The 57,671-nt window shown below is 48.1% G+C and carries 51 protein-coding genes, 2 tRNA genes, 1 other RNA gene and 1 pseudogene (1 of these 55 running past the window's edge); 12 read left to right on the forward strand and 43 right to left on the reverse strand.

Features of this window, described 5'->3' with window-relative positions:
• Nucleotides 1–1,063: 1,063 nt before the first annotated feature.
• The 8 genes from V8Q34_RS24970 to V8Q34_RS25005 form a co-directional block, all read right to left on the reverse strand.
• Nucleotides 1,064–2,731 carry a glycoside hydrolase family 13 protein gene (locus V8Q34_RS24970; protein ID WP_118743636.1) on the reverse strand — a complete coding sequence of 556 codons (1,668 nt, stop codon included), beginning with the start codon at nucleotides 2,729–2,731 and terminating at the stop codon, nucleotides 1,064–1,066.
• 20 nt (nucleotides 2,732–2,751) lie between these two features.
• On the reverse strand, nucleotides 2,752–3,582 hold the full coding sequence (locus V8Q34_RS24975; RefSeq protein WP_181014557.1) for a carbohydrate ABC transporter permease: 831 nt from the start codon (nucleotides 3,580–3,582) through the stop codon (nucleotides 2,752–2,754).
• A 3-nt stretch (nucleotides 3,583–3,585) separates the two neighbouring features.
• On the reverse strand, nucleotides 3,586–4,440 hold the full coding sequence (locus tag V8Q34_RS24980) for a carbohydrate ABC transporter permease (protein ID WP_118743637.1): 855 nt from the start codon (nucleotides 4,438–4,440) through the stop codon (nucleotides 3,586–3,588).
• A gap of 11 nt (nucleotides 4,441–4,451) precedes the next feature.
• Nucleotides 4,452–5,672 carry an ABC transporter substrate-binding protein gene (locus tag V8Q34_RS24985; RefSeq protein WP_033143829.1) on the reverse strand — a complete coding sequence of 407 codons (1,221 nt, stop codon included), beginning with the start codon at nucleotides 5,670–5,672 and terminating at the stop codon, nucleotides 4,452–4,454.
• Nucleotides 5,673–5,827: 155 nt separating this feature from the next.
• The gene (locus V8Q34_RS24990) at nucleotides 5,828–6,838 is read right to left on the reverse strand and encodes a LacI family DNA-binding transcriptional regulator (protein WP_033143830.1); all 1,011 of its coding nucleotides are present in this window, start codon (nucleotides 6,836–6,838) and stop codon (nucleotides 5,828–5,830) included.
• Nucleotides 6,839–6,851: 13 nt separating this feature from the next.
• A complete protein-coding gene (locus V8Q34_RS24995; RefSeq protein ID WP_054353077.1) occupies nucleotides 6,852–7,538 on the reverse strand; it encodes a CvpA family protein in 687 nt (228 codons plus the stop codon).
• Nucleotides 7,539–7,646: 108 nt separating this feature from the next.
• A complete protein-coding gene (locus tag V8Q34_RS25000; RefSeq protein WP_335836530.1) occupies nucleotides 7,647–8,810 on the reverse strand; it encodes a DUF5711 family protein in 1,164 nt (387 codons plus the stop codon).
• Nucleotides 8,811–8,863: 53 nt separating this feature from the next.
• On the reverse strand, nucleotides 8,864–10,192 hold the full coding sequence (locus V8Q34_RS25005; RefSeq protein WP_054353079.1) for a LysM peptidoglycan-binding domain-containing protein: 1,329 nt from the start codon (nucleotides 10,190–10,192) through the stop codon (nucleotides 8,864–8,866).
• 164 nt (nucleotides 10,193–10,356) lie between these two features.
• Here V8Q34_RS25005 and yyaC point away from each other — a divergent pair.
• Nucleotides 10,357–10,878, forward strand: a pseudogene (gene yyaC / locus V8Q34_RS25010) (spore protease YyaC); the annotation flags it as partial.
• A 26-nt stretch (nucleotides 10,879–10,904) separates the two neighbouring features.
• Here yyaC and V8Q34_RS25015 read toward each other — a convergent pair.
• From V8Q34_RS25015 to V8Q34_RS25060, 10 genes are all read right to left on the reverse strand, one after another.
• Entirely contained in the window at nucleotides 10,905–11,618 is a 714-nt protein-coding gene (locus V8Q34_RS25015) for an HD domain-containing protein (protein WP_243107823.1), read from the reverse strand.
• A 140-nt stretch (nucleotides 11,619–11,758) separates the two neighbouring features.
• Nucleotides 11,759–12,697: a transketolase family protein gene (locus tag V8Q34_RS25020; protein ID WP_033143836.1), complete on the reverse strand. Its 939-nt coding sequence runs from the start codon at nucleotides 12,695–12,697 to the stop codon at nucleotides 11,759–11,761.
• Nucleotides 12,685–13,524, reverse strand: a complete 840-nt coding sequence (locus V8Q34_RS25025; protein WP_033143837.1) for a transketolase — start codon at nucleotides 13,522–13,524, stop codon at nucleotides 12,685–12,687. Before V8Q34_RS25025 ends, V8Q34_RS25020 begins: the two co-directional genes overlap by 13 nt.
• A 71-nt stretch (nucleotides 13,525–13,595) precedes the next feature.
• A complete protein-coding gene (gene fsa / locus V8Q34_RS25030; protein WP_033143838.1) occupies nucleotides 13,596–14,249 on the reverse strand; it encodes a fructose-6-phosphate aldolase in 654 nt (217 codons plus the stop codon).
• Between the two features lie 231 nt (nucleotides 14,250–14,480).
• The gene (locus V8Q34_RS25035) at nucleotides 14,481–15,587 is read right to left on the reverse strand and encodes a LacI family DNA-binding transcriptional regulator (protein ID WP_033143839.1); all 1,107 of its coding nucleotides are present in this window, start codon (nucleotides 15,585–15,587) and stop codon (nucleotides 14,481–14,483) included.
• A 10-nt stretch (nucleotides 15,588–15,597) separates the two neighbouring features.
• Nucleotides 15,598–16,197, reverse strand: a complete 600-nt coding sequence (gene recR, locus V8Q34_RS25040) for a recombination mediator RecR (RefSeq protein WP_033143840.1) — start codon at nucleotides 16,195–16,197, stop codon at nucleotides 15,598–15,600.
• Nucleotides 16,198–16,226: 29 nt separating this feature from the next.
• A complete protein-coding gene (locus tag V8Q34_RS25045; protein ID WP_033143841.1) occupies nucleotides 16,227–16,583 on the reverse strand; it encodes a YbaB/EbfC family nucleoid-associated protein in 357 nt (118 codons plus the stop codon).
• Nucleotides 16,584–16,595: 12 nt separating this feature from the next.
• Nucleotides 16,596–18,230: a DNA polymerase III subunit gamma/tau gene (gene dnaX, locus V8Q34_RS25050; RefSeq protein WP_335836531.1), complete on the reverse strand. Its 1,635-nt coding sequence runs from the start codon at nucleotides 18,228–18,230 to the stop codon at nucleotides 16,596–16,598.
• 19 nt (nucleotides 18,231–18,249) lie between these two features.
• Entirely contained in the window at nucleotides 18,250–19,329 is a 1,080-nt protein-coding gene (locus V8Q34_RS25055) for a 6-phosphofructokinase (RefSeq protein ID WP_033143843.1), read from the reverse strand.
• Nucleotides 19,330–19,497: 168 nt separating this feature from the next.
• Nucleotides 19,498–19,965, reverse strand: coding sequence for a hypothetical protein (locus tag V8Q34_RS25060; protein WP_335836532.1), 468 nt, complete (start codon nucleotides 19,963–19,965; stop codon nucleotides 19,498–19,500).
• A 250-nt stretch (nucleotides 19,966–20,215) separates the two neighbouring features.
• On the opposite strand from V8Q34_RS25060, the gene ffs reads away from it, so the two are divergent.
• Together ffs and V8Q34_RS25070 are read left to right on the forward strand one after the other, a co-directional pair.
• Nucleotides 20,216–20,478, forward strand: an RNA gene (gene ffs / locus V8Q34_RS25065) — signal recognition particle sRNA large type.
• A 72-nt stretch (nucleotides 20,479–20,550) separates the two neighbouring features.
• Entirely contained in the window at nucleotides 20,551–21,165 is a 615-nt protein-coding gene (locus tag V8Q34_RS25070; protein ID WP_335836533.1) for a DedA family protein, read from the forward strand.
• Nucleotides 21,166–21,321: 156 nt separating this feature from the next.
• On the opposite strand, the gene V8Q34_RS25075 is transcribed toward V8Q34_RS25070, so the two are convergent.
• From V8Q34_RS25075 to V8Q34_RS25085, 3 genes are all read right to left on the reverse strand, one after another.
• On the reverse strand, nucleotides 21,322–22,179 hold the full coding sequence (locus V8Q34_RS25075; protein ID WP_033143846.1) for a homocysteine S-methyltransferase family protein: 858 nt from the start codon (nucleotides 22,177–22,179) through the stop codon (nucleotides 21,322–21,324).
• Nucleotides 22,160–22,657 carry a tRNA adenosine(34) deaminase TadA gene (tadA, locus tag V8Q34_RS25080; protein WP_033143847.1) on the reverse strand — a complete coding sequence of 166 codons (498 nt, stop codon included), beginning with the start codon at nucleotides 22,655–22,657 and terminating at the stop codon, nucleotides 22,160–22,162. The genes V8Q34_RS25075 and tadA overlap by 20 nt, the downstream gene beginning before the upstream one ends.
• A gap of 650 nt (nucleotides 22,658–23,307) precedes the next feature.
• Nucleotides 23,308–23,395: transfer RNA gene (locus V8Q34_RS25085), tRNA-Ser, on the reverse strand.
• A 147-nt stretch (nucleotides 23,396–23,542) separates the two neighbouring features.
• Here V8Q34_RS25085 and V8Q34_RS25090 point away from each other — a divergent pair.
• The gene (locus V8Q34_RS25090) at nucleotides 23,543–24,238 is read left to right on the forward strand and encodes an anaerobic ribonucleoside-triphosphate reductase activating protein (protein ID WP_054353085.1); all 696 of its coding nucleotides are present in this window, start codon (nucleotides 23,543–23,545) and stop codon (nucleotides 24,236–24,238) included.
• Here V8Q34_RS25090 and V8Q34_RS25095 read toward each other — a convergent pair.
• Complete coding sequence (locus tag V8Q34_RS25095; RefSeq protein WP_335836535.1) at nucleotides 24,197–26,770, reverse strand: hypothetical protein; 2,574 nt, start codon at nucleotides 26,768–26,770, stop codon at nucleotides 24,197–24,199. The two genes, V8Q34_RS25090 and V8Q34_RS25095, sit on opposite strands and share 42 nt — an antisense overlap.
• A gap of 175 nt (nucleotides 26,771–26,945) precedes the next feature.
• Here V8Q34_RS25095 and V8Q34_RS25100 point away from each other — a divergent pair.
• A tRNA-Pro gene (locus V8Q34_RS25100) sits at nucleotides 26,946–27,019 on the forward strand.
• Nucleotides 27,020–27,086: 67 nt separating this feature from the next.
• On the opposite strand, the gene V8Q34_RS25105 is transcribed toward V8Q34_RS25100, so the two are convergent.
• Nucleotides 27,087–28,034: an AEC family transporter gene (locus tag V8Q34_RS25105; protein WP_033143850.1), complete on the reverse strand. Its 948-nt coding sequence runs from the start codon at nucleotides 28,032–28,034 to the stop codon at nucleotides 27,087–27,089.
• Between the two features lie 235 nt (nucleotides 28,035–28,269).
• A complete protein-coding gene (locus V8Q34_RS25110) occupies nucleotides 28,270–29,292 on the reverse strand; it encodes a LacI family DNA-binding transcriptional regulator (protein ID WP_052099732.1) in 1,023 nt (340 codons plus the stop codon).
• A gap of 226 nt (nucleotides 29,293–29,518) precedes the next feature.
• Here V8Q34_RS25110 and V8Q34_RS25115 point away from each other — a divergent pair, with 226 nt between their 5' ends.
• On the forward strand, nucleotides 29,519–30,898 hold the full coding sequence (locus V8Q34_RS25115; RefSeq protein WP_335836536.1) for an RsmB/NOP family class I SAM-dependent RNA methyltransferase: 1,380 nt from the start codon (nucleotides 29,519–29,521) through the stop codon (nucleotides 30,896–30,898).
• Here V8Q34_RS25115 and V8Q34_RS25120 read toward each other — a convergent pair.
• From V8Q34_RS25120 to V8Q34_RS25155, 8 genes are all read right to left on the reverse strand, one after another.
• The gene (locus V8Q34_RS25120) at nucleotides 30,895–31,206 is read right to left on the reverse strand and encodes a hypothetical protein (protein ID WP_054353090.1); all 312 of its coding nucleotides are present in this window, start codon (nucleotides 31,204–31,206) and stop codon (nucleotides 30,895–30,897) included. The two genes, V8Q34_RS25115 and V8Q34_RS25120, sit on opposite strands and share 4 nt — an antisense overlap.
• A 32-nt stretch (nucleotides 31,207–31,238) precedes the next feature.
• Nucleotides 31,239–31,382 carry a hypothetical protein gene (locus V8Q34_RS25125; RefSeq protein WP_335836537.1) on the reverse strand — a complete coding sequence of 48 codons (144 nt, stop codon included), beginning with the start codon at nucleotides 31,380–31,382 and terminating at the stop codon, nucleotides 31,239–31,241.
• A 9-nt stretch (nucleotides 31,383–31,391) separates the two neighbouring features.
• Complete coding sequence (locus V8Q34_RS25130; protein WP_335836538.1) at nucleotides 31,392–31,553, reverse strand: hypothetical protein; 162 nt, start codon at nucleotides 31,551–31,553, stop codon at nucleotides 31,392–31,394.
• Nucleotides 31,550–32,161, reverse strand: a complete 612-nt coding sequence (locus tag V8Q34_RS25135) for a GTP-binding protein (RefSeq protein WP_033143853.1) — start codon at nucleotides 32,159–32,161, stop codon at nucleotides 31,550–31,552. The genes V8Q34_RS25130 and V8Q34_RS25135 overlap by 4 nt, the downstream gene beginning before the upstream one ends.
• 51 nt (nucleotides 32,162–32,212) lie before the next feature.
• Nucleotides 32,213–33,247 carry a veratrol--corrinoid protein metyltransferase gene (locus tag V8Q34_RS25140; protein WP_033143854.1) on the reverse strand — a complete coding sequence of 345 codons (1,035 nt, stop codon included), beginning with the start codon at nucleotides 33,245–33,247 and terminating at the stop codon, nucleotides 32,213–32,215.
• A 371-nt stretch (nucleotides 33,248–33,618) separates the two neighbouring features.
• Nucleotides 33,619–33,906: a septation regulator SpoVG gene (gene spoVG, locus V8Q34_RS25145; RefSeq protein WP_033142017.1), complete on the reverse strand. Its 288-nt coding sequence runs from the start codon at nucleotides 33,904–33,906 to the stop codon at nucleotides 33,619–33,621.
• A gap of 87 nt (nucleotides 33,907–33,993) precedes the next feature.
• Complete coding sequence (glgD, locus tag V8Q34_RS25150) at nucleotides 33,994–35,109, reverse strand: glucose-1-phosphate adenylyltransferase subunit GlgD (protein ID WP_033142016.1); 1,116 nt, start codon at nucleotides 35,107–35,109, stop codon at nucleotides 33,994–33,996.
• Nucleotides 35,106–36,380: a glucose-1-phosphate adenylyltransferase gene (locus tag V8Q34_RS25155; RefSeq protein WP_033142015.1), complete on the reverse strand. Its 1,275-nt coding sequence runs from the start codon at nucleotides 36,378–36,380 to the stop codon at nucleotides 35,106–35,108. Before V8Q34_RS25155 ends, glgD begins: the two co-directional genes overlap by 4 nt.
• Nucleotides 36,381–36,619: 239 nt before the next feature.
• On the opposite strand from V8Q34_RS25155, the gene murC reads away from it, so the two are divergent.
• The 4 genes from murC to V8Q34_RS25175 all read left to right on the forward strand — a co-directional run bounded on the left by murC (nucleotide 36,620) and on the right by V8Q34_RS25175 (nucleotide 41,778).
• Nucleotides 36,620–37,999, forward strand: coding sequence for a UDP-N-acetylmuramate--L-alanine ligase (gene murC / locus V8Q34_RS25160; RefSeq protein WP_335836539.1), 1,380 nt, complete (start codon nucleotides 36,620–36,622; stop codon nucleotides 37,997–37,999).
• 401 nt (nucleotides 38,000–38,400) lie between these two features.
• Nucleotides 38,401–39,495 (forward strand): DnaD domain protein, encoded by a 1,095-nt coding sequence (locus V8Q34_RS25165; RefSeq protein WP_335836540.1) that lies wholly within the window; start codon nucleotides 38,401–38,403, stop codon nucleotides 39,493–39,495.
• 96 nt (nucleotides 39,496–39,591) lie between these two features.
• Entirely contained in the window at nucleotides 39,592–40,581 is a 990-nt protein-coding gene (locus tag V8Q34_RS25170) for an ATP-binding protein (protein WP_054353095.1), read from the forward strand.
• A 3-nt stretch (nucleotides 40,582–40,584) separates the two neighbouring features.
• The gene (locus tag V8Q34_RS25175) at nucleotides 40,585–41,778 is read left to right on the forward strand and encodes a ribose-phosphate pyrophosphokinase (protein ID WP_033142011.1); all 1,194 of its coding nucleotides are present in this window, start codon (nucleotides 40,585–40,587) and stop codon (nucleotides 41,776–41,778) included.
• Nucleotides 41,779–41,827: 49 nt separating this feature from the next.
• On the opposite strand, the gene V8Q34_RS25180 is transcribed toward V8Q34_RS25175, so the two are convergent.
• From V8Q34_RS25180 to V8Q34_RS25230, 11 genes are all read right to left on the reverse strand, one after another.
• Entirely contained in the window at nucleotides 41,828–42,658 is an 831-nt protein-coding gene (locus V8Q34_RS25180) for a carbohydrate ABC transporter permease (protein WP_033142010.1), read from the reverse strand.
• A gap of 3 nt (nucleotides 42,659–42,661) precedes the next feature.
• Nucleotides 42,662–43,543 (reverse strand): carbohydrate ABC transporter permease, encoded by an 882-nt coding sequence (locus tag V8Q34_RS25185; protein ID WP_033142009.1) that lies wholly within the window; start codon nucleotides 43,541–43,543, stop codon nucleotides 42,662–42,664.
• A 17-nt stretch (nucleotides 43,544–43,560) separates the two neighbouring features.
• Entirely contained in the window at nucleotides 43,561–44,895 is a 1,335-nt protein-coding gene (locus V8Q34_RS25190) for an extracellular solute-binding protein (RefSeq protein ID WP_335836541.1), read from the reverse strand.
• Between the two features lie 113 nt (nucleotides 44,896–45,008).
• Nucleotides 45,009–46,085, reverse strand: coding sequence for a response regulator transcription factor (locus V8Q34_RS25195; RefSeq protein WP_033142008.1), 1,077 nt, complete (start codon nucleotides 46,083–46,085; stop codon nucleotides 45,009–45,011).
• On the reverse strand, nucleotides 46,082–47,848 hold the full coding sequence (locus tag V8Q34_RS25200) for a sensor histidine kinase (protein ID WP_335836542.1): 1,767 nt from the start codon (nucleotides 47,846–47,848) through the stop codon (nucleotides 46,082–46,084). Before V8Q34_RS25200 ends, V8Q34_RS25195 begins: the two co-directional genes overlap by 4 nt.
• A gap of 120 nt (nucleotides 47,849–47,968) precedes the next feature.
• Nucleotides 47,969–49,972 carry an alpha-amylase family protein gene (locus V8Q34_RS25205; protein WP_335836543.1) on the reverse strand — a complete coding sequence of 668 codons (2,004 nt, stop codon included), beginning with the start codon at nucleotides 49,970–49,972 and terminating at the stop codon, nucleotides 47,969–47,971.
• 134 nt (nucleotides 49,973–50,106) lie between these two features.
• Nucleotides 50,107–51,735: an ATP-binding protein gene (locus tag V8Q34_RS25210; protein ID WP_335836544.1), complete on the reverse strand. Its 1,629-nt coding sequence runs from the start codon at nucleotides 51,733–51,735 to the stop codon at nucleotides 50,107–50,109.
• 6 nt (nucleotides 51,736–51,741) lie between these two features.
• A complete protein-coding gene (locus V8Q34_RS25215) occupies nucleotides 51,742–52,797 on the reverse strand; it encodes a metallophosphoesterase family protein (RefSeq protein WP_335836545.1) in 1,056 nt (351 codons plus the stop codon).
• A gap of 12 nt (nucleotides 52,798–52,809) precedes the next feature.
• A complete protein-coding gene (gene asnS / locus V8Q34_RS25220; RefSeq protein WP_033142003.1) occupies nucleotides 52,810–54,201 on the reverse strand; it encodes an asparagine--tRNA ligase in 1,392 nt (463 codons plus the stop codon).
• A 129-nt stretch (nucleotides 54,202–54,330) separates the two neighbouring features.
• Nucleotides 54,331–56,571 (reverse strand): beta-propeller domain-containing protein, encoded by a 2,241-nt coding sequence (locus V8Q34_RS25225; protein WP_335836546.1) that lies wholly within the window; start codon nucleotides 56,569–56,571, stop codon nucleotides 54,331–54,333.
• A gap of 17 nt (nucleotides 56,572–56,588) precedes the next feature.
• Nucleotides 56,589–57,089, reverse strand: coding sequence for an RNA polymerase sigma factor (locus tag V8Q34_RS25230; RefSeq protein WP_335836547.1), 501 nt, complete (start codon nucleotides 57,087–57,089; stop codon nucleotides 56,589–56,591).
• A 307-nt stretch (nucleotides 57,090–57,396) separates the two neighbouring features.
• Here V8Q34_RS25230 and V8Q34_RS25235 point away from each other — a divergent pair, with 307 nt between their 5' ends.
• Nucleotides 57,397–57,609, forward strand: coding sequence for a helix-turn-helix transcriptional regulator (locus tag V8Q34_RS25235; RefSeq protein WP_033142001.1), 213 nt, complete (start codon nucleotides 57,397–57,399; stop codon nucleotides 57,607–57,609).
• A gap of 15 nt (nucleotides 57,610–57,624) precedes the next feature.
• Nucleotides 57,625–57,671, forward strand: the 5' end (the start) of a protein-coding gene (locus V8Q34_RS25240) for a hypothetical protein (protein WP_033142000.1). The gene runs 400 nt beyond the window's last position; the window shows 47 of its 447 coding nt (coding positions 1–47); its start codon is at nucleotides 57,625–57,627; its stop codon lies off the right edge, out of view.

The raw sequence follows: 57,671 nt of genomic DNA on the forward strand, positions 1-57,671 counted from the left end.
CGAGCTTGTCAAGAACTTTTTTAACTTTTTTCAAAACTTTTTAATTAAATGTTTTGAAATCAGTAGCTTTCTGAAAACTAATGTTTCCAGCAGTTGTTGTCACTTTTTTCTCGCGACAGCTATAATAGATTATCACATCTTTCGCTGTCTGTCAACAACTTTTTCAAATTTCTTTGAAGTTGTTAACCATCTGTCTCAGCGGCAACTTTGATAGAATATCATATCTTCTATCTCTTGTCAACATATTTTTACTTTTATTTCTAAAACCAGTAAAAATAGCCACCGGAGCTCACCGGTAGGCTTTTATAATAGCATTATCTGTCAAATATGTCAATAACTAAACAACAATTTTTTCAGGTAATTTCCATGTTTTTCCACTCCATTCCATAATACTTCCTATTTTTCCAAAAAAGGAGTCAATTTACCTGTGGCTTGGCAGATACTCCGCCTTAATATCTGCCGCCAGGAATACTTTCTGCAGCCCCATCACTGTTCTTGTGACTGGATTGACCCGAAAAGAATGCCGATAATTCCAATCCCTTTCTCATGTTCGCTTCTGCAGAAACATCCGAATCAGAACCCAAGCTGCTATTCGAAAATCGAAAACTCGCATTGGCATCCACATTCCTCTTCTTATCATTGCTGTGCCCCTGTTCTTCTCCGTCTTCAAAACCGCCCCCCCTGGATACATCTAAAATTCAGATGTGCCCCTATGCTGCCGCATAAAAAGATGGTCACATGCATTCCCATATCGTATATGACGCCGATTTGCTGCCTATAATGAAACAGAAAGGCTATGGAGGTGTTATAAAGTAGAAATAACGTTCTGCACATGAACCTGCAGCTTTAACGCGTGCAAAGAGATATTTCAGCGTATGTTTATCTCTGCCTGCCAACGATGTATATGAGAATTGCTTTCGGCATGCTGTGCGCCACACTTTGCCGAAAGCAATTTTCAAACACACTCTGGGCTGTCCGGTGATATATAAAGAGCGGAGGTTCCGGCTGCGTATATGCACCGAAATCTCCGCTGTTCTGTCTGTATGGATTACAGATCCATCCCTTATTTTTCAATCACCAAAGCTTCATAAGGTCTCAGCCTGATGCTGTGGGCAGCTTCCTGCCCCTCATAGTTGCCGATCAGCACCTTTTTGCCCGCAAATTCTTCCGGCACACAGTAAACGGCTTCCTCTTCTGAGAAATTGCAGATAACAAGAAGCTTCTCATTGTCCAGACTGCGCGTATACACAAAAAGCTTTTCATCTTCCGGCATCAGCAGTTCATAATGGCCGTAGACAATGATCTCCTTTTCCCTTCTCAGGCGGATCAGTTCCTTATAATAGGAGAATACAGAATCTGCGCGTTTCACCTGCTCCTCCGCATTGATATCCTCATAGTTCGGGTTCACCCTCATCCAGGGAGTACCTGTGGAAAATCCTGCATTCACATCTGCGTTCCACTGCATGGGTGTTCTTGAGTTATCCCTGCTCTTATAACGCAGATACCGCATCATGGTCTCCCCGTCTATTTTACCGCTGTCCACATATTCGTGATATGCATTGATACTCTCAATGTCGCAGAAATCCTCTACTGTATTAAACTCCATATTTGTCATACCCAGTTCTTCGCCCTGGTACACATATGGGGTTCCCTGCATCATGTGCAGACAGGTAGCCAGCATTTTAGCAGAGACCTCGCGGTAACGCACACTGTCATTTCCAAATCTGGAAACGATTCTGGGCTGGTCATGATTGGACCAAAACAGACTGTTCCAGGCTGATCCCTCCAGTTCATTCTGCCATTTCGTTAGGTTTTCTTTCAGTTCTGTGAGCTTTATCTTTCTATCGCTCCATTTGGAAAATTCTCCGCCGTCCAGTCCCATATGTTCAAACTGGAATACCATACTTAACTCTGTACCTTTTTCTGAGGCATATTTCTTTGCTTCCTCAACAGTAACGCCGGCACACTCCCCAACGGTGAGCAGATCATATTTTGACAGTACCTTCCGGTTCATCTCCTGCAGATATTCGTGGACATGAGGGCCATTCTGTACATATGGGGACGCGTCTCCGTGGAGGCCGTCACGTACCTCCCCGTCAGGAAGCCCCTCTGCCTTGGAGATCATGCTGATAACATCCATACGGAAACCGTCAATGCCCTTCTGGCACCACCAGTTCATCATGGAAAATACTTCATCGCGCACTTTGGGGTTCTCCCAGTTCAGGTCCGGCTGCTTTTTGGAGAACATATGTAAATAGTACATATCTGTGTTTCCGTCATATTCCCAGGCAGGGCCATTGAAAACAGACCCCCAGTTATTTGGTTCTTTTCCGTCTTTTCCTTCACGCCAGATATAATAATCACGGTACGGATTATCCTTAGACTTTCTGCTCTCCATAAACCATGCGTGTTCATCCGAAGTATGGTTCACCACCAGGTCCATAACAATCTTGATACCCCTGGCGTGAGCTTCCTCCAGCATCCTGTCGAAATCCTCCATGGTACCGAATTCTTTCATGATTGCCTGATAGTCACTGATATCATAGCCATTGTCATCATTTGGTGACTGGTACACCGGGGAGAGCCAGATCACATTGATCCCCAGCTCCTTCAAATAATCCAGTTTACTTGTAATACCATTGATATCTCCGATTCCGTCTCCGTTGCTGTCGCAGAAGCTCCTGGGATATACCTGATAAACTACACTTTCTTTCCACCATGCTTTTTTCATTATTCAGTCTCCTTTTTATTTTATGCTTTCACTGCACCGTTGGTAACACCGCTGATAACCTGTTTCTGCGCAAAGAGATAGAAGATCACAATGGGCAGAAGGGCCAGCAGGTATGACGCAAAGGCCAGGCTGTAGTCGGTTGCAAATTCGCCCTTGAACACATACTGCGCAAGCTGCAGCGTCTGGTTCTTCTGGTCGCTGATGATGACCAGGGGCATGGTAAAGTCATTCCAGCACCACAGGAAGGTAAGGATTGCCACTGTGGCATTCATGGGCTTCAGGGTTGGGAAAATGACCTTGTAAAACATCTGGAAGGTATTGGCACCGTCAATGGTCGCCGCTTCATCAAGCGCCGTTGGAATGGACTTGATATAGCCGGAATACAGGAAAATATTCATGGGAAGGCCCATGACAATGTACAGTATGATCAGCCCCGGCACATTATCCATATGGAAAAAGCTCACCTGCTTAACCAGCGGCAGCATGATAATATTAAACGGAATAAACATGGCACTGATCAGGAAATAGTAAATAAAATCATATAACTTCCTGCCCCTGTTCCTTGTAATGGCAAACGCCATAAAGGAGTTTGTCACAATGGTCCCGGCAACTGATACCACTGTAATGATCAGTGTATTTCTAAATGTAACGAAAAAATTTGTCTTCTCAATAGCTGTCAGAAAGTTCTCAAAATGCAGCTTGTTGGGGAATGCCAGCACAGACTGGGCAATCTGCTCCGGTGTTTTCAGAGCGATGACTACTGTGATATAGAGCGGAAACAGAATCGTAACCGCCGCAAGCGCAAACAGAACGATTGTGAGTATGGTACTGCTTTTCTTGTTCTTCAACATATCTTACGCCTCCCTCTTCTCTAAAACTCTTGTCTGGAACAGTGAAATCACAGCTATGACAATGAAGAAAATCACCGCATTGGCTGACTGGTATGCATACTGGGCACCTGAAAATCCCTGTTTGTAAATAAGCACGGAAATGGACTGTGTGGAGGTACCCGGCCCGCCGTTTGTCATGGCGATGATCTGGTCAAATACCATGAGGAAGTTCTTCACACAGAGTACCATGTTGATGGTGAAAAACGGTGCGATCAGCGGGAAAGTCATCTTCCAGAAGGTCGTCCATCTGCCTGCCCCGTCAATGCTGCTGGCCTCATAGATATCTGTGTCGACCGTCTGCAGTCCTGACATATAGATGATGGTATTAAAGGCCACTGCCTGCCATACACCTACCACCAGAATACCGACCCAGGCCAGATTCTCCTGCCCCAGAATATTACTGCTCAAAAATCCGATTCCCATCTTCTGTCCCAGATCCGGCAGAACATTGGAGAAAATAAAGTTAAATACAAAGCTGACGATCAGTGCACTGAGCATATAAGGAAGGAAATATATGGCCTTCAGTGCATTCTTGCATTTAATTTTCGCATTGAGCGCAAGTGCCAGCAAAAGGCTTATGATATTGACCAGGATGGTTGCACAGATGGCGTATTTAAAGGTAAACTTGTAGGCATCTCCGATAGCCTCGTCCCCCCACAGTTTCAGATAGTTGGTAAGACCTACGAAATCCCAGGTTCCGTACCCCTTCCAGTCTGTAAAGCTGTAGAAAATTCCTTTTAAAAAGGAAAATGTGTGAAAGGTGAAAAACAGTACCAGCATTGGTATGATGATCACCATATAAGCTCTGTTCTTTTTCATGATTCATCCCCCTAAAAACTGTTGTATTTGTCGTATTCTTTATCCAGTTTCTTTAAAAATTCTTCCACATCTCCCTGCTTGCTCACAAAGGTCTGCAGTGTCACCGTAAAATCAAAGCCGGTGGGGTAATAATGGTCCGCGAAATCTCCGATATTTCCCTGAGCGAATTTCTCTGCGACACCTGCCACGCTTGCATTATCCTGCACTACCGTGTCCACAGAGGGAAATGCAAACTGATCTTCAATATATGCCTTTACTTTGTCATCCCGGAAGATAAAGCTTATGAAATCTTTCGCCAGCTCTTCCTCCTTGGTTTCCTTATAGATGGTCGGCATTACATCAATACCGGAAATAATGGCGTTTTTGCTCTCATCGTTTGTGACCGGAAGGGCAAACATGTCCAGATTCACATCAGGATTGGCTTTCTGGATATTGGGTATCGCCCAGTTTCCCTGGAACATCATGGCTGCCTTGCCGTTGGCAAAGTCAATATTTCCGTCATCATAGCCCTTACCCAGAAGGTCCTTCTGTCCGTACCCGGTGAGTGTCAGAATCTTCTCAGCCGCCTCCTCGTGAGTACCCAGAAATGTGGTCTTTCCCTCTCTTCTGTCCAGGAAAAAGTCCATTCCCGCCAGGTCATATGTCATAGGGATCCACAGCGGGCCGCCTGTCCAGGAATCCTTTAAAGTGAAATAAAAGGGCTGGATTCCCGCGCTTTCAAGCTTTTCACACACATCCATCAGCTCATCCCAGGTCTCGGGGATCTCAAGCCCCTGTTCCTTGAAAATATCCACATTGTAGATGATCCCCTCTGCGTTTGTGGCATAGGGCAGACCATAGAGCTTTTCCTCCTGGTCAGGATTCAGGTTATAGACCTGCTCTTTGTAGGCATCCTTGATCCGGTCAGCCTCTTCCATATCACTTAGATCCATGAGGATTTCCGCCTCGGACATATCACGGAAAGTCATGTCTCCTCCCATGAAAATAATGTCCGGCACACGGTTCTTGGTAAGCTTGGTCCTAAGCACAGTGGACGCGTCCGGCGGAGAGTTGAATTCAATGGTCACATCAGGGTGTTCCTGTGTGTATTCATCAATAAAAGACTGCAGAATCGCCTGATTCTCCATCTTGGTAGAGAAAATTTCCAGGTGGTTTTCTTCCTTCTGTCCGCAGCCTGTCATCAGCAGAGCACAGCCCGCAAGAGCGGCAGCGGCTAACAATCTGTTTTTCATATGTTTCTCCTTTCACTCAGCAAAAACAAAAGACGTTTTGCGCAAAACCTTTTCTATCTGTCACAAATTATAGCAACAAGACGGAAACAGTACAATAGGTTTTGCGCAAAACGTCTTTTTAGACAACTGGCATATACTTTTTTTGTAGAATTTTACTATAAGGGCTTTTGTTTCACGGAATCCCGGACCACAACCTCCACGGGAAGCCTCTCCTGCCCCTTAAATTCCTCCTCCTGAATCAGGCATATCAGCCTTTTTACAGCCTCCTGGCCCTTCTTCATGATATTCTGCCGGACAGTGGTTATCTCCGGTCTGCAGATCTCCGCATAGGGGCTGTCGTCAAATCCGGCCACAGACACATCCCCCGGAATATCCACACCCTTGTCCTGGAGGAAATGAATGGCCTCCAGAGCATAAAAATCAGATGCAAAAAAGAGCACATCACGGCTCTTTAAATCCTCCAGGCTGTCTTCCAGCCACGCTTTCCGCAGTTCCCGGTTCTCCGGCATGATTCTGCGCCCTGCCGCGGCGCCTTCTGCCCCGTGCTCTTCCACTGCCTTTTGAACGCCCAGCCAACGCTCATGATCCACGCCCACATCATTGTCTGCAAGGAAGAGGATATTCTTATGTCCCTGTTCTGCCAGGAATTTCCCCATGGCATACCCCCCTTCAAAGTCCTGCAGGCCGATGTTGGCAACCTTTTTCTCCCCGTAATAATTGTCAATGCTCACAAGAGGGATCTGGCACTTCTCACTTAACTCCAGGTTCTCCTCTGAGGACAGGCCCAGAGTGATCAGCCCCTCCACTTTCCAGGTGGCAGCCAGTTTCCAGCTTTCCTCCTGGGAATTTGCCAGATGGAAAAGCATATAATAATTCTGTCTGTATATCTCCAGTTCCAGAGAGTTGAGGATAACGCTGGTAAAAGGGTCAGAGGCAATGCTTCTGCGCTTTCCTTCCCGCTCCCCGATCAGCACGCCTATGAGCCTGGAACGGTTCTCCGCCAGCATAAGGGCACTCATACTTGGAATGTACTGGTTTTTTTCCAGAATCCTCTGAATCTTATCAATATTGGCTTTGGAAACTTTTTTCGTATTTCCGTGAATAACATTGGAGACTGTGGTTGGGCTCACCCCGGCCTCTTTTGCAATATCCTTTATCCTGACCATATGTAAAACTCCTTTATATTTTCAAAAATCCTGACACGAATTTGAGAAGCAGATTGGAATCGTAGAGCCATTTTGTAATGGGATTCTCCTTTGCCATCTCCACGGCTGTCCGTCCCCAGTCAGTGCTCCAGAACAGGGTGATCACCAGGAAGAACACCCATACAATGAGAAGCCCCTGCACACATCCGGCAGCCGCTCCGGCCGTGCGGTTTAACAGGCTCAGCACCGGCAGGCTGAAAATGCTGTCAAGAGCTGCCACCGCAAACCGCAGGATCAGGGACACCACAAAAAACGTGACCAGAAAGGACAGGCTGTTGACGATCATATGGGCAATGGAGGCGGAGAGATAACCGGCAAAGGCGTCTGCCAGTGAATCCCCGTAGGATCCCCCGCTCTCCTTTAACATACTTTTTATACTCTCCGGGAGAGGAAGTTCTTCAATGAACGCGGTCTGACTCTGTTCCCCAAGTTCTCCCTCCAGCCCTGCGGCTATGGATTCACTGCATTTTTCCTCGATCGTGTCATAGATCGGTGTCTTCTCTTCCACAAAATCCACCACATAGGGGTTCAGGAAATAAACCAGCACCATGCTCACAAGAATAGAGAACATAGCTGCAATCGTCCTGATAAACCCTCTGCGTATACCATTCATAATACATAGAACAAATACGGCAAGTACAATAATATTAAGCCAATTCATAATTTTCTCCTGTGTAAATCTTTAAGATAAACGATGGTTACTTTTCACTGCATGCCCGGCAACAAACGAAGCTGCCGCGTAACCGCCGGCAGCTCCACATTATTTCTGCTATTTTAATTTAATTGTCTTGATGCCATTCTCAGACACGAGAATGTAGCGGTTGGAGCCGATTTTAAAAATATCTTTGATGACACCCTCATCCATATTTCCATTGAACTTCTCGATTCCGCTGAGGGAATACATGGATACCTGGCTGTCATTGTTCATGATGATCATATCATCGCTGATGCGGATATTCTTATATTCCATATTGAAGCTGCGGCTGAACTTTTCTTTTCCGGTAAGGTCATACAATGTCATGGTGTATTTGTCGTCCTTGCCATCACTTTTGAAAACAAGTCCCACATATTTGTCATTGAAGAATGTGCTGACTATGTCTGTTTTAATCTTCTTATTCGTCTTCTCCCTGGGAACGCTGCTCCCCTCGTATATGGAGAAACCGTCATCCCTGAAAGCTGCTGAAACGCCGCCTTCCAAATATACTACCTGGGGAACCACCACGCCCTCATATGTAAATCCGGCGACTATATTGTCAATCTCACCCTGCCCTTCGTCCCCGAAATTATAAAAAGCCACGTAGCTGGTCGTCTGCCCGTTCTCCACATAGAGATAGGAGATCATGATCAGCTTTCCGTCAGGGGAAACTGCCAAATCCACCGGATATCCGGGGCTGTCTATTCTGGTCTGGTTTTCTGCGATCAGGCTGCCGTCCGTGGCATAGAAATCAATCCATGTCTTCTCTCCATCCCGGAGAATAGCTGCCACCACACCGCTCTGGGCCACCCTTGCCTTTAGAATGGGCATGCTGGTCTCCACAGCTCCCACAGGGGCGTCCTTCTTGAAAATATACATCAGCGTGCCTTCCTTGTCCGCCACAACCGCTGTCTCATCCCGGACATCCGCCACAGGGTCTGTCATCTCATAGCTCTGCTTCCAGACTGTCTCCTGCTTCTGATTCAGCAGGGACGCACCGTCTGACGCGTACTTGAGAACACAGTCCCCCAGCTTTACATATCCGGCTGACTGCACGTCCTCGTTCTTGGCTGAGGACAGTACGGAATACTTGTGATAAGTCCTGCGCTGTATCACCACTACAGCGATAATAATAACTGCTATGACCACCAGGGCAGCGATCAGTATGCGTTTTAACTGCTGTCGTCTGCGCCTGCGGGATTTCTTTTTTCTTTTTTCGTTTGTCTTATTGTCTTCCATTCACTCTTCCTTATCGAATCTGTAACTGTTTTCGGCTATTATAGCACAAAATTCTACGGGAGTAAAATTTTTTGTCCCGGGAAAATAAAATCTTCCGGTGACAGGCCGTTCAGCGCACAGATTTCCTTGATCTTAGAGCTGTTGCCATAATATCTCATGCTGATACTTGTTATGGTGTCGCCCTCGTGAATGGTGTAGGACTGGTGTGTGGAGCCTGCTGTCTGGCCGGAATCCCCGTCATCGCTGTCCTTCGCATCGGCAGGACTGTTTTTGCTGTCATCCTCTGCATCTGTCCCTGATGCATCGCTGCCGCTGTCCGTCTTTTTCTCTGAAGCTCCGTCATCAGCATCCGGATCCTTTGCATCGTCTTTTTTTCCGTCTGTATCCTTCTGTCCATCAGAAGTTCCATCCGATGATTCGGAGGTGGCTGCCCCGTCTGTGCCGGCATCGGTTTCTTCGGTGTCTGTTCCCGCCGCCTCCCCGTCTGCCGCATCCTGACTGTCCTTTTTCCGGTTCTCGGATACCAGTCCATTGACCGGTTTTGTCTCCACAAGCTCCTTGCCGCTGTTCTTATCATCCAGCTTTGAGATGACTGTCTCTGTCTTTTTCAGCTTGTGATAATCATTTAAGTACAGGACTCCCACAGCCAGCACAGCCACCATCATGCACACGCTGGCAGTCCGGAACACGGAGGTGTTCTTTGTCTGCTTTTTGCCCTCAGACTTTGTCTCCACCTTTTTCCGGAATGTCTTCACCGCCTGGTCACTGACCTGTTCACTTTTCGTCTCGGCCTTGTCATTCTGGGCCACGAGGAAATTCTGCATGGGCTCATTTTTTTCATAATAGATATAAAAGCCCGGCTGTCTGGACAGTTCTCCGTCCTCATATCGGTAAAATGCTTCTTCTTTTTCAAGGGGTTCCATCACCATGAGCACCTTGTCATTGCCGCCGAAATGATCCAGATGGGTCCGGCAGATGACTTCGTGAAGCTCCATGGAGCATCCGGGAATGGACAGATACCATCCCACAATTTCCTGATCCGGAAAATATTCCTTGTTCTTCTCATACACGTGGTTCCAGATTTCCCTGGTAAAGGAAAGGTGTTCTTCAGTAATTTCCATGTCAGGAAGTACAACAGCGCTTTTCACAAAAAGGTAGGAAATACCGTCTTTCCAGTTGGCCTGTCCCAGAAGAATTGCAGCTTTTCCTTTTGAAGAATTCCCGGAAGAGATTCTACAAAGGTAAGTGTACGCATAATCTTCTATATAGATTTTTTGTGTTTCGTTGACTTCTCCTATCTGGCGTATGTTGTTGGGGATGCGGAAGAATCCTTCGTTTCCCTCAGGCTTTTGTTTTTCTTTTTCGTAGACTATTTCTATCATAAAGATTCACCCCTTTGGGCAACAGGATAGCACGGATCTTCTGCGAAATTTAGCGGATTAAGAAAGGTACATGCCTTTTTTTAACGACAAACATCCCGTTAAAAAGACAGGATAAAGAGAGGTAAAAACGGACAAAATAGGGGAAAGAAAGGATGGATAAAAATATGGACACACACCTTGATACGCCCGTTTACTATATTGAAGGCCGCACAGACAGAGCCGGCAACAAGATCGGCTCTCTGCTTACCGAACTATACGCCAAATCCGACAGCAATTTTGAAGAACTTGTCTTCCTCTGTATTGGAAGCGACCGCATCACCGGCGACAGCCTTGGACCTCTCATAGGCCACCGCCTGGCAAAAGAACATCTGAACCGCTGCTGTATATACGGCACCCTTGCCAATCCTGTCCATGCCCTGAACCTCCAGGAGACCGTGGAATCTGTAAAAAAAGAACACCCCAACAGCCTGACCGTGGCCATTGACGCCTCCCTCGGCTCTAAAAAGCACCAGGGCTTTGTCACAGTGGGACAAGGTTCTCTGGAACCGGGCCTGGGCGTAAAAAAGAAACTGCCCCCGGTAGGTGACATATCCATTACGGGCATTGTCAACCTGTCGGGAGCATTTGAGCATTTTCTTCTGCAGACAACACGCCTGTCCACAGTCATGGAGCTGGCGGATGCCATCGTCTCAGGGATTCTGGTCGCACACCGTCAATACTTCGGCACACGCCGCCCTTCTCTTCTCGCCTTCTTCCATCCGGAGGAGGAACGCCGGCGCAGCTTGACGAAATTGACTCCGCTGTCCGCGGAATCCGCTGCTGCCAGACCAAAGGGGAGCTGATAATCCTGGTAATGGTAATCCTCCCCAAACACCTTTTTCATCAGCCGCACTGCCATATAATAAATCCCCCTTGGGAACCAGGCACGGTAGTAATACCTGCCGATCTCACAGGTTCCGCAGTATTTATCCGTCAGGGTAATGATCCATGTCTCTCTGTGCATGGGCGGAACCGGGGTCACCGGAAACATGTGCTTGAGAATCATCTCTTCTTCCAGCTTGTTGAGCCGGAAGTATTTTTTTGCATTATGCAGAGCTGTGTGGGGATGGGTCATGGCGTGGACCGGGTCACCGGTCTTCTTCCTGTGCCCTCTCCAGTCATACAGGAACAGATCGTGCAGCATTCCTGCTCTGGCCGCTGACCTGGCATCCAGGCCGAAGAACTTACAGATACGGAAATTATAGTAGGCCACATTCAGGCAGTGCTGGTAGCAGCTTGTCTCACAGTGATGCGGATACTCCTTCATCCTGAGCACATAAGGATGATGTACCAGATCCTTTATGCACTCATAAAACTCTTCATTCCCCTCATCCTTCACTGTACTCACACGGGAATGCTTTCTTCTGAACAACCCCTTACGCTTCATATCTGTCATGCTCCTTTATGTCCTTAGAAAAAGGGATGCCGCCTGTTGGTGACATCCCTCACTTTAACCAGGTTTCTAACCTGATTTTAAAACATATGTTATTTTTTGTAAAGGCCTATACAAGTACCTGCATATCTCTCTTATACAAATGCTTTTACTTTGGCATAGATACCGTTTGCGTCAATGCCGTATTTTTCCAGCAGCTTCACTGCAGGGCCTGATTCACCGAATACATCATTGATACCGATTCTCAGCATTTTTGTCGGCGCTTTCTCGCTCAGGACTTCTGCAACAGCTCCGCCCAGACCTCCGATCACGGAATGCTCCTCAACGGTAACCACTTTGCCGGTCTCCTTTGCTGCCTTCACAACCAGCTCCTCATCCAGAGGTTTGATGGTGTGGATATTGACCACTTTGGCGTCGATTCCGTCTGCAGCCAGTTTATCTGCGGCAGCCAGAGTCTCACTTACACAGAGACCTGTGGCAAAAATAGTCACATCCTTGCCTTCTCTCAAAACAATACCTTTTCCGATCTCAAATTTATAATCCGGTTTGTCATTGATCACCGGAACAGCGAGACGCCCGAATCTGAGGTATACAGGGCCTTCATGCTGGTAAGCAGCTTCAACTGCCGCTTTTGCCTCAACATCATCGGAAGGGTTTAAGATAACCATTCCCGGAATTGTGCGCATCAGAGCCATATCCTCGTTGCACTGATGGGTGGCGCCGTCCTCACCTACGGAAATACCTGCATGGGTCGCGCCGATCTTTACATTCAGATGAGGATATCCGATGGAGTTGCGCACCTGCTCGTAGGCACGTCCGGCAGCAAACATGGCAAATGTGCTGGCAAAAGGAACTTTTCCGGTGGTGGACATACCTGCCGCAATACCCATCATATCACACTCTGCGATACCGCAGTCAATGTGACGTTCCGGAAATGCTTTCTGGAAGGTACCGGTCTTGGTTGCACCTGCCAGGTCCGCGTCCAGAACTACCAGGTTGTCGTATTTCTTTCCTAATTCTACTAATGCATTTCCATAGCTTTCTCTGGTTGCGATCTTCTTTACTTCTGACATAATGCTTCACCTGCCTTTTCCAAATCTGCCATAGCGATTTCATATTCTGCATCATTCGGAGCTTTTCCGTGCCATCCGGCTTCATTTTCCATGAAGGAAACGCCTTTGCCCTTCACTGTTTTCATGATAATGGCAGTGGGCATTCCCTTTGTCTCTCTGGCCTCTTTAAAAGCTGCCTCAAGCTGGTCAAAGTCGTTGCCGTCTGCCACGTTGATCACGTGGAAGTTGAAGGCTTCAAATTTCTTGTCAATGGGGTACGGAGAACAAACATCTTCAATGCTTCCGTCAATCTGAAGTCCGTTGTTGTCCACGATCACTACCAGATTGTCCAGTTTTCTGAATCCGGCAAACATAGATGCCTCCCAGACCTGGCCTTCCTGAATCTCGCCGTCGCCCAGCAGGGTGTAAACACGGTAATCCGCGCCGTCCATCTTAGCGGACAATGCCATTCCGACTGCTGCGGAGATACCCTGTCCCAGGGAACCGCTGGACATATCAACGCCCGGGATATGTTTCATATCCGGATGTCCCTGCAGATAAGAGCCGAGATGACGCAGAGTTTTCAAATCCTCTGTGGGGAAATATCCTCTCTGTGCCAGAGTGGAATAAAGGCCCGGTGCTGTATGTCCTTTTGAGAGGACAAAACGGTCACGGTCTGCCTTCTTCGGCTCTTTCGGGTCAATATTCATTTCCTGGAAATACAGATACGTAAATAAATCTGCTGCTGATAATGAGCCGCCCGGATGTCCGGCTTTTGCGGAATGAACAGCAGTCACGATGCCTTTGCGGACTTCGTTAGCTGTCTTCTGAAGTTCTAACTTGTTCATTTCTTCCTCCTGATGGTTTGTTCTGTGAACGGGAGCCTGTCCGGCATCCCGTCTGCCTCTATACAGTTCTATTATTCGCCGAAAACTGCAATATAATCTTTCTGGAATTTCTCAATACCCTGGTCTGTCAGAGGATGTTTTGTCATCTGCTCCAGAACCTTGTAAGGTACAGTCGCAATATCCGCGCCTGCCAGAGCACACTCTGTCACGTGCATCGGATGGCGTACGCTTGCTGCAATGATCTCTGTGTCAATGCCTGCAACCTGGAAGATCTCTACAATCTCACGGATCAGATCTGTTCCGCATACAGAGATGTCATCCAGTCTGCCCAGGAACGGGGAAACATAGGTTGCGCCTGCTCTTGCTGCCAGCAGTGCCTGGTTGGATGTAAATACCAGTGTAACGTTGGTTTTGATACCTTCTGCGTTCAGAACTTTAACTGCCTTTAATCCCTCTGTTGTCATTGGGATCTTAACGATCATGTTCGGATGGATAGCTGCGATCTCGCGGCCCTCTTTGATCATGCCTTCTGCATCTGTTGTGGTGGCTTTCACCTCACCGCTGATCGGTCCGTCTACGATGGAAGTGATCTCTTTGATAACCTCATTGAAGTCACGTCCCTCTTTTGCGATCAGGGATGGGTTTGTGGTCACTCCACAGATGATTCCCATGTCATTTGCCTTGCGGATGTCTTCTACATTTGCAGTGTCGATAAAAAATCTCATAATTTTTTCCTCCCGTTCAAAACCTTTGCTTTGTCATTTGATACACTCAGTTTACCCCATAAAACATACCTTCGCAAGAGCTATCGATTTTATAAATAATTTAACCTATTAATAAACCGGATTTTTATTAACTATTTTCGGCAGTTTTATAAAATCCCTTTTGCCCAATCCTATAATTTTCAGGATTTTGTCTTTATTTTATTACTAATAATAAAATGGATTTCATTTAATTTATTTTGTTTTTTTCTTCTTTTTCTGCTTTTGTTTTACATAACCTGTGGTCTTGCGTACAATCAGCTTCGGTTCATACTCAATATGATAGATGCTGGTGGGCTCACTGTCAGAATATGTATTCATGAAGGATTCAATCTTGCGCATGATAATATCGCAGGCATCCCGCCCTTTCAGAGGTACAAAGTGCTCTATGGTGGTGAGGGACATATGTGACATACCGGAAAATATGATGTTGTCGCAGCCAAGTACAGACACATCACCGGGAATCTTATATTTTTCTTCCTGGAGGGCATCCATGATGCCAAAGGCCATCATGTCGTTCAGTCCCGCAAACGCGGTCACTTTCCTCGGCCCCGCCAGAATTTCCTTTGTCAGGTTATATCCCATCCGGTATTCCGAGTCAATGCTTGGGAGCTGGTCATCCAGGGCGTCATCCGCCGCTTTGATGATCACATGGCCGCCCAGGCCCTCCTTCTCATACTCCTCCACAAATCCTGCCACACGTTTGGAGCGCTGCTGCTGCCTTTTTGTAAGCGGCGGCGCGATAAACGCCACGTCCCGGTGGCCCAGATCCAGCAGATGCCTGGCCATAAGGCTGCCCACCTTAGTATTGTCCTGGTTGATGGCATCTACTTCCACACGTTCCCTGTTGCTTATGATGACCAGCGGAATCTTCTTCGCCAGCTCCTCCACCTGCTGCATGTACACAGGACTTGGGTTGAAGGTGTAGATGATGCCCGCCGGGATAACCGTGTGCATCATCTTCAGGTACTGCTCCTCCAGCTTCAGCTCCCTCTGTGTGTCACAGGTGAAGACCGCATATCCCTTTTCCTTGGCTACTTTTTCAATTCCCTGCAGAAGCATGACATAATAAGGGTTGGTAAGGGTGGGGCAGAAGACTATGATCAGCCTGCTGTTACCGGCATCCTTTCTCGGACGTCTCTTCGGTATGTTGTATCCCATTTCCCGGGCAGCCTGCTCCACCTTCTGTATCGTCTCTTTCGAGAAGGAAACATTGTACTTTTTATTCAGCACCATGGATACCGTTGCCTGGGATACTCCCGCTGCTTTCGCGATATCCGTGGACGTCACTTTCTTCTTCATGTTAAAGCTCCTATAGTTCTACCCTTCCCTCCAGCGCACGAAGAAGGGTAACTTCATCAATATATTCCAGATCGCCGCCCACAGGAACCCCGCTGGCGATACGGCTCACCCGGATACCGGTAGGCTTCACCAGTTTGCTGATGTACATGGCGGTGGTCTCTCCTTCCAGGCTGGAATTGGTGGCGATGATCACCTCCTCAATATCATCCTGGGAAAGGCGCTGCATCAGTTCCTTTAACTTAATGTCATCCGGACCGATGCCCAGCATGGGAGAAATCGCGCCGTGCAGCACGTGATACACACCGTCATATTTTCCGGTCTTCTCGTATGCTGCCAGGTCCCTGGTATTCTCCACCACCATGATGACCTTCCTGTTTCTTCTGGGGTTATTGCAGATCGGGCAGATTTCCTGGTCTGTCAGGGTGTAGCAGTTCTTACAATACTGTACATTGGCCTTGGCATTCACAATGGACGCGGAAAGCTGCTCCACCTGGTCCTTTGGCATATTCAGAATGTGGAATGCCAGGCGCTGGGCAGATTTTGCCCCAATGCCCGGCAGACGGGAAAGCTGCTCAATTAATTTGTTGATATGACTGCTGTAGTATTCCAATATTTTTCACCTCTGCGGTATACGGCCGCTTAGAACGGGAATCCGCCGCCAAGGCCTCCAAGCCCGCCTGTGAGCTTAGACATAAGCGCCGCTGACTCCTCTTCCATCTTGCGGAGCGCCTCATTGGTAGCTGCCATAATAAGGTCCTCCAGCATTTCAATATCATCCGGGTCAACCACTTCCTCAGCCAGCTTCACCTTTGTGATCTCCTTCTTGCCGGAGACGGTCACTTCAACGGCTCCGCCGCCTGCTGTGGCGGTAAATTCCTTCTCCTCCAGTGCCTTCTGGTTTTCCTCTGCCTGACGCTGCATCTTCTGCGCCTGCTTCATCAGATTATTCATGTTTCCGGGCATTCCCATTCCCGGAAATCCTCCTTTTTTAGCCATATTCAAATCCTCCTATTCTTCCTCTTCCATTTCTTCTACTACTACATCCATGCGGATGTTCTGTTCGATCAAATCATCTACGGAAATCGAGGCCAGCCCCGCAGGGCCTTTATGCTCCCCGCCTGCCAGTAAAAGCTCGATCTCCACGCTCTTTCCTGTTTTCTTCCGGATGATTTCTTTAAGCATGGGTATGGTATCCGGATTGTCCATGCAGATTTTCGCCTGAAAATTTCCAAACTCCACATACAGGACAGGTTCTCCTGTACTGCCGTTGTATTTCGGCGTGGAAGTCAGGAGCATCTGCTGCAGAAAGCCTCTTGTCTCCCGCACTATGGAATTCCAGTTCTTCTTAATATACTGCAGATCCTCAGGAGCTGCCTTCTCAGGCTTTGCCTCCGGCTCTGAAGGTTTTTCCTCCGCTGCGGCATCCGGTACCCCGCCGTATGCCGGTGAACCGTATTCACCTGCCTGTGCCGGTCCTGCCATCACGACACCGTTCTCCAGCTTTTCCTCCAGTACCCGGATTCTGTCAAACAGGGAATCCAGGTTGGTCTCCATAACAGGCTGACAGAGTTTTATCAGCGCGATCTCCACCAGCACCCTCTTCTGGGATGCATAGCGGATCTGGTTGGAAAGCTCTGAAAAAATGCGGATGTAGCGCATCAGTGTCTCCGCATCCAGCATACGGCTCTCCTCCCTGAGAAGCGCCATATTCTCCGCAGAGACATCCACAGCCTCCTCCGGTGCATCTGAAGTCTTCACCAGCAGCAGATTGCGCAGATACCAGATAAAATCCGCCACAAACTGCCCCAGTTCCCTTCCCTGGATGATCAGATCCTCCAGGGTCCTGATAGCGCCTGCGGTATCCTGCTTTACGATCAGCCGCAGAAGCCTGCTGAACACCTGTGTATCCACAGCCCCCAGCACCTCAAGGGCCTTTTCATAGGTCAATGTCTCACCCAGATAAAAGGCGATACACTGGTCCAGCAGGGAGAGTGCATCACGCATGGAACCGTCCGCTGCCTTTGCAATGTAGCGGATGGCCTTCTCCTCCACGTCTGTACCCTCCTTATTCATCAGCTCCGTCAGCCTTGCCGCTATGGTATCCACGGTAATGCGTTTGAAATCGTAGCGCTGGCATCTGGACAAAATGGTGATAGGAATCTTGTGGGCCTCCGTGGTGGCAAGAATGAAGATAACATAAGAAGGAGGTTCCTCAAGCGTCTTTAACAGTGCATTAAACGCTCCTGTGGACAGCATATGAACCTCATCTATGATATATACTTTATAACGTCCTTTTGCCGGACGGTAGGCCACTTCCTCGCGGATCTCACGAATGTTATCGACGCCGTTGTTGGAAGCGGCGTCAATCTCTATGACATTCATGGAGGTCCCCGCATTGATCGCCTGGCATGTCTCGCATTCATTGCAGGGGCTTCCGTCTACCGGATGTTCGCAGTTTACCGCCTTTGCCAGAATCTTGGCAATGGTAGTCTTACCTGTACCACGGGTGCCGCAGAAAAGATAGGCATGGCCGATCCTGTCTGCCTTCATCTGGTTCTTCAATGTGGTTACAATGTGTTCCTGCCCCTTTACATCTTCAAAATCCTGAGGGCGGAACTTCCGATATAGAGCAGTATAGCTCATGAAAATTCTCCTTTTTCAGTTAATCCCCGAAGCTGATGCCAATCCTCTTTGCCGCCTTGATCAGCTGGTCGTCCGGAGATACCATCTTCAGTTTGCCGGCGCATTCCTGAAGCGGGACTTTCTTGATCTTGCCGTTGACGATTCCCACCATGTAGCCGTATTCATCTTTTAAGATCAGGCCTGCGGCTGCGGAACCCATATGGGTGGAGAGCACACGGTCATACGGACATGGGCTTCCGCCCCTCTGCATATGTCCCGGAATGGTGATACGGATATCCAGATCCAGTTTCTCCTTCAGCTCTGCCTCCAGCTTATAGGAAACGGATGGATATTTCTTCGCATTTTCTTCCATTTTCTTCTTCAGCTCTTTCTTGGGAAGCGCTGCGTCCTCTTTGGAAACCGCGCCCTCCGCCACGGCCAGGATGGTAAAGCCTTTTCCGGCTCTGTTCCTCTTCCTGACTGCGTCAGCTATCTTATCAATATCATATGGGATTTCAGGAATCAGGATAATGTCCGCGCCGCCTGCAATACCGGCGTGCAGGGTCAGCCATCCCACTTTATGCCCCATGACTTCCACAATAAAGATACGGCTGTGGGATGCTGCCGTTGTATGGATGCAGTCAATCGCTTCTGTGGCAATATTCACCGCACTCTGGAAACCAAATGTCATATCCGTTCCCCAGATATCATTGTCTATGGTCTTGGGAAGGTGGATGATGTTCAGTCCCTCTTCTCTCAGCATATTGGCTGTCTTCTGGGTACCGTTGCCGCCCAGGATCACCAGACAGTCAAGGCGCAGCTTGTAGTACGTCTGCTTCATGGCCTCAACCTTGTCAAGGCCTCTGTCATCCGGCACACGCATTAATTTGAAGGGCTGGCGTGATGTGCCCAGGATCGTACCGCCTCTTGTGAGGATTCCTGAGAAATCCTTGGCTGAGAGCATTCTGTAGTCTCCGTATATCAATCCTTTATACCCGTCATCAAAGCCATAGACCTCCAGTTCATCCAGATTGGAAGCCAAACCTTTCACAACACCGCGCATGGTGGCATTGAGCGCCTGACAGTCACCGCCGCTTGTTAACAAACCGATTCTCTTCATATATTTCACATCCCATCTTATGATATAGTATTTACTTCAGTCCCCATTCTGGGTTTGGAATACAGACCCAGTCAGTTTCCGCGGTTCTGCTCCCACATATTGCGGCTGGGAGCCTCCACGCATATTTCGGCGAATAAATTTACTCACCTGCATCCATTATAGCTTATTTTATTTTGTACCACAACTTAAAATTTTCTTTTCGGAAAATGCGGGAAAGGCCGAACAGAAGGTATCCCCTGCATTTTTCACTGTAAGCTGAAAAACCACATGTTCGCCCGGCTGCAGCACTCCAAGCTTTAAGGGCGTCCCGGAGGCCCTGCCGCTGTCGTACGAATCACCGGCCTTTGTCAGTTCCCACGTAATCTCCTCCGGTGCCTGTATGGTAAGATAGTATACCTCTTCCTCCGCCCCCGTATTCCGGATGGAAAACACCTGGCTTCGCTCCTCGTCCGGCTCCATATCTTCAAAAGACAGGAAAGGCCGCTCTGTGATGACAAATTCGGGCTGGGCGGTATCCATCTTTTCTGTTTCATTTTCCATCCGGCCGGTTTCCGGAAGGTTTTCTGCGGCTGTACTGTATGTAAATCGGCTCACAGCGGCGCACAGAAGCCATAAAATCATCATTTTTCTTTTCATATGCTTGTCCTCCTCTTATATTTTATGCATAAGGAGGCACTTTATTGCATAAAAAGAAAACGGACAGGTATGCGGCCTGTCCGTTTTCTTTCGTTGAGGAATTCAAATTACATTAACACATTTATGGTCGATATTTATTATACTATACTCCTCTGCTTTTGTAAAGTGCAGAATCATTTTTTTCTCTCTTTTTCATTTCAGCTCTCTTTTTCATTGACAAAACGTCTAAAAACCGATATACTTTTAGATACCGTGCAGCCGGGGAGATAGCGGTGCCCTATACCTGCAATCCGCTACAGCAGGGGTGATGCCAAATCTGAGGGGCTTTCTTTGCGGAGCTGCCCTTTATAAGTGGCGCTGACGTCTGGGTCTTGCGCAACAGAACTCTATGAACCGTGTCAGGTCAGGAATGAAGCAGCACTAAGTAGAATCTTCTGTGTGCCGCGAGGGTGCCTGGGCCGAGTTAACTGTAGAGGTAACGTCCGTGAAGGGGTTTCGAGGTGCGGCGCACGGTGAAAAAGAATAGAATAACCTCCACTGTATCGTCATAAGATGAAAGAGACGATTGCAGCGGAGGTTTTTTTGATGAGTTATTGGATGATGCATATAATGGATGCCTACGGGTATCTGGGGATAGCCCTCCTCATTCTGGTTGAGAACCTGTTCCCCCCTATTCCCTCCGAAGTCATACTGACCTTCGGCGGCTTTATGACTACATATACGAAGATGAACATTATCGGTGTTGTGCTCTCCTCCACTGTGGGCAGTGTGTTCGGAGCCATCCTTCTATATCAGATCGGCCACCTGGTCCCCCGGGAAAAGCTGGAATCTCTTCTGGAGGGCAGGATTGGGAAAATACTGCATTTTAAACCGGAAGATGTGGGGAGCGCCATGGAATGGTTTGACAGCAAGGGAAACTATACGGTTCTCTTCTGCCGCTTTATTCCCATTGTGCGAAGCCTGATCTCCATTCCCGCCGGAATGGCCCATATGAACCTGGGCACCTTTCTGTCCCTGACCACGATCGGGAGTTTTATCTGGAACCTGGTACTCGTCGCCCTGGGAGCCATCGCCGGAACCTCCTGGCAGAAGGCCGCCGAATGTCTCGGCACTTATACCCAGGTGGCCCGTGTCGTTATCCTGGTCTTCGCGCTGGTCGGTATTTTGGTTTACATAAAAAGGCGTTTCCTTCAGAAATGAGGGGAACGTTTTTTTTATGTAACGATTCAGCCAGCTGAATCGTTACGGGTATTCGCCCATTAAAAATCGCTTCGCGATGGGGCAAATACCTGCCGCCACTACTCTTTTGCACGGTCAGCGCAGTAAATGCGCAGACCTGACTGAACAGTTACCTTTTTATTTCAAAATGTCAGCCAATCTCCTGATATATTCCGGTGTCGTTCCGCAGCAGCCGCCGACAATATTCGCGCCGGCTTCCACAAGCACCTTCATGTGCTCTGCAAATTCCCCGGCTCCCATGGAATAGACCGCATTACCTTTATCATCGATCACGGGCATTCCGGCGTTTGGCTTTACAATGACAGGAATGCTGACCTTTTCCCTTATATTTTTCACTACGGAAACCAACTGGTCCGGGCCTGTGGAACAATTGATGCCGACAGCATCTGCGCCCATCTGTTCCAGTGTCTCCACTGCATCATAAATATTTCCGCCAAAGAATAAGCTGCCGTCAGACTCCACGGTCAGAGTGCACATAACCGGCAGTTCGCACACTGCGGCAGCGGCATCTATGACTGCCATCACTTCATCCACACCCAGCATGGTTTCCGCAATGAGCAGATCCACACCCGCATCCGCCAGGACAGCGATCTGCTCCCTGTACGCCTCAAACAAGATTTCATAAGGCACATCCTGTTTGCCGGTGGTGGTCAGGTCGCCTGCAATGTAACACGCATCCCCGACTGCATCCCTGGAAACGCGCACAAGTCCCCGATTCAATTCCTCAACCTTATCCTCCAGCCCATGATTGGCAAGACTTATTCTGTTCGCTGAAAATGTGGAGGCGTAGACAATTTTGGAACCCGCCTCACAATACTCCTTCTGCAGTTTCTGCAGCACCTGCGGGTTCTCGTAAACCCACTGTTCGGAGCAGACACCTCTGGGCATCCCTTCCTTCATGAGATTCGAGCCTGTGGCCCCGTCTAAAAGCAATGTTTTGGCCTGTACCAGTTCCCTAAATTCCTGTTTTGTCATGACATTTCTCCTTTGCTTTTGCTTTCTCTTTTCTCAATTCCCGGAAGAATCCGCTCAGCATATCACTGCACTCCGCTTCCAGCACGCCGCGTTCCACTTCTGCCTTATGGTTAAACCCCTCCATCTCCAGCAGGTTCAGGACAGAACCTGCACACCCGGCCTTGGGGTTCATACTGCCGATGACCACTTTATCAATTCTGGCCTGTATGATGGCTCCTGCGCACATCTGACAGGGTTCCAGGGTGACATAGAGCGTGCATCCCTCAAGCCTCCAGTCCCCCAGCTTTTTGCTGGCTTTCCGGATGGCATTCATCTCTGCGTGGGAGGTGGTATTTTTATCTGTATTTCTTCGGTTATAGCCTCTGGCTATTATTTTTCCTTCATATACGATCACACAGCCAATGGGAACTTCCCTAAGGGCGTACGCTTTTTTCGCTTGCTTTATGGCTTCCTTCATAAACTTTTCCTGTGTATCCATTTCACGATCCGCCTTCCTGTATGATTCCGTCCGCATTGCGGGACAACGGTCTCTGGCCGTTGTTTCTGAATTATACTACACTCCGCTTTTGTAATGCAATAGCCAAGAACGGCCCAGTATAAAAGTCTTTCCCATTTCTTTCATAAATTCTTCAAAAATTTCAGAAAAGCTTTATTGTGCTGTCATAAATTCCTCACATTTCTTGGATATACTGTAATTGTCAGCAAGGAGGACGGCGGCAGGAGCCGGACCTCACAAAAAAGCCAACTGACTTATTTATATAGATTTTTCTTTTCCCTCCCTCTTTTGCCGGTACTTCGCAGAGTACCGGCTTTTTCCTGTCCGAAAAGAGTCTTTCGTTTCTTCTTCAGATTCTTTTTAAATATTTTTAAAATGCTTCAGAAAAGCTTTATATCCTTGTCACAGAATCCTCACATTTGCAGGTTATACTTTAATTGTTGTTGAAGAAGACAGCAGCTGCATTACAGTGATATATGTGGCTGCCGGGCTTCGCCTAATAAAGCCAACTGACCTATTTACATAGATTTTTCTTTTCCCCCTCTTTTGCCGGTACTCGCCAAGGTACCGGCACTTTTCAGCTGTTGGAAAAGGTAAACAAAAAACCCGCTGGTTATGCGGGTTTAAGACAGCGGAGACGGTGGGATTCGAACCCACGTGCCGGTTACCCGGCAACTTGATTTCGAGTCAAGCTCGTTATGGCCGCTTCGATACGTCTCCATACCTGTTCATTATAAAGCCAGCCTGCTTTCCGGTCAAGTACAAATGTGAGTTTTCCCTGGTAAAAGCCCACTGTGTATAGTAAAATATAAAGTATCAGCAAAGGACTTACGGTCCTGCCCAAACGATACCTAAAGGGGGATTTTTATGCCAATCAATGGTTTCAACAAAACAACGCTTCTGGATTATCCCGGCAAAATAGCTGCCACCATTTTTCTGGGAAGCTGCAATTTCAGGTGTCCCTTCTGCCATAACAGCGGGCTTGTCCTCTCACCCGGAGAACAGCCGGTCATTCCCACGGAGGATGTGCTTAAAGTTCTGAAAAAACGCCAGGGCATTCTGGAGGGGGTCTGCATCACAGGAGGAGAACCCACCCTGGACAAAGATATCTTCTGCCTTATAGACAGGATAAAGGAGCTTGGCTACCCGGTCAAGCTGGATACCAACGGCTCTCATCCCTGGATCCTGAAAAAACTGATCAACAATAAGATGGTAGATATGGTCGCCATGGACATCAAATCCTCCAAAGAATCTTATGCCAGAGTTGCAGGCAGCAAGCATCTGGACTTAAAACCAATCTGTGAATCCGTGGATTTCCTTATGTCCGGCAGTGTCCCCTATGAATTCAGGACAACCGTAGTCAGGGAGCTGCATACCCAGGAAGATTTCCGCTCCATCGGAAACTGGCTTGCCGGGTGCAGCGCCTACTACCTCCAGGCCTATAAGGACTCCCCTGAAGTCATAAGGCCTGGATTCAGCAGTTATTCCAAAAGGGATTTGGATTATTTCTGTCTTATCCTGTCAAGAACGATTCCTGCGGTTTATATCCGGGGTATCGATTAAACGGTACCAGTAGCCAAAGCGCGGCATGGCAGCTTTGCCCTGCGTTTTGGCTGCCTTGAAGTTGGGGAAGCCGAACATACCTGCCATGAGACATTCCTGCCGGTCATAAACACCCGGAACACCCAGTATGTACCGGCCGTCATCTCTTCTTCTGCCCAGGAGCAGGTAATGATAACGGTAATATCCATGTCTCAGAAAATTGTTGTTCATCAGCCCCCTGTCTCTTCTGGCAAGTATCCGCAGCTCCGCAGGTGTTATCTGTCTGCAGTCCACAATCTCCCCGTCTGAAAACGGAGCAAATACGGCAGGCTGTCTGGCGGCCTGTGCGGACTGCCCGTGAAGCTCACCTTCCTCCGGACTCTGTACCTTCTTCTCTGTCACTTCTTTTTCCATCTGCCTCATGTTGCGGATGGCATCCTCATCCTGGTCCAGTTCTTCCAGAAGGTTCACTGCATCCTCCTCACGGTCACCTGCCGGGTTCCACGTAGACTGCTCTGCTGCATCCGTACTGCCGGATGCTTCGATCCGCATTTCACTGTCCGGATACTGGTCCCTTCCGAAGATTTCATGATCAATCGTTTCCCGGTACAATTCTTCTTCTGTGTATGGAGGCCTCTCCATGTCCGGGGCTGTGATGTCCGGATTCCGGTCTGTGTCCGGCATTGCAGTATTCCTGTTCTGGTTCATATCCGGCATTGTGGTATTCCGGTTCTGGCCCATATTCGGTACTGCTGTGTTCCGGTTCTGGTTCATATCCGGCATTGCGGCATTCCGGTCCTGGTCCATATTCGGTACTGCTGCGTTCCGGTTCTGGTTCATATCCGGCATTGTGGTATTCCGGTTCTGGCCCATATTCGGTACTGCTGCGTTCCGGTTCTGGTTCATATCCGGCATTGCGGCATTCCGGTCCTGGTCCATATTCGGTACTGCTGTGTTCCGGTTCTGGTTCATATCCGGCATTGCGGCATTCCGGTCCTGGTCCATATTCGGTACTGCTGTGTTCCGGTTCTGGCCCATATTCGGTACTGCTGTGTTCTGGTTCTGGCCCATATCCGACCGTGACGGTTCCATAACCGGCTGTACTGTATTTTCTGTCCGTGAAGGGGCGACCGGCTCCATTCTCTGCTCAGATTGTTCCTCCTGTCCTGTTTCCGGTTCATCCTCCTCATAATGCTGTGGAAAATAAGTTCCCCTCTCATTTATACGAGGCGGCATGTAAGGGTCCCCCTCTGTCCGGGACGGCATTGCCTGCCTTCCTTCCTCTGTTTCAGAAGATTCATTGGAACGGTTCTCCTCCATGCGTCTGCCCGGCGCGGAAGTCTCATTATCCCGTCCTATGACTGGTGGATAGCCCCAATCCCGGTGGCCTGCATTCGAGGAATTACTCCTCTCTTCCCGGTTTCTATCAGGAGTATTCATACCTCCCTGTCTGAATGTATTGGACGGATATCTGCCCTGCCAAGGAGTGTCATCCATGGAATTATTCCTTCCGGCTCGGTTACCATCCACAGCATTATTTCCCGCTTCCCAGTCCGCCTCTATGGCATTCTCCCTCTCTGCGCGGTTTCCTCCCACGGCATTGTTTCCCGCTTCCCAGTCTGCCTCCATGGCATTTTCTCTTTCCGTGCGGTTTCCTCCCATGGCATTGTTCCCGTCTGCACGATTTTCCTCCATGGCATTGCCTGTCTCTGCACGGTTTCTTTCCATGGCATTCCCTGCTTCTGCACGGTTTCTTTCCATGGCATTCCCTGCTTCTGCACGGTTTCCTTCCATGGCGTTCCCTGCCTCTGCACGGTTTCCTTCCATAGTATTTCCTCTCTCTGCACGGCCAGCATTCGTTGAATCCGTTTCTATTTCCACTGTTGTGTCTGTGCGGTAATCCATTTCCTCCAGATTATCATCCGGGCTCTCCCCGCTGAACAGATTAACTGTCTCTTCAGAATGCTCCGCTAACGGCAGGGAACCCTCTTCATCGTCCAGAGCAACTGGCCCCTCTGCTTCCATGAGCGCCTCCGCTGCTGCAACACCCTCCGGCAGTTCATCCTGCACAGCCTCCGGTCCTGTCTCCAGCTCCTCTTTCTGCATATTATTATTTGTCTCAGTGGCTCTGTCCGCATTCCGGGATCTGTCCTCCTGCATTCTCGGGAGCCTGATTTCTTCCAGGCGCACAGGACGATCATCCCACCCTGTACCATACATGATTCCATCTCCGGTCAGCATGACCAGACCGCTCAGGTCGTTCAGTCCGTACGCAGTGCCTCCCATTCCCTGATCCGGTACTTCCGTCTGAAACTGGACCGTATCACCTGCCAGGTCACATTCTCCAAGATAAATGCCTTCGCATCCATCGCTTTTTCTCACAAACCCGTAAATGTTACAGGGTGCCTCCTCTTTTCCATAGATTCCTTGAATCCGATAGTTCATGCGGCACTTACCATCCCGGGCCTCTACTTTGATAAATCCCTTCCCATTTCCTTTCTTTCCATCCGGGTACTCATATACATACGCAACAAATCGCCGATATCCAGCCAAATTTTCTTTCTCCAATACCAATTATTCCGTAAAGTATATGAGCGAAAAAAACATTTAGAACTCTGCATAAAACCCGGATGAAAAAGTTTTTGAAAAAAATGCAAAAATATGTTGACATTTCTGCCGCCATTATATATAATAACAAATGCTGAATGACACAGCCGAAACAAAATAACGAAGCGTGGCTCAGTTTGGTAGAGCGCTGCGTTCGGGACGCAGAGGTCGCGTGTTCGAATCACGTCGCTTCGACTTTCAGCAGAAGCATCGGAAACGTAAAGTTTCCGGTGCTTTTTTCTTGCCCAAAAACAAGGACCTCTCAATTGAGAAGCCCCATCTGTCTCAGTATAAATATAGTGACAAACAATGTAAATATAGAAACAGCACTGCTGAAAACCACAAGCTGCCCTGCAAGCTGTTCATCTGCTCCCGCCTGCTGGGCCATGATATAGCTTGACACCGCGACCGGTGTCTGGTAAGCCAGCAGTGCCGCCAGCAGGTCTGAATTACGATATCCCATTGCAACCACCATAGGAATAAAGATAAGTGGCAGAATCACCATCTTGACCGCAACTACCCCTCCGGCAATTTTCAAGTTCCCCCTCACTTTAGAGAAATCAAAGTCTCCTCCCAGGATCAAAAACGCAATGGGTGTCGCCAGTTTTGCCAGATCATTCAGCGTGGTGTCTGCAGCCTTGGGAAGTTTAAAGCCCAGAAGCGAGGCAATGATTCCCAGAACCGATGCGATGATCAGCGGATTTTTCAGAATCCCCACAAGAACCTTCTTAAAGTCCCGCTCCCTCTTTCCTCCGAAAAAGGACAGCGCAATCACTGCCAGAAAATTATACATGGGCACCAGAACCGCGCTTAAAATAGCGGCAGTCACTGTATTGGCCGAACCATACATATTCTCCACCACCGCCACTCCGAATATGACGTAGTTGCTCCTGAAAATCCCCTGGATCACCACGCCCTGCTGGTTTTCCTTTTTCACAACTTTAGGTACAATGAGACATAAAAGAACAAATAAAAGAAGCAGACTACCTGCCGCAAAAAAACAAAGCCCGCCCTGCATCTGCTCCCTGATGTTACTCTGATATATATTTTTAAACAGCATACAGGGCAGAAATACTTTAAATACAAGGGAATTTGCTTTTTTCAGCAGGTCTTTGTCTGCAAGATCCGTATAATTAGCTATCGCGTAGCCTATCACCATCAGGAAAAATAATGGGGCGATGACATTAAAAGACAATATGATATTTTCCATTTCTGTTCCTCCCGGCGGTTTTATCCGCATGATTGTCTATTATACGCCCTTCTCTCTGCCTGCACAATTCCCTTCCCGCACGGTTTTAAATATTTTTGCTGTCACCCTGTGACCTACTTCCGTGACGATTCATTGCTTCATTATGTCTTACGATCAGTGAGACAGCGCTTTTACTTTCTTTCACCTCTTTTTTACCCATACGGAAAAGGGCTAAAAAACAGAGGCCTGAATAAAATCATTCAAGCCTCTTCACACTTTCCCTTTCACTTAAACTGGAAGGTATGGCGATCTTCATATGCGGCGTTCCGCTCTCCAGCAGTCCCCGCCTCAAAAGTTTCACTGCCTCCTGGGCCATCTCTTCCAGATGAATGCTGATACTGGAAAGCTGTGGCTGCATCAGGGTTGCAAGTACTGTGTCGTTGTAACTCAAAATGCTGAAGTCCTCAGGTACCCGGTACCCCATCTGCTGCACCCCCTGCATTACACCAATAGCTGTGGCCTCATTAAAGGTAAAAAATGCTGTGGCAGGATTTTTTTCTTCTTTCAGGTAAGCACTTGTCTTCTCCAGCACATTGGCTGCCTCCCTGTCAGTGTCCAGATAAACCGCCTTTAAGTCTTTTCTGTAATACTTCATGTACTCCCCGAATATTTTTCTTCGTTTTTCCGGCGCGTCATTGCCCATGGAGTCCGTTGACATCAAAGGACCCACAAATGCAATGGTTTTGTGGCCCATTTCAGCCAAATAGTTCACCCCCTGATGAATCCCCACCTGGAAATTCGGCACCACAGAGCTGAACCGCTCCTCATACGGTGAAGAGTCCAGAAAAACGATCTGGTTCGTCCACTGCTCCATGGCATGAATCTGCCTGGCGCCAAACTGCCCCACTGCTATAATTCCGTTCAGCCCTGACTGGCTGTTGCTCTTATAGCATTCCTCCTCCTCATCGTACTGAAGGGTGACCGTCTCAAATCCCTCCTCAAAACAGCTTTTATCCAGGCTGCTCTTTAGATAAAGATAATAAGGGTCCTCCAGCTTCATCTGGGAATCCATCATTTCAATCATTCCGATTCTGAGCTGTGCTGCTTTCTTACGGCTGCTTCTGACACTCTTACTTTCGTAGTCCAGTTTGCCGGCCACCCTCAGGATTTCTTCTCTGGTACTGTCAGTCACACTGAGGGAGACATCATGATTCAGCACTCTGGAAATCGTAGCTATGGAATAACCGGTCAGCTCAGAGATTTCTTTTAGTGTAGCCATATCACTCACTCCGCTTATCTTATGGTAATTTTACTTGTTTTGCCCTTGCCTTTTACTTAATTTAAATCATATCATTTTTACCTTTTATTTACAAGAAAATACGAGCAGACTGGCAGGAATCAGCATATTACACAACAATGCCGTCAGGGATTTTCCAGTGGCGCAATAAAATCCTTCATGCTATAATAAGGCCAAAACCACGCATTCTGCGAAAAAGGAGACAGCTATGATCGAACAGCTCCCAAAAGCTTTCCTCAGCCGCATGGAGGACATGCTTCAGGATGAATATACTGCGTTTATAAAAAGCTATGAAAATCCAAGACATTTCGGCCTCAGAGTCAATACACTGAAAATTTCCGTGGAGGAATTTCTCAAAATAAATCCGTTTCATCTGACACCTGTTCCATGGACAGAAAACGGCTTTTACTATGAGGAGGCAGACCACCCGGCAAAGCATCCCTACTATGCCGCCGGCCTGTACTATCTGCAGGAGCCCAGCGCAATGGCTCCCGCCGCGCTTCTTCCCGTCACGCCGGGGGACTATGTACTGGACCTCTGCGCAGCCCCCGGAGGCAAGGCCACAGAACTGGGTGCAAAGTTAAAGAAGGAGGGTATGCTGGTTGCCAATGATATCAGCAATTCCCGTGCGAAAGCCCTGCAGCGAAATATTGAACTGTGCGGCATCACCAACACGTTTATCACCAATGAAATACCCGCATCACTGGCTAAAGCCATGCCGGAATTCTTTGATAAGATCCTGGTCGACGCGCCCTGTTCCGGGGAGGGAATGTTCAGAAAAGAACCTGCGGTTGCAAAAACATGGGATGAGGACAGACCCGACTTCTTTGCAAAGCTGCAGCGGGAATGTGTCTCTGCCGCCATTTCCATGCTGAAGCCCGGCGGGCTGATGCTCTACTCCACCTGTACCTTTGCGCCGGTTGAAAATGAAGGGACGGTTTCCTTTATCCTGGAAGAGTATCCGGAAATGGAACTTTTGGAGATTGACGGATATGAAGGATTTTCCCCCGGCAATCCGGAATGGGGAAATAAAAATCCCGAACTTGCCAAATGCCTTCGTATTTTCCCTCACAAAATGGACGGGGAAGGACATTTTATGGCACTTATGAGAAAGAAAGGCAGCTCCCGGCAGACCATATCCGACTTCGGTACAAAACCGGATAAAGAGGCACAGAAGCTGCTGTCTGAATTTTTCGCGGAGAAAGATATTCCTTTCCCCGCCAATCGCATAGAAGTGCGCAGCAGCAATGTATATTGTCTGCCGCCTGCGGATAACCGCTTCAGGGGAATCCGCTTTCTCAGAAACGGACTGTTTCTGGGTGAGTTAAAGAAAAACCGTTTTGAACCATCCCAGCCGCTGGCACTGGCCCTGAAAGCCCATGAATTTCCCTCCTGCCTCAGCCTTTCCCCGCAGGACGACCGCATTGGACGTTATCTGAAGGGAGAAACCCTTCTGGTGGAAAAAGGGGAGTGCACAAAGGAGAAAGGGTGGCAGCTCATCTGTGTGGATGATTTCCCCCTGGGTTTTGGAAAGCTGGTAAACGGCACATTAAAAAATAAATATCCTGCCGGATGGCGTATACATTAATTTTCATGGAGCTGCCTGTCCATGTCCCCGAACATATCCCGGACAAGACTGAGCAGTTCCTCCTCTTTCACAGCAAATACAATGGCAGCCATGTAAAGAATCAGCTCAGGCAGATTGGATTCTTTTTTCATTACGGTCCTGTCTGTCAGGGAATACATTTCCACGTACCTGATTTCCACTGAGGTCTTGATATGCCCGATAATGCCGCCGCGGCTGTCTATCTCACCTGCCAGCGCCTCCATATACTCTGTGAGCAGTTTTCCGGCCCTGCCCCTGTCCGCTGCTGTGTGGTACTCTGCCGAAACCACAACAGCATTGTCCTGCAGAAGGGACGTTACTTTCAGTTTTTCTTTTTTCTGCGTACATGAAAGGCATTGACATGCTTCGTCATGATGATGTTCGTGTACATGATGACCGTCCCCGGCATGATCGTGACCGCACGTTCCGTGACCTTCCGCTGTATGATCATGTCCGCACGTTTCATGACCTTCTGCTATATGGTCATGTCCGCACATTTGTTGACCTTCCGCTGTATGATCATGTCCACACGTTTCATGACCTTCCGCTGTATGATCATGTCCGCACATTTGGTGACCTTCTGCTCCATGGTCATGTCCATGTTCATGCTGCCTCTGCATATTTTTTTCATCTTCAATCATTATCCGTCACTCCCATCACCATATCCCACACATGTTCCTCCACATGGCCGACTGCTGAGGTAGCGATCCGCGCGGCATTCGGGTTCATCTCCGCAATATCCTTCTCCACTGTCCTGAGCACATCCTCGGACACCAGATCTGCCTTATTCATGAGAACTACGTCTGCACGCTCTGTCTGCCCCACAAAAAGTTCCCGCATGGCATTCAGAAGCCGTTTCCATCTGGATACATCCACTACCGTACAGACACGTGATTCCATTCCGATCCCTGCCGCCAGGTTATCCTGTATCAGCCCCGGATATGCCAGACCCGTTGTCTCCACGATCAGCCAGTCAGGAGTATACTGCTTTTCAATCTCATAGGCAGCGGAGACCAGTTCTCCCGCCAGAGTACAGCAGGCACAGCCATTGAAGAGATTCTCCACGTTAAATCCGTTTCCCCGCAGAAGCTTGTCATCTATCCCTTCTCTTCCCACCTCATTTTCCAGGATCACCACTTTATAGGCACTGCCTGACCCGGAACTGTCCACCAGATAGCGGGCAAGCTGGAGGAGGAGCGTTGTCTTACCTGATCCCAGAAAACCGCCTAATATCAATACCTTCATTTATCATCACTTCTTCCTGCATCACTGCCGTATCACTTTTCATGCGATGCATCACTTTTTATAGAACGCATCACCGTAACGGAATACTTCATCAAACAAGATACCATTTTTTCTTATTACTTCGGGATCATCGATTGCCCCCAGATATCCGCCGCACCAGCAGAAACCGCCGCCCGGTGCCAGGCGGTCCATGGTATCCCTTACAGCCTGCCGTATTTCCTCTTCTGTCACATTCGGGTCAGCCAGATGGTCGCGCGGGTCGAATCCACCCATGATCACCAGTTTGTTGCCGTACTTCTCTTTGATTCCCGTCAGGTCATTACAAGTCTGCGCCGGGTCCCAGGCATTGACGCCGATGGAGAGCCAATCCTCAATGAAAGGTTCTGCCTTGCCGCAGTTATGCATGGTAATGGGGATTCCCAGATCACGCCCGAATTTTGCCTGTCTGTTGTGGAAGGGCAGTACCAGGTCATGATACATCTGCTGGGAGATAAAAGGAGCTCTCCAGGCAGCCGTGTCATCCATAAGGGTCAGCACATCAGGCTTCACATAACCGATGATCTGCCGTGTGATCTCCGTATAAAAATCACACATGTAGTCAAAAAGCGCGTATACCTCCTCCGGTTCCTCCGCCATGGCACAGAGACCTTCCGTAAATCCCATGAAAGCCATCAGGTTCTGGAAATATCCCACGTGAAGATTCAGGGCTATGGCTGTATCCTCCCGGTTTACCCCCTGGCGGTAAAAACCCTCCAGTTGTTTTTTCGCCATGGCTTCCCAGTCTACACCTTCCAGGGAAGGTGCTTTGATCACATCGCGCCACTTCGTAATGTCATCCAGGATAAATTCGCCGGGTTTTGGAAGCAGGGCATTTCCGGTCTCTCTTGTGGGGACATAGGTAACACCCCAGCAGTCCTTGCCGCCTCCCTGAAAACGGAAATACGCCACGATTTCAGGCTCCAGCATACAGGATGTACAGGGTCTGGTCATATTGGGCATAGGGCCGAAACTATAGGTCGGAACCCACTCCGGCTGTTCTCCCCGCAGAGTCATGAGATAATTGGTCTTCTCTGTCATTTTTGCCATATTGTATCCTCCTTCTTGTGATCAGATGCTGCCCGGCATCAAAATCACATATGCGGCCGGACAGAACAATGAACTTTTCTGGTAACTGTTCAGTCAGGTCTGCGCATTTACTGCGCTGACCGTGCAAAAGAGTAGTGGTGGCAGGTATTCGCCCCATCGCGAAGCGATTTTTAATGGGCGAATACCCGTAACGATTCAGCTGGCTGAATAGTTACCTTTTCTGATTCTATTGTATCTTTTCTCCTGACTCTTCACTACGTCTGCGGGGTACAAAAAATGACTTTCTGCTCCTGCCACTTTTGTACTTTTCATTTTCCTTTGCACAGCGCAAAAAAAGCCGCCTGCAGAATGCAAACGGCTTTTTATACTTTCTATGCTTCAGCTTCAGCTTCCACAGGTTCCTCGGCGAGCACCTGTTCGTATTTTTCCAAAATAATGCCCTGGATTCTTTCACGGGTTTCAGAGTTAATCGGATGTGCGATGTCCCTGTACTCACCGTCGGTTGCTTTACGGCTGGGCATGGCAATGAACAAACCTTTCTCCCCTTCGATAACCTTGATGTCATGCACTACAAATTCTTCATCGATTGTAATGGAGACAACAGCTTTCATCTTACCTTCCTTCGCAACTCTTCTTACTCTTACATCTGTGATGTTCATAAAAACCTTCCCCTTTCATATGCCATTCTTAAAAAGTCCTGCTTATGATGTCACTGCACCCTGCACACTTTTTACTTGTGTATTTTCTTATAGTACATAACGCTCGTTCTTCTCCACTACGATCTTAATGCCGTCCTCACCGCAATAGTAGGAATTGGCACGGATCGTATCACGGCTCTCCACGATACAGTTCTCAATGTGGGTATTATCCCCCAGATACACGTCGTTGAGAATAATGGAATTCTTGATCACGCAGTTATTGCCTACAAATACTTTCTTAAACAGAACAGAGTTTTCAACCTGTCCGTTGATGATACATCCGCTGGAAACCAGACTGTTCTTCACATCTGAACCGGGATTATATTTTGCCGGAGGCAGATCATCAATCTTGGACTGTACTCCAGGGTACTGATTGAAGAAGTAATCTCTTACTTTTGGTTTCAGGAAGTCCATATTGGTTCTATAGTAAGATTCCACAGTGGAAATGTTGCTCCAGTAAGTATTGATCTTATAGCCATAGATTCTCTTCAGGTTCTTATAACGGATGAGAATATCTTTTACAAAATCATATCTGTCTTCCTGTGCACATTTTTCCAGAAGCTCAATAAGCTGTCTTCTTCTGATCACATAGATACCGGTGGAGACAGTATTGGTGCGTGTAACCATGGGTTTCTCTTCAAATTCTTCGATTCTGCTGTCCTCATTCATTTTCAGGCAGCCGAATCTGGTAGTGTCATCCCCATACACATCTGTACAGACAACTGTAATGTCCGCGCGCTTTGCAATATGGTACTCCAGAACTTTATTGAAATCCAGCTTGTACACACCGTCGCCGGATGCGATCACCACATAAGGCTCGTGGCTTGATTTGAGGAAATTCAGGTTCTGGATCATGGCATCTGCTGTGCCTCTGTACCAGAAGCTGTTGTCAGCAGTAATGGTCGGTGTGAAGGTGTAGAGACCTCCCTGCTTTCTGCCGAAATCCCACCATTTGGATGAGCTCAGATGCTCATTCAGGGAACGGGCATTATACTGTGTCAGAACCGCAACTTTTTGAATATGGGAATTTGACATGTTGCTAAGCGCAAAGTCTATGCTGCGGTAACTTCCGGCGATGGGCATTGCCGCAATCGCTCTTTTCTGTGATAACTCTCTCATTTTATTGTTATTGCCGCCGGCAAGAATAATACCTATTGCTCTCATGCTGTCTCACCTTCCTTATTCAATGTTTCGCCGCTCTCCAGTATGCCGTCCGGATAGTCTTCGCCGGTTGTCTCGCCAACAATGGCTGTATTCTTGCCGATCTTCACATCAGACGGAATTACTGTGTTCTCTCCCACAGTTACAAGGCCAAAGGAGTAAACGCCCGGTTTTTCCTTGTTCGGAACCTCCTCGCCGATACCCATGACTACATTGTCCCCCACTGTGACATTCTCAGCAATGATGGCCTTGTCTATCACACAGTTTTCACCGATAAAGGACTGTTTCATGATAATGGAATCGCGCACAACTGCGCCCTTTTTAATAACGACGCCTGCACCAATAACGGAATTATGTACCTCGCCGTATATCTCAGTTCCCTCTCCCACTATACTTCTCTCCACCACAGCGTCAGCGGAAATATACTGCGGAGGAATAATATCACTCTTGGTATAAATCTTCCAGAACTCTTCATATAAATTAAATTCAGGAATGATATCGATCAGCTCCATATTGGCTTCCCAATAGGACCCCAGTGTTCCGACATCTTTCCAGTATCCGTTGTACTCATAGGCAAAGAGGCGCTGGCCTTTTTCCTTGCAGTACGGCAGGATATGCTTGCCAAAGTCACATCCGGGCTGGTCTTTCAGTGCGAGAAGGGCTTCCTTCAGTACCGGCCAGCTGAAAATGTAAATACCCATGGATGCCAGATTGCTCTTCGGATGCTCCGGTTTCTCCTCAAAATCCGTAACGCGTCCTGACTCATCTGTGATAGCAAGACCAAAGCGGCTTGCCTCCTCCCACGGAACAGGCATACATGCCAGTGTGACATCAGCTTTGTTTGCTTTGTGGTAATCCAACATTACCTCATAGTCCATTTTATAAATGTGGTCGCCGCCCAGGATCAGCACATAATCGGGATTGAACTCCTCCATATATGCCATGTTCTGGTAGATAGCGTTTGCAGTTCCTGTATACCATTCCGTATCCGTCTTCTTCTCGTATGGCGGAAGAATGGATACGCCCCCAACATTCTTATCGAGATCCCACGGAATACCGATGCCGATATGAGTATTCAGGCGAAGCGGCTGGTACTGTGTAAGTACACCTACGGTATCAACTCCTGAATTAATGCAGTTGCTCAGCGGGAAATCAATTATTCTGTATTTTCCCCCGAATGTTACTGCGGGTTTTGCGACCTTTGCAGTCAGTACGCCTAATCTGCTGCCTTGTCCACCTGCGAGCAACATTGCAATCATCTCTTTCTTAATCATGCAATCACCTCTTGTATATTCTATGATTTTTCTATTATACCACATTAAATCATAATTGTGAACAATTTTAACAATTTTTTTTCGACTTTACTTTAGTTTTTGTGACATTTTACCTGCCTGTTACCAATTCTGTAACTGGGGGTTTCATTTTCTACTCTTTTTAGGTATAATAAACGCAAACAGTGTTCCATTGACACTGCCCCATATAATAATAAAGAAGAGAAAGGAAGCACAACCTTATGTATCAGATAGATTTTAATAAGCCGCTGCACATTCATTTCATCGGCATCGGCGGCATCAGCATGAGCGGCCTGGCTGAAATCCTTTTAAAAGAAAATTTCCCCATATCAGGTTCAGACTCCAGAAAGTCGGAACTGACTGTCCATCTGGAGATCCTTGGCGCCACTGTCCGCATTGGCCAGCGCGCTTCCAATATCACAGATGACATTGAACTGGTTGTCTATACAGCCGCCATCCACGAGGACAATCCGGAGTTTGCATGTGCCCGCCAAAAAGGGCTCCCCATGCTCACAAGAGCGGAGCTTCTGGGACAGATCATGAAGAACTATGAAATACCTGTGGCTGTATCAGGCACACACGGCAAAACCACCACCACTTCCATGATTTCACACATCCTGCTGGAGGCTGATGCCGACCCTACGATCTCTGTGGGCGGAATACTGCCTGCCATTCACGGCAATATCCGTGTGGGCCGGTCAGAGACCTTTGTCACAGAGGCCTGTGAGTACACCAACAGCTTTCTGAGCTTTTTCCCCAAGATCAGCATCATCCTGAATATTGACGCGGACCATCTGGATTTCTTCAAGGACCTGGACGATATCCGCCATTCCTTTAAGCTGTTTGCAGAGAAGCTGCCCGCTGACGGAACCCTGATCATCAGCAGCGATATTCCGGATTATGAGGAGATCACCAAAGACCTTTCCTGTGAGATCATCACCTGCGGACTGGAGCACACGGCTGATTACATGGCCAAAAACATTACCTTTGATGAATTTGCCCACGCTTCCTTTGACTGCGTAAAAGGTGATGAGGTGCTTGGCCGGTTCTCTCTGTCTGTTCCCGGAGTCCACAACGCTGCCAATGCCCTGTCTGCCATAGCCCTTGGTGAAAAGCTCGGCCTTTCCATGGAGGATATTCAGAAAGGACTTCTGCACTTCGGCGGCACTGACAGGCGTTTCCAGTACAAGGGCAAAGTGGGCGGCGTCACCATCATCGACGACTATGCCCATCATCCGACAGAAATCGCCGCTACACTGCGCACAGCCAAGAATTATCCGCACAGAACAACCTGGTGTGTCTTCCAGCCGCATACGTATACCAGGACAAAAGCCCTGATGCATGAGTTTGCGGAGGCCCTGACACTGGCCGACAAAGTGGTTCTGGCTGACATATACGCTGCGCGGGAAACCGACAACCTGGGAATCTCATCCAGAAATCTGCGGGATCTGGTGGCCTCCCTTGGTACAGATGCGTATTATTTTTCCACATTTGATGAGATAGAAGAATTTTTATTAAAAAATTGTATCCACGACGATTTGTTGATAACTATGGGTGCCGGAGATGTGTATAAAATCGGCGAAAACCTGTTAGGAATGTAAAGTTATCCACATTATCCACATGCTTATACACATTTACTCCAGAATAAGCATGTGGATTTTTTTGGGTATAAGCCAGTTAACATAATAATGTTACATAATTTGATGTAAACCTTTAAAATCCCTATCTTTTCGACATTTTTCGGTTGCCAATAAAAATACTCCACTTTTTTATCCACATTATCCACATTTCCCACAAAGTTTTCAACACATCTAAGCAGACGCCTCTCCTAAAAAATGCATATTCTCTTTTCAAAAATTATATGTTATACTTACAAAAGACGGGGAAACACTTACTTGGGCGGACCTTTTTTACATGTCTGCGCCGGGCGTACATGAAAAGTTGTTTTCCTGTTTGTCGTGCCGGAATCTTTTCGGCTAACTGGATTTCAGGATAGAAAAGGATGTTAGACATGGGACAGTTCATCATACATAATGATTTTCCCGGAGACTTTACTTTTGTCTCCAACTATTTTCTGGATACTTATATGCCGCAGGCCAACGGAGAATTTGTCAAAATATATCTCTGGCTTCTGCGCAGTGCTTCTGTATCCGGCACCGCTCTGGAGCTGTCATCTATTGCCGATATCTTTAACTGTACGGAAAATGATGTGCTCCGCGCATTAAAATACTGGAAAAATACAGGCGTCCTTGATGTGACCTTCGACGGACGCGGTAATTTAAAAGAACTCCGGCTGTGTTCCCTCACGGGCGGAGCTAAAGCTGCGCCGGCCAGGCCTAATACGGCTCCAACGGCCAAAGCTCTGTCTCCGGCTGTGCCCGAGGCGGCAGCCTCCAGGGAAAAAGTACAGCCTTCCGGGCAGAAGGCCCTGTCTCCCGACAAAGTAAAAGAACTGTCCGGCCGGGAAGACGTGATTGAACTTCTGTTTATTGCGGAACAATATCTGGGGAAGACCCTGACTCCCACAGAGATCAACAAGCTCCTGTACTTTTATGAAGAGCTGCATTTCTCAAAGGATCTGATGGAGTATCTGATCGAATACTGTGTCTCCAAGGGAAGCCGCAGTATCCGCTATATCGAAACCGTGGCTCTTGCCTGGGCAGAGCAGAAGATCACTACTGTAGAACAGGCCAAGCAGGAGACCAATACCTATAACAGGAATTTCTTTGCGATCCTCAAGGCTTTCGGCATCAAGAACCGGAACCCTGTGGATGAAGAGATCCGTTATATGAACCTCTGGCTCAATGAGTACGCCTTCACGCTGGATGTCATATCCGCGGCCTGCAGCCGTACTGTCATTGCCACAGGACAGCCCAATTTTGCCTACGCGGATTCCATTCTGCACAACTGGCAGAAAAAAGGCGTCAGACATCTGTCTGATATAGACAAGCTGGACGAGGACCGCCGTCAGCAGAAGGCCGCCAAGGCCGAGAACAGCGCTGCACGTCCGAAACCGGCACCATCTAAAAATAAATTCAACAACTTCCACCAACGCACCTACAATGTGGACGAACTGGAAAAGCAATTACTGAAATAGCGGAGTAACGATTCAGCAGGCAGGTCTGCGCATTTACTGCGCTGTCTGTAAGAATACTGAACAGTTACACAACGGAACGCAATTAAGGAGAGTACTGTGTCGCTGAATAATTTCCAATACGATGCGCTGATGCGCGCATACAATGAGAAACAACTGAATCACAAGCATGAGCAGGATGAACACATCCGGCAGGCTTATGATAAGATTCCACGTCTCCAGGAAATCGACGGAGAGATCGCATCCCTGAGTCTGAAAAAGGCAAGGGCTCTGCTGCTCCCCTCACCCAAGGATGACTTTGACCTCTCCGCCGCCATTGCGGAGCTGTCCGAAGAGCGGACCGCCCTTCTGCAGATCCACGGCTATCCGCCTGACTATCTGGAACTGAAGTATGACTGCCCGTTCTGTAAGGACACCGGCTATGTAGAGAATCAGAAATGTTCCTGTTTTAAGAAAGCCGCTGTAGATTTACTGTATATACAGTCCAATATCAGGGAAATACTTGAAACAGAGAACTTTGAGAACTTTTCCTTTGAATATTATCCTCAGGACATCACCAACCCTGCCACCGGCCTCAGTGCACTGGAGACGGCTCAGGACGCAGTGGATAAGGCCTGGGATTTTATTGACCGTTTTCAGGAGCATCCGTGCGGCCTGTTTTTCTACGGCGACACAGGTGTGGGAAAGACCTACCTCTCCCACTGTATTGCCAAGGAACTCATTGACAGGGCGTATTTTGTGCTGTATTTTTCATCCTTTGACCTCTTCGACCTGTTGGCGAAGAATACCTTCCAGAAGGATGCAGCCGCCTCTGATGTGGCCGGGTTCATCTATGACTGCGACCTGCTCATCATTGACGATCTGGGAACCGAGCTTACCAATAATTTCGTGGCAAGCCAGCTTTTCTGCTGCATCAATGAACGCATCATGAACCATAAATCTACTATCATTTCCACCAACCTTGCCATGGATGATTTTCTGGAGACATATTCCGAGCGTATCTTCTCCAGGATTTCCAGCAATTACACCATGCTGAAGCTGGTCGGAAACGATATAAGAATCCAAAAAAAACTTTTAGGAGGAAAGTAAAACATGTCACCAAAAGATGCAACTCCCTTAGATTCCCTTCCCGTAGGCCGCCTTGGCATCATACCGCTGAAAAGCTGTGAAAAACTGGGCTCCAGGGTCGATGACTACATTGTAAAATGGCGCAGGGACCGTGAACATCAGGAGCAAAAGAACCTGGAGTTTGAAGGCTATGAACGGGACTCTTACCTGGTCAAAGCACAGACCCCCCGCTTTGGAAGCGGAGAGGCAAAGGGCATTCTGGGCGAGTCCGTACGCGGCGATGATATCTATGTCATGGTGGATGTGTGCAACCACAGCCTCACCTATTCCCTCTGCGGCCACACAAACCACATGTCACCGGATGACCACTTCCAGGACCTCAAGCGCGTCATTGCTGCCATCGGCGGAAAGGCCAGACGTATCAATGTCATTATGCCCTTTCTCTACGAGAGCCGCCAGCACAAGCGCTCAGGCAGGGAATCCCTGGACTGTGCCATTGCTCTGCAGGAGTTAGTGAACATGGGTGTGGACAATATCATTACCTTTGATGCCCATGACCCCCGCGTGCAGAATTCCATCCCTCTGCACGGCTTTGAGACGGTACAGCCGTCCTACCAGTTTATCAAAGGTCTTTTCAAGGCAGAACCTGACCTTGAGATAACCAGTGACAACACCATGGTGATCAGCCCCGATGCCGGCGGTACCGGACGTGCCATCTATCTGGCCAACGTACTGGGCGTGGATATGGGTATGTTCTACAAACGCCGTGATTACTCCACTATCATTGACGGCCGCAATCCTATCGTTGCCCATGAGTTTCTGGGAACCGATGTTGCGGGCAAGAATATGATCATTATTGATGACATGATCTCCTCCGGCGACAGCATGCTGGAAGTTGCCGCACTTCTGAAGAGTAAAGGGGCAGGTAAGATTTTCATGTGCTCCACCTTCGGACTCTTCACAAACGGAATGGAAAAATTCGACAAAGCCTTCGAGAGAGGTGATTTTGACAGACTGCTCACCACCAATCTGGTGTACCAGCCCGATGAGCTTCTGCAGAAGGAATATTATGTAAACTGCGATATGAGCAAATACATTGCCCTGCTCATTGATACTCTGAACCACGATGCCTCTATCAGCAAGCTGCTGAATCCGGTTGAGAGGATCAATAAGCTGATGGTAAAGCATAAAAAACAACTGGAAAACAAAGAAGCATAAAAAGAAACAGGGATGGGGCCGCAAGATGCGGTTTCCATCCCTGTTCTCTTTATCCCTTGACTGCTCCTACTATCAGACTCTTCTGCACCTCTTTTGACAGCAGTACATACAGAAAAATAGTTGGAAATGTGGCCAACACAAGCGCTGCCCCGATAGGCCCCCATTTTGTATTGTACTGCCCTGCCAGTGTCTGGATACCTGCTGTCAGCGTCTTAAACTCCGTGGAATTGACAAAGGTTGTGGCAAACATCAGCTCATTCCATGTATTCATAAAAGTAAAGATGCTGGCTGTAGCAACAGCCGGTTTCATAAGCGGAAAAATGATCCTGATGACCATCTGGTAGATGTTACATCCGTCTATACAGGCCGACTCCTCCAATTCTCCCGGTATCCCCGAGATAAAACCTGAAAAGATCAGTATAGTCATGGGAACGGCAAAGGCGGTATAGGGCAGGATCAGGGACACATATCCCCCCAGAAGATGAAAATTTTTCAGCATCAGCATAACGGGCAGCAGTGCGGCATGCATGGGAATCATAAGCCCAAGCATAAGTACCGCATACACGGTCCTGCTCATCTTCCATCTCATTCTGTTTAAGGCATAGGAAGCAAACAGGGAAACTGCGCTGGTGATCAGAATACTGGCTCCCACAACGATCACACTGTTTAGGAAAAATCTTCCGATGTTGGCGCCGACTATGGCTACCTGATAGTTTTCCCATATAAATTCCTTCGGCAGCCCTATGACATTTGCCCCAAATATCTCCTCATTGCTCTTCAGGGAAAACGCAAACAGCCAGTAGAGAGGAAAAAGCTGGATCAATGCCCATACGATCAGCAGGATCTGAATCAACGGCTTATTCTTTCTTATCCTTTTCACCCTTTATTCCTCCTCTGCCCTGAAAAGCTTTTGAACCCCAATATACAGAAAGAAGCATATAAGTACAATGATGACCGCCATAGCGCTTCCGTAACCATACTGGTTCCGTTTGAAAATTGTCCATACCATCAATGTTGTAGGAACTTCGCTGGCATGGGCAGGGCCGCCCTCTGTCAGGACATAGACCATATCAAAGGTTTTAAATGACCCCACCAGAGAAAAGATGATACAGGTTCGTATCATAGGCTTCACAAGCGGAATGGTCACACAGAAAGCTGTCTTGACCCTTGACGCACCGTCTATTTTCGCAGCATCGAAAATATCCGCGGATACGGACTTTATGGAAGAGTAAAATAACAGCATATAATACCCTATGTACTGCCAGATAATAGGCACGATAACTGCCCCCAGGACTGTTTTTTTGTCTCCCAGCCATGCCCTTGTAAGCCCGTCCAGCCCGATCCCCCTTAAAAGGGTATTCAGCAGTCCGTAATCAGGATGGTAGATCTTCCCCCAAAGCTGCCCGATTGCCACACCGGAAATTATGACAGGAATAAAGAAAATGGTAATGTATGCCCGTTCTCCCTTTATACCCCCTGACAACAGCAGCGCAAATGCCATTCCGGCGGGAAGCTGGATCAGCAGTGACAGGACTGCTATGATCAGACTGTTGCGCAGGGCCAGTAAAAATTTATCGCTCTGGTCCGTAAACAGCCTTACATAATTGGCAAGCCCTACAAACTCCTGCTTTCCCATTCCATCCCATTCCAACAGGCTGTAATACCCTGACAGGAATACCGGCGCAGCTACGATCATCAGAAAAAGTATCACCACAGGCAGCATAAACAGAAATATAGCCTGTTTATTTTTCAGCAACCGGTTCATATAACCCCTCCATTCGGTTAATTCAGGGTATCCATCTTCTCACAGAATTCCTCAGCAGAGATATCTCCCATGGATAAATCGATCAGAGCATAGAGGTAATCCTGGGCTGCACTGCCCTCAAAGAATGTATCCCACCATGCGATATATCCTGTAGCATTCTGCGCGTCCTCTGCGATGGTCTTAAACAGCGGATCTATCTTACTTTCATCCACCTGGTCCTTTACATCCCAAACCGGCATGTCAAGACTCGCCTGGTAGGATTTCAGAGACATTTTATAGGAAATTTTCTGAAGCACTTCAAATGCTTTTTCCGGATATTTTGTCTCCTTATTGATGACAAAACCGTCCGATGCGCCGCCGACATACTCATTCACCGTACCCTTGCCGTCCTCCATAACAGGAAACGGTATGGTGATCACGTCATCTTTTACGGTTGAGGATTCCCCGTTAATGAAACCGCAGGACCAGGAACCGTTATAGAACATGGCTGCTTTTCCAAGCGTAAAATCCGCAAGCGCTTCATCGTTGCTGATAGCCACTGCGTTCTCTGTAAAAGCTCCGGCTTTTGACATCTCCTCAAATTTCTTTGCCGCATTTTCAAAATCAGGGTCTGTAAAGGTACTCTCTCCCGAAAGAATCTTTGTTACATTCTCAATTCCGCATGCGCGGACTCCCATCATATCAAACACCTTGCCGATGGCCCATCTGTCTTTTGCCCCCAGAGAGATGGGCGTCACACCATTTTCCCTTAAGGTTTTGCAGGCTTCCAGCAGTTCCGAATAGGTTGTGGGGATCTCCACATTGTTCTCTTCCATGATCTTCTTATTTATGAACAGATGGCAGGTCGACATCTTAGTCGGAAGTCCGTAAAGCTTATCATCAAAAGTAAAGTAATCCAGAACCCCGGGAAGAAGCTGTCCTTTAATATCCTCTGTCATATATTCATCAATCTGAAGTACCTTATCCGCCTCCACAAAGGGCTTGGTAAAGCCGCCGCCCCATGTGCCGTAAATATCAGGGGCTTCATTGGCTGCCACGGCTGCCTTGATCTTTGTCTTATATGCCTCATTTTCTGCGTAGTCAAGCTGTATATCCAGGGTCGGGTCTTCCTCCATGATCTCCTTAATGGATTCCTGGAACGCAACTGCTGACTTATCATCAGGATTCGTTCCGTATAGCGACCAGACTGTAAGCTGCACCTTCTCCTCTTTGTCCTGGCTCTTGTCCTGGCTGGCTGTGGTCTTTGTATCCTCTTTTTTCTCCTCGCTGCTTCCCCCTCCGCATCCTGCTGCTGTCAATGCCATCGCTGCAGCCGTGGTAAAGCATAACACCTTTTTCCATCTTTTCTTCATATTCCGTACCTCTCTCATCTCATTTTTAACCGGCCGGGTTTTATAGTCTTATCCTATCATCTGCCCTCAAAAATGTAGAGAGAGAAAATTTACCGAAACAAGGAAAATACTTACTATATGGATTCCTGATAATCGCGCACGGAAACCCCTGTGATCTTCTTAAAACACTTGGAAAAATAATTGGCATCCGGTATGCCCACCAGCTCCGCGATCTCATATATCTTATAATGTCCCTCCTTTAAAAGCTCTGTTGCCCTGTCGATTCGGATGCGCATTAAATAATTGGAAAAATTTACTCCCGTCTCCTGTTTGAAGAGCCGGCATAGAAAGCTTGAGTTTACATAATATTTTTTAGCCATCCCGGCCAGTGTGATTCCGCTGTCCCTGTAGTTATCCTCCAAGTCCCTGCACACCTGGCGGATCACATGATTTTCCGGCAGTTCCCTTCTGTTTGTACATCCTGCAATAATATAGCCGGTAAAATTCAGCAGATAATTCCGCATCTGCTCCTTCTCTTCCATTCTTATCACATACTTAAAGGGTACGCTGTTCGTTTGAAAAAACTGGGATACATCAAAACCATAATCACAGATCAGGCGCATTAACCGGGTGATACAATTTACCGTATCCATCCTGGCCGCGTTGATCTCCAGCGGAGAATTCCCCTGATAGCATTCAAACATCCTGTTTATATAGCGATATGCCTGCTCCTCCTCTCCCGCCTTCACAGCCAGACAGATTTCTTCCATGCACTCGTCCACCTTCTCCTGATATTCCTGCTGTGCCTTCAGAAGATTTCTTTTCTCCAGAATGCTGTCCCTTACCTTGCATACGCTCTGTCTCAGCGCTTCCCTTCTGACAGGTTTCACAATGTAATCCGCCACCCCCATGCGGATGCCCTCTCTGGCATACTCAAATATCTCATATGCGGTCAGCATAATGATCTTAATATCCGGATACTCCTCAGCCACCCGGCGGGACAGCTCCAGCCCATCCATAAAAGGCATTTTAATATCCGTGATAAGAATATCCGCTTCGTTCTCCCCCAGTAAATCCAGCGCCTCCTGTCCGCTCTCCGCCTCCCAGGCGATCTCACAGCCAATCGCCGCCCAATCCAGGCAGATTCTCAGCAGATTGCGGGTATTCGCCTCATCGTCTACAATCATAACTTTAATCTTCTGTTCATTCATTTCAAATCCCCCTGGCTCTCCCCGCATAACTGCAGGGGCAGCTTAAATGTGATTACAGTCCCCATCCCCCTGATGCTCTTTATTTCACAGCAGTCATCATAGGAATAATAAATGCGGATTCTTTCCATAGTCCCGCACAGCCCGAAGCTCTTCTCCTGTTTGTCACCGGAGTAGAGTTCTTCCACCTTCTCCGGCTCCATTCCCACACCTGTGTCCTCCACGATCAAATGCATCTCCTCATCCACTCTGCAGACTTTAATATAGATGCTCCCTTTCATTCCCCCGGGCCGGATTCCATGGTAGAGAGAATTCTCCACGATTGGCTGCAGAATCAGTTTCAGCACCTTTTTCTTCCTGAGCTCGGGCTGGATCTCTGTTCTGTAGTCAAATATATCCCCATATCTCAGCCTCTGCAGTTCCAGGTAGTCTGTCACGATCTTTATCTCTTCTTCCACTGTGACAACCGTGGAACCATGGCTCAGGCTGCCGTGATAATAACTCCCCAGATTTTCAATTGCCGTATAGGCCCGCTCCTTATCGCCGGACAGCACGAGATATCCGATCGTATCCAGTGTATTATACAAAAAATGAGGTTTTATCTGTTCATACAGGACGCTGAGTTCGTACGTTCTCTTGTCCTTCTCTGTCTGGATACCCCGTTTGATAAGAGAATCTATCTCCTCTATCATCTCATTATATTTGTCCTTCAGGATTCCGATCTCATCTTTGCCTGTATCCAGATCCACTTTTTTGAGACTGCCCATTTTTACCTTATTCATGGATTTTATCAGTTTCTGGACCGGATGGGTGATTGACCGTGAAATGAAAAAGGATGCTGCTATAAAAATAAGGGAACAGAACACACTCATAATAAGGATTGTGGATTTTGCAGTCTTACTCTCTGCCTCGACATTCTGCAGGGAGGCTGTATTCACTATCTTCCATCCGTATTTCTCCATATTAGAGCCGGAATAGACGTACTCCCCGCCCCTGGTCAGTTCTAATACAGAATGGATCTCTTCACTTCCGTTATAATCAAGGATTTCCCGGGGAAGTTCTGTCCGTTCCGCGCTTGATATAATGATATGATCGTCAGCGTCCAGGATCAGAAAGGGGATATTATCATAGGGCTTTGTCTGTCCTCCCAAAAACTGGCGCTCCAGAATATCCAGCACCAGTACACCGATGGGTTTCTGCGTCTCTATATCATTGATGATCCTCACAAGGGATATTACGGACTCCCCCGGGTATTCATTATAGTAATATAGATTGGCTATAAGCTTGAACCCGCCTTTCAGTGCTTCGACCTCATCAAACCACTCCTGGCTGAAGATATCTGTCCCCTCAAAGGTATTCTTCTTATTGTTGTTGATGCCATATCTGTTCTGATAACGGTCATAGATGGTTATGGATTTTGCTACCGGATATATATCCATATAAGTCATGATCTGGGAGAATACTTCTTTTGACTGCACTGTATAACTCTCATCCACAGACTTCAGAAAGTTCTGTACCGACGAGTTAGCAATGATGATCCTCGAAATATTATTCAGACTGTTGATCGTATTTTCAATGGAGGACTCCTGCACAGACAGCACCTGTTCTGTATACTCTCTGGCTTTATTTTTTGAAATATTCCATGTATAATCGTTATACAGCCAGAAAGAAAACAGGATGAACACTGCAAGTACGATAAAATATATGAGTAATATCTTCATGTTTAGCTTTAAATTCCTGTATGAAAATCTTTCTGCCCCTCTCATATCTGCCTCCTGTTAAATATTTCCATTATGAAAACAAAACAGCGTTTGGTGAAGCCCGTAAAAATCACCTTATACCAAAGGATGACTTCACACTGTGCAACACAAAACGCTGTTTCCCTGTTATTGTTTAATTAAAAATGCCTCGTATCCGCTCAAGCAGTCCATTTTAATCTCTGTATAGCCGTCCTCATAATGAAACTGTACCGCCTCACATGACGGCAGCCTTATTACACCTGCCGGGCTGTGCCCGGTTCTGATCCTGACAGTTTTGTCTTTTACCATATACTTTTCTTCTATGGTATCCAGCATTTTCGCTTTGCCTGTCACCACGTAATTCAGCATATGCAGAATAAGATCATTTCCCTGGCACCGGAGGCTCAGCTCTGTTATGGCGGGCAGGTCTGTCTCAATCAGCGGCCTTTCCAGAAGACGCCGGATGCACCCCTCTGCCAGATCCCTGTAGACTGTATAACCACTGTCCGTATACATACGGAAAACAGGAAATGCCATATAGATCCCTGACGCCGTCTCCAGAATAGCCGGTTCCCCATCGCTCTCTCTTTTGGGCGGTGTCTGTCTGTGTGAACAAAAGTGTTCGTATGTACGGGAAAAGTATGGATTTATGATCTCTGCCAGCACAGTACCGTCTCCGCTTACCTGCTCCCCGGCTTCATACAGGACATGGTCCGTCTCCGGGACTTTTGGGAATATCCCGCTGTCCTTCATCCTCAGGTAGCGCACATCGTACCCGCTTCTGCCCAAATGTTCCAAAGGCATACCCGATATTATGGATCTGCCGTCCTCTAACCCTGATGTGCCGGATACCAGAAGTTTTCCTCCCCGTTTTACAAATGCCTCTATCGTTTCTGCATACTGCCCGTCAAGCTCGGCGTGGTCCGGCAAAATCAGGAGCCTGTAGTCCTCAAGGGAATCCTCCTTATTGACAAAATCAAAGGGAAGATGCAGTTCTGAGAGCACACGATATACGCCCTCCTCAGTCATTCCTCCCAAAGAGGGGTCTTCTGTCCCCGCCCTGGTTGGGATCAGTACGGCGATCTCCCTGACTTTTGCAGTACCGTACAGCCACGGCTCCATACGTTCTATCTGCCCAAAGATTCTGCCGATCCGTTCATACACCGTAGGATCCAGCTTTCCGCAGGGATGCATCTGATCGCCCACACATACCCTTGCCCCGTTGGCAATGGCACGGAAGCATTCATATTCCAGGGCGTTTTCATGGCGCAGAGAACCAAAGTCTCCCCACGCAGTGTGAAACTTCCCGTTCATCATGCAGATGTCTTTCTCATATTTGTTCAGATAATTTGCTGCCACAGGAAAATGCGTATACCCCCACTGTTCACTCGGAAGAGACTCAATATCCAGAAAATCAAAATATTTTCTTTTTTCAATGGATGAACACTGCTTGTCAGAACCGTCATCCAGCTCATAGGGAAATGAGTTGAAATATATTTCAAGCTTCCCGTCCAGGGATTTTAAATAACGGTAAAACACCTCACAAAAGCGTGTCTCCGATATCTTGTCAAAACGGCGCACGTCTTTTGCGTTTTCAGGATCAAGTCCCAGCGCTCTCATGTCACGGGAACAGGTGGTACATACACATCCCCTTCCCTGTACAATATCGATCCAGAATCCGTCCGGATGATACCGGTCGTATACCTCTTTCATTTCTGCCTTTAAAATTTCCTGGTAATCTTTGTTGTTATAGCAGATACATTTCCAGGAATAATAAGAACTGTCAAAGGGCTTTTTATTCCCCCATATCCCCTCCGCATTCACCATGAGCCATTCCGGGTGCCTGGCAGCCCAGTCCTCGTTCCATGACACGCAGGTGTAGGCCAGTGCCCGGATATCATGCTCCCGGCACGCCTGCATCTGGGCGCCGAATAAATCGAATGTCAGCCCCGGATGCATGGTACCTATCGCTGTGGGATAATAAAACATTCCATGGTGGCATTTTGTAAAAAGATTGATGGAATTGACATGGGCTTTTTTTAAGGTTTCCGCAAATTCCTCTGCGTCAAACTCTGCCCCGATTTCCCCGATCATAGGGGATGTGTGAAAATCAAGATGTATCTGCCGAAAGGGAATTCCTTTTCTCTCCATACACTTCTCCTTTGTCTTCATAGCTTTCGGTATCTTTTCTTGATTATAGAATTGTCTTGAAAATAAGTCAATTAGTTCCAATCAAATTTAAAATATGGTAAATTTTTTACTTATTTTTGCAAAATTTTCCTTCTTTATGGCTGCAGATGTACCATATGAAAGGGGATGCCTGCTCTTTTCAGAACCTCTGTCTCCCTTCTGTTACAGGTAAAAATAATGACCTGTTCTTTCTCTTTGTACAGCCATCCAAGCGTCTCTTTCATGCGCTCTTCATCGTACATGGCAAATACCTCATCGAGCAGAAGCGGCATAGTCTCCTCACAGCAGAAGATATCTCCCACAGCAATGCGCAGAGCCAGATATACCTGTTCTATGGTTCCCTGGCTTGCCATAAAAAGAGGCACATGGCGCTCTTCTGTAAACAAGTCGATCTTCAGCTCCTCATCTATGGATACCTTCTTATATTTTCCTCCGGTCATGGTGCAGAAAATATCTGAGATGCGGTTCTTCAAAGCTTCCCCCACAGACTCCTGTGCGGATACGGACAGACTCTGTATGGTCTCTGCCGCAAGTTCTAAGCTGCGTATCTCCTCCATCTCCGGCCGGTCAGCGATTCCTGTCATCTGAAGCTCTGAGAGTTCTTCCTGCAGATTGGACAACCTGGTCCTTTTTTCCAGTATCTGGGCTGTAAGCAGGCGGATACTGTCACCGATGATCTTTCTTTTCGGAAGACTGCCGGAAGTATTGTCCAGTATGAACTGTCCGGCATGTTTTGTTTCCTCTTTTTTCCCTGATTTCTTTAAGGCAGTTGAGGTATATGCCATGAACAGGAACTCCGCTATGAGTATACATACAGCGGATATACATGCCGCTTTCCACCCGGCAGTAAAGAAAAGGATTCCCCAGACAATAACATCGCCCACAAGGAGTGCCGGAATCACCTTTTTCCAGTTCAGTGTTCCTCCTGTTCCCGGCATGTTTTCCTGATGCAGTTCTTTTCGTCTCGCTTCTTCCCGTCTCTGTTGTTCCCGCCTCAGCTCTTCCTGTCTCTGTTCTTCCCGCCTCAGTTCTTCCTCTCCTGCCTTCTCCCGCTTTTGCTCCTCCAAAAGCTTTTGCTGCAGTTCTTCTGTCTCCCGCTCCAGATAAGCGATTTCAAACTTTATCTTCTTCTCCTCTGCTTCCTGCTGCTGTTCCCTTATCTGCATACGGCTCTGCCACTCTTTCTTTTTCTCCTTCAGAAGCAAAAGCGCCCTGTCAAGATTCAGCTTTCCGTCACCGCTCTCCTGATAGCTGCTCAGATAATTCCGCAGTTCCAGAAGCAGGGCGTCCCCGGTACGGCTCTTCATCTGTCCTATGGATACTGTATTTTCGTATACAGCTTCACTTATGCCGCCCAGCAGCATCTCCAGGTCACCGTCCTTTACAGACAAAAGTTCCCCGTCGCTTTCGCAGACCAGTTTTGCCCCCTCTTCCCCTCTCCTGAAATCCCGCTCCAGCCTGAATTCTTTGCCGCCGCAGGAAAAGCGCAGACTTCCTTCATACCAGGATGGATTGTCCCAGGGGGTATAGCGGGTGTAGACGTCTGTCCTGGCTGCCCGGCCCCTCATTTTTCTGAGGCCGAATAACATGCCCTGGATAAACGCGTGGAGCGTACTCTTCCCGCTTTCATTTTCCCCGTATATAATATTGATGCCTTCCTCCAGCCGTATGGAACGGTTCCGGAATCTGCCGAAATTTTTTAAAATAAGTTCACGGATGATCATAGAACACTATTCCTCCCTTGATGCCATCAGAGCCTCCATGCCATACACAAAGGCCTTCTCTTCCGTGGCTGAAAGCTCCCTGCCGTCAAACCGCTTTACATAGGATTCGATCAGGCTGCCGCGGTACTGGCGCATAAGAGATTCCCTGTCATAGACGGTATGGCTTTGGTCCACTGCCTCACGCACATTTCCCAGCTTCATGATCCGTTCTATATCAAACTCTGTGCCCATGGCGTGTTCGCCCTTTATCAGAATCCGGTACAGGTTGTTCCTGCCCTTCTCCTCCATGAGTCTGACCAGTGCCTGTTCAAGAGAAAACTGTGTGGTACTCTCCTTTACCTTTACAGGCAGAGGGATATAAGAACGGACGGCTGTGGGGACGAATTCTATTCTGATCCCCCCGTTTCCATATACGCCTTTTATATAGCCATGGGGTCCCAGATCGTTTTTATCTATGGGTTCCAATGCCCCGGCATAGGCTATTTTATCCTTTGCCAGAACCTCCGGTTTGTGTATATGCCCCAGGGCAATGTAAGAAAATCCGGACCGTTCCAGTACGGATCTGTCAAAGGGTATATGTGTCCTGTCCCCCCCATGTGCCAGCAGGATTTCCAGGGGCTGGCGTCTCTGGGGCCTGATATGGTGATATAAGGGGTCAGTGATCTCTTTCCTGTCATAACTTATCCCGTAAACCGCAGCCCCAAGATCCGGAAATTCCACGCATGGCTCCTGCTCTCCCCACAGACAGAACACATTCTCTGCCCACGAAAAGCGCCGATAACAGGATTCCCGCTTCAGATAGTCATGGTTTCCCGCTATCAGTACCACCTTGGTATCCGGTATCGTTGAAAACAGATAATTTACTTCCTTTAATTCTTTCATCAGAGGCTGTCTGTGAAACAAGTCCCCTGCAATCAGAAACAGGCCGGCTTTTTCTTCGCCGACCTGTCTTATCAATCTTCGGAAACTGTCCCATATCTCACGGCCTCTTTCTTTACTCCAGGGAAAACCTTTGTCAGGTTCTGCGCCCAGATGTATGTCAGCGGCATGAAAAAATTTCATGGGTTCTCCTTTTTATAAATCACAGTTGTTTACAGTTCTCGGGAACGGAAGGACGTCACGGATGTTCTGCATACCTGTCAGATACATAACGCAGCGCTCAAATCCCAGGCCGAATCCGGAATGACGGGTGGAACCGTATTTGCGCAGGTCCAGATAGAAGTCATAATCCGCCTCATTCAGGTTCAGTTCCGCCATGCGGGCTTTCAGCTTGTCATAGGAATCCTCCCTCTGGCTTCCGCCGATGATCTCACCGATGCCGGGAACCAGGCAGTCCATAGCTGCCACTGTCTTGTTGTCATCGTTCTGTTTCATATAGAAGGCTTTGATCTCCTTCGGGTAATCTGTAACAAATACAGGGCGTTTGTACACCTGCTCTGTCAGATAACGCTCATGCTCGGTCTGCAGATCACAGCCCCAGAACACTTTGTACTCAAACTTGTCATTGACCTTCTCCAGGATTTCAATTGCCTCTGTATAGGTAACATGTCCGAATTCAGAGTTCAGTACATGTTTCAGGCGGTCCAGCAGTCCTTTGTCGATAAAAGAGTTGAAAAACGCCATCTCCTCGGGAGCATTCTCAAGCACATACTGGATGATATATTTCAGCATGGACTCAGCCAGTGCCATGTTGTCATCCAGGTCAGCAAATGCCATCTCCGGCTCGATCATCCAGAATTCTGCCGCATGGCGTGTGGTGTTGGAATTCTCCGCGCGGAAGGTAGGTCCGAATGTATAAATATTGCGGAATGCCTGGGCATAGGTCTCACCGTTGAGCTGACCGCTTACTGTCAGGCTGGTCTCTTTTTTGAAGAAATCCTTGCTGTAATCCACTTTTCCCTCCGGGGTTCTCGGAAGGTTTTCCATATCCAGAGTGGTGACGCGGAACATTTCACCGGCACCTTCACAGTCGCTGCCTGTGATCAATGGGGTGTGCACATAGACAAAGCCCCTCTCCTGGAAGAACTGATGAATGGCATACGCGATCATGGAGCGCACACGGAACACTGCCTGGAAGGTATTGGTTCTCGGACGCAGATGGGAAATGGTGCGCAGATATTCCATGGAGTGGCGCTTTTTCTGCAGCGGATAGTCTGCAGCGGAATCCCCTTCCACAGTGATCTCCTCTGCCTGGATCTCAAAAGGCTGCTTAGCCTGGGGTGTTGCAACCAGGGTACCTTTTACGATAATGGCAGCGCCTACATTTAACTTGCTGATATCCTGGAAATTATCCATACTGTCATGGTAAACTACCTGAAGTGTCTCGAAAAAGCTTCCGTCATGGAGTACAATAAAGCCGAATGTCTTGGAATCGCGGACACTTCTTACCCATCCGCCCACAGTCACCTGTTTGTCCAGGTACTGCTCTTTGTCCCTGTAAATTTCTTTTACTGTTGTAAGCTGCATATTTATTCTCCTTTATTTGCCGGTCCGGTGACCGTAAAGTATCAATTTATAAAAAGCGGAGTGGATTTTTTATCCACTCCACATTAGTATATCTCATTGTTTCCTGCTATGCAAGGGGTATTTGGCGCTCTACCACTCCAGATTTCCGCAGTTTTCGTACTCTTTTTCCCGGTCAAAAGCACTGATTCCGCTGCTGCCGCACAGGTAGAATGTATTGCCGATATAAATACCGCGCACACACGCCAGTTCGTCCCCGGAACTATCCATCCATTTGCTTATGCTCTGATACAAAAGCTTCTGGAATCCCTGCTCCGGATTATAGGTGAAGACTCCGTAATATCCCTGCAGTTCATAGTAATTTCTGTCATATACTCCCGCACTGAACCCCAGAATATTCTCTTCAGGGTCAATGAGAATTGACCTGTAGTCCTCCATAGCCTGGCAGAAATCCACATTTTTCAGCACCATCTTGTCAATCTCTTTAACGTCTGCCGGATTGGAAATATCGAACATGGAGAGCTTCAGCCCTTTCCGTTCTCCTGTATCCGGGTCCGTCTCCCAGCCGATTCCCAGCAGCTTATTCTCCCCGTAAAAGTGCAGGTATTCGGAGAATCCCGTGATCTTCAGCTCACCCAGGATCTTCGGATCTGCCGGGTCTGAAAGGTCAACGGAAAACAGGGGGTCCATCTGCCGGTATGTGACAAAGTAGCCGGTGTTCCCCATAAACCTGGCAGAATATATCTGCTCCCCTTTTGCCAGGTCTTCCACTTTGCCTGTCATCTTCAGCTTATCATCCAGCACATACAGGCTGTTGCTCATGCTGCCTCCCCACCATCCGTCCTTGTATCTGGTAGCCACCACCCTCAGATAGCCGTCATATTCATCCATAGAAAATGTATCGTTAATACTCCCGTTCACTTCGCCTGCTGCCCTTGCCTGTATCTCACCGTCTTTATAGGAGAACCGCACGATCCGTGTCCGCATCTCCTCACCCCTGTAATCCTCCCCGAAAATGTAAATGCTCTCCCTGCTCACATAACACCTGCCGGATGCCCCGATCAGGGATTTGCTCTCCTGTATCTTATCCGGTTTCTCCAGGTTCACAGAGGAGATCACCAATTGTCCGTTCTCCATCTGCGGCACAGCCGGATAGAGCACATCACTGCTGTCCAGAAGTTCATTATTCACGGAAGGCACATAGAGCCTGGGCTGCGCTTCCTCCGCGTCCTCTCTGTACACAGGATAGAACTGGGAGAGGAGATACACATAATTCCCCACCTTTCTGGTGGAATAATATCCTCCGTCCTGCTCCACCATGCCCTTCAGGGTTATTTTGCTCTTATCCGTGATATCATATGTATACAGACGGATAAAATCCCTGCTGTTCACCATATACGTCTCATCCCCCTGCCATTCCAGGCCCGAATCATATCCGCTGGTGACTACACAGAGGGTATTGCCGTCCACATACATCTCCTGTATGGAATCCGTCAGGTCATCCAGTGATGTCTGGCCTGCGACTGACATACTGCCCCCATCGGCAGATACAATGCGAAGGGTACCGGAACCGGTCAGTGTATAGATATAGGAGCCGTCCGTCTTCACAATATCCCCCTCGTCCACGCCTTCTGTGCGGACGTTGGTGGAAGAAAAATCCGTCTCCCCGCCTGCTGCGTAGCCCGCTGCAGTGCCTGCGGTATCCTCCGCGACAGCCGCCTCCGTACTTGCTGCTGCATCATTTTTTGAAGCACTGCTGCCGCCAGACTCTTCCACATAACCTCCGGTGTCCGCCATCCGCTTCTGCTCCCATTCCTTCCTGGCATTTTCTGTCTCCGTATATATTTGTTCATACAGCTCTTCGTAGCTGCTCCCGGCAATATATCCCTCTGCCGTCTCTTTGTCCTCTGATTTCTTCTCCGGAGCCGCCTCATCTGCTTTTGCCATATCTTTGGAGTCTTTTGGTTCTGCTCCCATATCCCCGCCGGAAGCAGCGCTGTCTTCTGCCCCGGTATCTTGTTTCGCTGCCTCAGAAGAAGTATCCATGGACTGGGCACTATCCGCTTTGTTCTCGCTTCTGTAGTTCAGATTCATAAGGGGCATAAGGTTTACCGCGGCGACCACCAGGATCACGCAGGCTGCGGCCACCCCGGCAGTCTTCCGGTAACGGAACGCAAAGTCCGCGGCGGCATCTCTCCATTTCCCGTTTCTGCCCTTCGAGTTTTTCCCCTGCTCCAGCAAGCGGTCCAGGTTCTCAGGGTTCAGGCTCTCGGGGATTTTCTCCTTGTCCGCAGACTCCCTGATCTTCTGTATGATTTCATGCCGGTTATTCTCGTCCTGCATCTGATTGTCATTGAAATTCTCATCCTTCATATTCTTCGCCTCCCTTCTCACTGTAATATCTCTTCCATCTTCTTCAGCGCTCTGTTAAGCCTTGAGCGCACGGTATTGTGGTTTTTATGTAGGATAAGGCCGATCTCCTTACTCTTATACCCTCCGAAGACCTGCATGGCCACAATGAACCGCTCCTCATCGCTGAGGGAGAAAAATGCCTCCCGCACCTGCATGTCCCGGTCCAAATCTCCCCGCACGCTCCCCTCCTGTTCGTACAGCGGCTCCGTCTTCCTGGTATACTCCTTCAATTTCCGTTTGCATTTGTTTGACAGGATCTTAAAGATCCAGCCCTTAAAGGCCTCACTGTCCCTCAGCTTCTTGATCTCCGCATAGGCATCTGCCACTGTCTCGGCCACCGCATCCTGGGCATCCTCCGGGTTCTTAAGTACATATAACGCAAAACGGTACAAATCCTGGTAAACTGCCTGATATAACTCGGCAAACGCTTCTTTGCTTCCCTGCCTTGCCTCATACGCCAACTGCTTACAGTCCGTCATGCCGCCACCTCTCTTTCTCTTTCTCTTTCTCTTTCCTATGTTCCTTCTTATCCGTACACGGCATCCCTCATGCCGGTTGTTCCCTTTTATTATATAAATATTAGTGTTCCCTTTGCACCTTTTTGTTGCATTTTACCGCAAAAAATATTATTCATCTTTTTTGCAAAGTCCACTTGACATTTTATGCAAAGCAAGCTATACTAAAATTGCAAAGTTAACTATGCAAAAGCAATTCCATCCGTTTTGCGCGCCCCTGCGCTGACTGTACACACGTTATGCATTCCAGACAAAGGAGCTGATACAGAAATTGGAGACCAAGATACGTGAACTGCGGAAAGCCCGCAAACTCTCCCAGGAAGAGCTTGCCTTCGCAGTCGGAACCACAAGACAGACTATCACATCCATCGAGGTGGGCAAATATACCGCCTCCCTGGTCCTGGCCTATAAAATAGCACATTACTTCGGCCTGACCATTGAAGAAGTTTTTGACTTTTCAGATGTGGAAGCCGCTGATAAATAAGGAGGAGTAAAGATTATGGAAAAATATAAAAAGACATTAAGAATCAGGATCGCCCTGTTTGG

This window comes from Blautia sp. JLR.GB0024 (assembly GCF_037000545.1).
Taxonomy (GTDB): Bacteria; Bacillota; Clostridia; order Lachnospirales; family Lachnospiraceae; genus Blautia; species Blautia celeris.

Excerpts from the sequence above, each read along its gene's own strand:
- V8Q34_RS25165 (WP_335836540.1), top strand. The coding sequence starts at position 38,401 with ATGTTAGACATGGGACAGTTCATCATACATAATGATTTTCCCGGAGAC.
- V8Q34_RS25015 (WP_243107823.1), bottom strand. The coding sequence starts at position 11,618 with ATGAAGCGTAAGGGGTTGTTCAGAAGAAAGCATTCCCGTGTGAGTACA.
- fsa (WP_033143838.1), bottom strand. The coding sequence starts at position 14,249 with ATGAGATTTTTTATCGACACTGCAAATGTAGAAGACATCCGCAAGGCA.
- V8Q34_RS25000 (WP_335836530.1), bottom strand. The coding sequence starts at position 8,810 with ATGGAAGACAATAAGACAAACGAAAAAAGAAAAAAGAAATCCCGCAGG.
- V8Q34_RS25125 (WP_335836537.1), bottom strand. The coding sequence starts at position 31,382 with ATGAAACGTGCGGACATGATCATACAGCGGAAGGTCACGGAACGTGCG.
- V8Q34_RS25020 (WP_033143836.1), bottom strand. The coding sequence starts at position 12,697 with ATGTCAGAAGTAAAGAAGATCGCAACCAGAGAAAGCTATGGAAATGCA.
- V8Q34_RS25140 (WP_033143854.1), bottom strand. The coding sequence starts at position 33,247 with ATGGCAAAAATGACAGAGAAGACCAATTATCTCATGACTCTGCGGGGA.
- V8Q34_RS24985 (WP_033143829.1), bottom strand. The coding sequence starts at position 5,672 with ATGAAAAACAGATTGTTAGCCGCTGCCGCTCTTGCGGGCTGTGCTCTG.
- V8Q34_RS25190 (WP_335836541.1), bottom strand. The coding sequence starts at position 44,895 with ATGAAGAAAAGATGGAAAAAGGTGTTATGCTTTACCACGGCTGCAGCG.
- V8Q34_RS24995 (WP_054353077.1), bottom strand. The coding sequence starts at position 7,538 with ATGAATTGGCTTAATATTATTGTACTTGCCGTATTTGTTCTATGTATT.
- V8Q34_RS25195 (WP_033142008.1), bottom strand. The coding sequence starts at position 46,085 with ATGAATGAACAGAAGATTAAAGTTATGATTGTAGACGATGAGGCGAAT.
- V8Q34_RS25185 (WP_033142009.1), bottom strand. The coding sequence starts at position 43,543 with ATGAACCGGTTGCTGAAAAATAAACAGGCTATATTTCTGTTTATGCTG.
- V8Q34_RS25090 (WP_054353085.1), top strand. The coding sequence starts at position 23,543 with ATGCCAATCAATGGTTTCAACAAAACAACGCTTCTGGATTATCCCGGC.
- asnS (WP_033142003.1), bottom strand. The coding sequence starts at position 54,201 with ATGCAGCTTACAACAGTAAAAGAAATTTACAGGGACAAAGAGCAGTAC.
- V8Q34_RS25055 (WP_033143843.1), bottom strand. The coding sequence starts at position 19,329 with ATGAAGAGAATCGGTTTGTTAACAAGCGGCGGTGACTGTCAGGCGCTC.
- V8Q34_RS25060 (WP_335836532.1), bottom strand. The coding sequence starts at position 19,965 with ATGAAAAGAAAAATGATGATTTTATGGCTTCTGTGCGCCGCTGTGAGC.
- V8Q34_RS25075 (WP_033143846.1), bottom strand. The coding sequence starts at position 22,179 with ATGACAAAACAGGAATTTAGGGAACTGGTACAGGCCAAAACATTGCTT.
- V8Q34_RS25115 (WP_335836536.1), top strand. The coding sequence starts at position 29,519 with ATGATCGAACAGCTCCCAAAAGCTTTCCTCAGCCGCATGGAGGACATG.
- V8Q34_RS24990 (WP_033143830.1), bottom strand. The coding sequence starts at position 6,838 with ATGGTCAGGATAAAGGATATTGCAAAAGAGGCCGGGGTGAGCCCAACC.
- V8Q34_RS25135 (WP_033143853.1), bottom strand. The coding sequence starts at position 32,161 with ATGAAGGTATTGATATTAGGCGGTTTTCTGGGATCAGGTAAGACAACG.
- V8Q34_RS24970 (WP_118743636.1), bottom strand. The coding sequence starts at position 2,731 with ATGAAAAAAGCATGGTGGAAAGAAAGTGTAGTTTATCAGGTATATCCC.
- spoVG (WP_033142017.1), bottom strand. The coding sequence starts at position 33,906 with ATGAACATCACAGATGTAAGAGTAAGAAGAGTTGCGAAGGAAGGTAAG.
- V8Q34_RS24980 (WP_118743637.1), bottom strand. The coding sequence starts at position 4,440 with ATGAAAAAGAACAGAGCTTATATGGTGATCATCATACCAATGCTGGTA.
- V8Q34_RS25225 (WP_335836546.1), bottom strand. The coding sequence starts at position 56,571 with ATGAAGGATGAGAATTTCAATGACAATCAGATGCAGGACGAGAATAAC.
- V8Q34_RS25070 (WP_335836533.1), top strand. The coding sequence starts at position 20,551 with ATGAGTTATTGGATGATGCATATAATGGATGCCTACGGGTATCTGGGG.
- glgD (WP_033142016.1), bottom strand. The coding sequence starts at position 35,109 with ATGAGAGCAATAGGTATTATTCTTGCCGGCGGCAATAACAATAAAATG.
- V8Q34_RS25005 (WP_054353079.1), bottom strand. The coding sequence starts at position 10,192 with ATGATAGAAATAGTCTACGAAAAAGAAAAACAAAAGCCTGAGGGAAAC.
- dnaX (WP_335836531.1), bottom strand. The coding sequence starts at position 18,230 with ATGAGCTATACTGCTCTATATCGGAAGTTCCGCCCTCAGGATTTTGAA.
- V8Q34_RS25025 (WP_033143837.1), bottom strand. The coding sequence starts at position 13,524 with ATGAACAAGTTAGAACTTCAGAAGACAGCTAACGAAGTCCGCAAAGGC.
- V8Q34_RS25155 (WP_033142015.1), bottom strand. The coding sequence starts at position 36,380 with ATGATTAAGAAAGAGATGATTGCAATGTTGCTCGCAGGTGGACAAGGC.
- V8Q34_RS25215 (WP_335836545.1), bottom strand. The coding sequence starts at position 52,797 with ATGAAATTTTTTCATGCCGCTGACATACATCTGGGCGCAGAACCTGAC.
- V8Q34_RS25105 (WP_033143850.1), bottom strand. The coding sequence starts at position 28,034 with ATGGAAAATATCATATTGTCTTTTAATGTCATCGCCCCATTATTTTTC.
- V8Q34_RS25210 (WP_335836544.1), bottom strand. The coding sequence starts at position 51,735 with ATGATCATCCGTGAACTTATTTTAAAAAATTTCGGCAGATTCCGGAAC.
- tadA (WP_033143847.1), bottom strand. The coding sequence starts at position 22,657 with ATGGATACACAGGAAAAGTTTATGAAGGAAGCCATAAAGCAAGCGAAA.
- V8Q34_RS25045 (WP_033143841.1), bottom strand. The coding sequence starts at position 16,583 with ATGGCTAAAAAAGGAGGATTTCCGGGAATGGGAATGCCCGGAAACATG.
- V8Q34_RS25205 (WP_335836543.1), bottom strand. The coding sequence starts at position 49,972 with ATGGAGAGAAAAGGAATTCCCTTTCGGCAGATACATCTTGATTTTCAC.
- V8Q34_RS25110 (WP_052099732.1), bottom strand. The coding sequence starts at position 29,292 with ATGGCTACACTAAAAGAAATCTCTGAGCTGACCGGTTATTCCATAGCT.
- V8Q34_RS25175 (WP_033142011.1), top strand. The coding sequence starts at position 40,585 with ATGTCACCAAAAGATGCAACTCCCTTAGATTCCCTTCCCGTAGGCCGC.
- V8Q34_RS24975 (WP_181014557.1), bottom strand. The coding sequence starts at position 3,582 with ATGTTGAAGAACAAGAAAAGCAGTACCATACTCACAATCGTTCTGTTT.
- V8Q34_RS25230 (WP_335836547.1), bottom strand. The coding sequence starts at position 57,089 with ATGACGGACTGTAAGCAGTTGGCGTATGAGGCAAGGCAGGGAAGCAAA.
- V8Q34_RS25200 (WP_335836542.1), bottom strand. The coding sequence starts at position 47,848 with ATGAGAGGGGCAGAAAGATTTTCATACAGGAATTTAAAGCTAAACATG.
- murC (WP_335836539.1), top strand. The coding sequence starts at position 36,620 with ATGTATCAGATAGATTTTAATAAGCCGCTGCACATTCATTTCATCGGC.
- V8Q34_RS25035 (WP_033143839.1), bottom strand. The coding sequence starts at position 15,587 with ATGAAGAAGAAAGTGACGTCCACGGATATCGCGAAAGCAGCGGGAGTA.